Source organism: Shewanella sp. HL-SH4 (genome assembly GCF_051164845.1).
Classification (GTDB): domain Bacteria; phylum Pseudomonadota; class Gammaproteobacteria; order Enterobacterales; family Shewanellaceae; genus Shewanella; species Shewanella glacialimarina.
Map to the genome: position 1 here is coordinate 2,092,574 of NZ_CP195037.1, position 57,671 is coordinate 2,150,244.

Here is a 57,671-nt window from a genome sequence, read left to right on the forward strand (position 1 = left end):
TTAGCCATTTTAATTACCCAAAGATCTTACAAGTTACCTATTTGTACGCCATTGCTATTAAAGTTAAATTGATTCACTTTACCGCATTGAGCGACATGATTACTTGAAGGGAATGGCGTGTTGGACTGACTGATATTGCTTTCCCAGCCCTGGCCATTTTTGACGAACGCTTTAACCTCAAAGTACCCATTAACCGTTTTACTGCAATCCATATCCACATCTAACATCCAATAATGCTGCCCCCAAATATTTAAAGGCTCTTCTCCAAAGCCATTATTAGCTACTGTTTGCTTAGATCCCCAGGCTACTGGCCATAAATTGGTTGTCCAATCTAATGCAGAACCTGATGCCGCAGTGCTTTGAGCAGCCTCAGGGCCATACCAATCTAGATAAGTATCTTTGGCTTTCCAAGGTGCTGTAGTGGTATTACGCAAGTTGTTATGTCTAATTGGAATAGCACATTCAAAATTGCTGCTGGTACAGGTTTTATATAGATTACTTGCCGCATAGGCGTGATCAATGCCACCACGCACAAACATATCCTGACCGCTTTGTGTTTGAGCTTGAATAAAAATAACCGTCCGCTTCCAATCAGGATTGTTCACAGCACCACCTGTAATGAGCTTAGCACCTTGATGAATGGCAAACGCATCCCAAGCTCCAACATTAGCATTGATGGAGCTGTTATTATTAACAACAATCGTTTCGCCGCTGCATGATCGCTTGTCTTGAGCAATTTTGCCTTTTAGCACGTTACAATAAGTCCCTGGCGCCATAGATGTCGCTAACGTTGCGGTTAAATTTGAGTTTTCTTTATTAATAGCCACAAAACCTGAACTACCACGACCAAATGCAATTTTATTGTTGCCGTTGTCCCACCAGTTTGTGGTCGTCCAATTATCAGCGGTGTTATTTCGAAAACTCACCCCACCAGCAATATAGCCCCAACGATGCTCACACTTCCAGTTGTCGCCAAAACATTCTAAATTGCCATTGCTATGAACCCTAACGCTAGGCGCGCCAACATCGGTATTGCCATTGAATGCATAACTCGACATCACTTTTGGGTAACCGTAGGGATAAGCCAACATAAACACATTGGCTAAGTCATATAATCGCCCGTCTTCAAATGTGATCACATTACCCGCGCCGCCGTGACCACGTTGATTGTCGTGATTATCGACAAAAACAACTGCAGAACTGCTGGCCATAAAACCCCAGCCTTCACCAAAGTTCTTTAAAGATGCTAAATTGCCATTAAGGAATGTATTGCCTAACTGGGTTGAGTATTTAAACTCAGTCACCAAGCCCACACTGGTATATTCACTGGCACTAATGGCTTCACCACCTTGATCAATCACTTCTTGAAAAACCAAAGGTGTGCCATTTACCTTTGACATCACACCTTGAATATCTTCAACAGCCATGTGTTTAGAGGCATCAAAGCGAAAGCCTGCGACACCTATATTAGTCAAATCATTCAAAAAACCCGCAATCGTGGTTTGAACATAATTAGCACTGGTATTAAGATCAGTTAAACCAACAAGCTCACAGTTTTGAACCTCCCAACGGTTGTTGTAATCTTTAATCGCACATGTGTTATGAAAGTCCTGCGGGCTATATGCTGGGTAGCTTTTATTACCATAAGCACTGCCTGCGGTGCCTGTTCCACTGCCGCTAGCCATATGATTAATCACCGCATCAACATAGATATCTACATTAACCGCCTTACAGCGGCTAACCATATCAATAAACTGACCACGGTTACCTCCACGACTTTGTAGTACATAGCTTACTGGCTGATAACGAGTCCACCACTGGCTACCTTGAATATGTTCGTTCGGTGGGGATACTTGCACCGCGGCATAACCATTTGGCCCCAAAAATTGTTCACATTCTTGAGCAATATCTTGCCAATTCCATTCGAAAAGGTGAACAAATGTAGTCGGTTGTGGGTTGGCAAATACTGATGATGACATACACAAAGATAAACCTGTTGCTATGGCTACCTTAGTTAACGCGCGATTAGGATTCATGTTTAAGGCCTTTATTATTAGATTTTTATTGGAGTTAACAATTTGTTAACCCAAATCAGTATCGCCTAATAATCGAACAAATAAACACCTTGGAATATTGAATACGTATGCATAACGACTAAAGTAGCGTCAGCTAATGGCTAAAGTAAGCACACAAAATCATAGCCAGAAGGCTAATTCAAGCGGCTGAATAATAGCAATTTTAAATCATAACAGAGGTTATTTAATCTAATGTTTTCTTAAATCGAGCTGCTGCAACGAACAAACCGACCACTGTAAAACAAGCAAGCCACAGGGTATCGCGCCATAGGTCGATTAAATCAGCTTCTCGTAATACAACACCTCGAATTAAACGCATAAAGTGAGTTGCCGGAAGCGCTTCTGATATCCATTGTGCCGTTTCTGGCATACCTTCATACGGAAACATAAAACCAGACAATAATATTGAAGGTAATAAGATAAAGATGGTCATTTGCATGGCTTGTAATTGATTTTTAGCCAAGGTAGAAATCATTAACCCCAATGATAAACTGGCTGAAATAAACAATAGGGTACCGAATAATATCTGTGCAACTGACCCATTGATAGGCACATCAAATATCCAACGGCCTAACCCCAAAATGATAAACACCTGTATTAAGCCAACAAATATATAAGGAACAATTTTGGCTATCATCAGCTCCATTGGGCTAATTGGAGTGGTAATCAGTAGCTCTAAGTTACCTCGCTCCCGTTCACGTACTATGGCGGTGCTGGTAAACAGGATCATCGTCATGGTCAATATAATCCCTAACAAACCCGGCACAATATTCACCGCAGAGCGTCGGCTCGGATTATAAAACAACACAACTTCAAAGGTTTTAACGGTCTTAGGGCGTATGTCGAAATCAAAATCGGTTAACGGCATAGACTGTAGCGCTAAAATAGCTGAACTAATCATGGTGTCTGAGCCATCAACTATCCATTGACCTAACACTCTATTTTGCACCATTCGCTGAGTTAAATCCTGCGGCAGTATTAGCGCTGCACGCACAACTCCCTGTTTAATGGCTTGCTCAGCCTCTTCTGCGGTAGCAAAATGCCTAACAACGTTCACTACTTGAGTGACTTTAACAGACTCAGTTATCACCCGCCCCGCAGTACTCTGGCTTTGGTCGACAACTGCTATCGGTATTTGGCGAATGTCGGTATTAATGGCATAACCAAACAACAATAGCTGAATAAGCGGGATCATCACTACCATGCCAAAGGTAATCCGGTCCCTTGATAATTGACGGATCTCTTTCACCATTACCGCTTTTATTCGATAGAAAGACATCATTGGCGCCCCTCACCGGTAACACACACAAACACATCTTCTAAACTAGGACGAGCAAGATTCATTTCAGCTTGGGCAAGTTCAGGAAAAGTTGTTTTCAGCCATTGAATAGGATCGGCGATGTCTTGATAAATCAACACCCTCAAACGAACTCCTAGCTGCGCCACTGATCGAACCGCTTTGGTTGCCAGTAGCTTTTTTTCAAGGCACGTAACTGCGGACTGTTAACCTCGACAATATTAACGCCCATATCACGCATTAAAGCATCAGGTTCTCCGTCTGCACGAATAATACCAGATTCCATTACCGCCAAACGATGGCAACGTTCAGCTTCATCCATGTAATGGGTGGTGACTAAAATAGTGGTGCCTTGTGCTGATAACTCAAACAACTGCTCCCAAAACTCTCTTCTATTTTGCGGGTCAACCGCGGAGGTAGGCTCATCCAAAAAAAGTAACTCTGGGTTATGCATAGTGGCACACGCTAAAGATAAACGCTGACGCTGACCACCACTCATACCCGCGACCCTTTGTTGACGAATAGAATCTAACCCATAAGTCATTAGCTGCTCATTAATGCGCAGGCTTAACGCCTTACTGCCCATACCAAATATTTGCCCCATAAACTGCATGTTTTCTTGCACACTTAAATCATCATACAGGGAGAATTTTTGGGTCATGTAGCCAATTTTTAAGCGTAATGATTCTGCTTGCTTGGGCATGGATAAGCCCAATACGGTGATGTCACCCGATGTAGGGCTTAGCAAACCCGTTAGCACTCTTATCATGGTGGATTTACCGCAACCATTTGGGCCTAAAAAGCCGTAAATACAACCTTTAGGGACCCGTAAGGTGACGTTTTCGATAGCAGTGAAATCAGCAAACTTTTTCACCACGTTGATTGCTTCAATAACGAATTCAGTCATGACTAATCTCCCGTTGAATTATTAATAATCAAGTCAACCTGGGCGGGGATACCCGAAGGAAATGTTGCCGCAGAGTCTTCTAAATCGACTTCGGCAAGGTACATTAACCGGGCGCGTTCATTCTCAGTCAAAGCGTAATAAGGGGTGAATGAGGCTTCATGAGATACCCAGCGTACTGTGCCCACTAATGTTTGTTCAACACCATCGACATGCACAGTGACCTTTAAGCCAGGAATAAAATGAATACGGTGCGGTGCAGGGACATATACCCTAGCGTAGGGCACGCTATTAGCCAACATCACTGCCACAACACTGTTTAGCGCCACTCGCTCACCTAAGTTATATGGCAAGTTATCTAGTATGCCATCGCGGGTGGCCACTATGGTTAACTCATCTAACTTCTGGGTTTGTAAAACAACTTCTGCTTGGCTAGCCGCTAATTCAGCTTTGGCTTGCTCGATGTCTTCAATACGCGATCCCGCGGTAAGCTTGCTAAACTCTTCCTTGGTCGAATTTAATGATGCCAGTGCTTTATCTCGACTGGCTAAAGCGCTGTCTAAATCAGATTGACTCACTAATTTACGGGCGATTAACTCTACCTGACGGCGATAATTTTTCTGTGCCTCAACAAACTGCGCATTAGCTTGAGCTACCTTAGCTTGTGCTGAGGCGATATCTTCAACCCGCTCGCCATTAGTCAGTTTTAGTAAAAAAGCCGTCGCTTTGGCCTTTTTGGCTATCGCATTAGCCAGGATAGCTTGCTGGTTTTTAGCATCTAATCGCACCAACACTTGCCCAGCTTCAACGATACTGCCTTCAATAACGGGCAACTCACGAATAATCTCATTCGAGGTGGCGGTAAATGTCACTCGATCACGCTCTAGCGTGCCAATAGCTTGTTGCTGTGCTGGCGGTGAACAGCCTGATAACACTAATATGAGCAATAAACTGATGTTGATACTGTGCATATATCCCCCACAACCCGCACTAATATATATTTATGAAACAAAACATGACCTTTAATGTACGCGGTTTAAGTATTAAGTATATAGCTCCGTTGGGAAATAATAATTGACCTATTCTAGAATAAACCAGCATGAATAGTTGCTGGTGCGGCTTTGTCATCGACAGGAAATCTAGTATTAGAAGCCATTATGATGGGTGAGAGTCATTGTTAGAATAAGTGATACTTGCAGCTTAAAATAAATATCACCAATAATTACTCAGCTAAATGTGATCGACCTTTATTCTAAAGCTTGTGAGCTTAACCATTATCCATACTTTGGATACTCGCAGACTCATCAGGGGACGGCAGGGCCTAATCCTTTAATTAAACGTAAAGAGGCTATTACTGTTGAGTCCCTTTTAACTGGTCCAGAATGGAATAATGCGATGTTACTTTCATCTTTTAAACCATTTTTGGCAGCACCACGACTTTATTATTATCAATAAAAAAGCGACTACTCTATGAGTTAGTCGCTTTTATGTATTTGGTTGTTAGCATAATGTGCAATATCAACCACCAGCAATAATGTTACTTATTCTACAGTAACCGATTTTGCCAAGTTACGTGGTTGATCCACGTCAGTACCTTTAATTAATGCCACGTGATATGACAATAACTGTAGTGGGATAGTGTAGATAAGTGGCGCCATAAACTCATCACAATGAGGCACTGGAATCACCTTCATGGTGTCGTCTGATTCAAACTCAGCGTCTTTGTCAGCAAACACATACATTAACCCACCACGGGCACGTACTTCTTCCACATTTGATTTAAGCTTTTCAAGCAGTTCGTTGTTTGGCGCAACCACGATAACCGGCATATCAGCATCAATAAGTGCTAATGGGCCGTGTTTTAATTCGCCTGAGGCATAAGCTTCTGCATGAATGTATGATATTTCTTTTAACTTTAGCGCACCTTCCATTGCGATTGGGTACTGATCGCCACGGCCTAAAAATAGTGCATGGTGCTTGTCGGCAAAATCTTCTGCAAGCTGAGCAATGGCATCGTCCAAACCTAATGCTTGCTCTACTTTAGCTGGCATTGATAACAGACTTTGGGTGATGTTAGCTTGCATCTCATCTGACATACCGTTGTAACGACCAATCACAGCGGTAAGCATTAATAAACCGGCTAATTGCACGGTAAATGCTTTCGTTGAGGCTACGCCAATTTCAGCACCGGCTTTCATCATGTAAGCCATGTCAGATTCACGTACTAACGATGAACCACCTGAGTTACATATAGTTAAGGTTGCTTTGTAGCCCATTTCTTTAGCGAGGCGCATTGCTGCTAACGTGTCGGCGGTTTCGCCCGACTGTGAAATAGTCACTAATAAGCTGTTTGGAAATAAATGTGATTTGCGGTAACGAAACTCTGAAGCAATTTCAACATTACATGATACACCGGCCCAATCTTCTAACCAGTAACGCGCTGCCATACCTGCATGGTAACTAGTACCACAGGCGATAATTTGTACGTGTTTAATGTCTTTTAAGAACTCCGCGGCATTGTCACCAAAGGCACTGTCTAGTACTTGTTTGTTGGCGATGCGACCTTCTATAGTGCGCGCTAAAGCCATTGGTTGCTCGTAGATTTCTTTTAGCATGTAGTGACGGTATTCACCTTTATCACCAGCATCATGGGTCACTTCTGATTCTTTGACTTCACGCTTAACAGCATCGCCATTTAAATCATAAATATTCACTTCACGACGCGTGACCTCTGCAACATCACCTTCTTCTAAGAAAGCAAAATTACGCGTTACCGGCAGTAGTGCAAGCTGGTCTGATGCGACAAAGTTTTCACCTATGCCATAACCGATAACAAGGGGACTGCCACTACGAGCCACAACCATGCGTTCGCTGTCGCGACGGTCAATAACCACTGTACCGTATGCACCTTCTAGCTGCTTAACGGTTGCTTGTACCGCTGATAATAACGTATTAGCCGTTTTAAGTTCATGGTGCACTAAATGGCAGATAACCTCTGTGTCTGTGTCTGATGAAAACACATATCCTAGCTCTTTCAGTTTTACACGTAGCTTGTTGTGGTTTTCAATAATACCGTTGTGTACAACGGCAATATCACCTTCAGATAAATGTGGGTGGGCATTACGTTCACTGGGTTCACCGTGGGTTGCCCAACGGGTGTGCGCAATACCAGTGCCTCCCGCTAATGGGGATTCATCTAATGCTGATGATAGCTCTTGCACTTTACCTAAGCGACGGGTGCGGCTTAACTCGTCATTATGGATAACCGCAACACCTGCACTGTCATAACCGCGATATTCTAAACGGCGTAGACCTTCAACTAAAATTTCTGCTACATCTCTTTGCGCTACTGCGCCAACGATTCCACACATGATTACTTACCTATTGAGTAATTTAAAAATTAATTTGATTCGACATAGGACGCAAGTAACACTTTTACGCCCTGGTCTGTAATGGTTTGTAATGCCTCGGCTGAGATATGGTCATCGGTGACCAATACATTGATCTCGCTCCAAGGCAGTTCTAAATTTGGAATTCGGCGACCTATTTTTGATGATTCAAGCAAGACGATAACTTCACGAGACATTTCGGCCATCACTTTACTCAGCCCGGTTAGCTCATTAAACGTGGTGGTACCCCGCTCTAAATCTAAGCCGTCGGCACCGATAAATAGTTGGTCGAAGTTATATGAGCGTAAAACCTGTTCAGCTACCTGGCCCTGAAAAGACTCAGAATGCGGGTCCCAGGTACCACCGGTCATCAATAATGTCGGTTCGTTTTCAAGTTCATGAATCGCATTGGCCAGCTGCAATGAGTTAGTCATTACCACTAAACCACGCAAGTTATTTAGCTGCTGCACAATACCTGTGGTAGTGCTACCACTATCAATAATAATTCGGTTGTGATCTTTAATCAGCGCGGCGGCGGTTTTAGCTATAGCCAGTTTATTGGGTGCTATTTTGGCACTAAACTGCTGAGTGACTTCGTCGGGCACTGCAATAGCGCCACCATAACGGCGTAGCAATAAGCCTGTTTTTTCTAAAGTAGCTAAATCCTTGCGAATGGTGACTTCCGATGTTTCAAAACGTAAAGACAACTCTTCAACACTGACTTCTCCTTGCTGATTAAGCAGGTTGATAATGCTGTGTCGACGTTGTTGGGTATTACGCTTATTCATAATGGGGTTTTCTTTCACTTAAGTTACGAAACGAAAGATATTTTAGCAGCAAATGAAACTTTATCTAGACTTGTTGAAAGATAAATAACAAAAAAGCAGCGATAATCGCTGCTTTTTTACGTTTTGGGCGTTAACTAATATTAAAACTTAGCTTCTACCGCTAGGTTAAAGTTACGACCTTGACCTATGGTAACCATATTATATTGGCCACCTTCGATGTAATCGGTATCGAACAGGTTTTTTATGTTCGCACGAAAGCTAACATCTTTGCCCATCATATCCAGAGTGTATGCTGCACCCAAATCAAAACGGATATAATCATCTTTAGTGATAGTGTTATTAACATCAGCAAAACGCTCACCGACGTAGATTGCGCCAAAATTCATGGCAAAACTCTCGGTCATTTCATAACGAGTCCAAATGTTGGCAGACCATTCAGGTGCATCGATAGGCGTATTACCTTCACGATTGTCGCCTGTATGATACTTAGCATCTAAAAACATCATAGAGGAGGTCATAAACCAACTTTCACTTAATTGGCCTTGGGCACCCATTTCAAAACCACGATGTTTTTGCTCGCCACCTTGAGTGGTAATGTCAGTAAACTTACTCGTTGGTGTAGGTAATGTCTCAGTAATGGTGATGTTTTCTAGTGTTATATCAAAAACAGCTGCCGTTAATAGCAAGCTATCATCAAATAACTCCCACTTAGTGCCCACTTCATATTGGATACCATATTCAGGCTTTAGATCTAACCCATTGTTAACGTCAGATTCATTATTTACCGCGCCCTGTGGGCTGAAGCTTTTTGAATAGTTAACATAGATACTGCCATTATCTGCAGGAGCGTAAATTGCACCAAACTTAGGTGATACGGCATAGCTATTTTCACCTAGACCGTCTTTCTTTTGCTCGTCATAACGCACGCCTGCAAGTAATTTCCATTGCTCATTCAAGGTCATTAAGTCTTGTAGATAAAAGCCGTAGTATTTGTAAGTGCTCGCTGCTCGCGCTGCAACATTGTTATAGTCATAATCAGGCACAGCAACTGGCTGACCAGGAATAACATTGACTAATTTTTTACCGCCATCACGGCGTTGTTGATAAAAGTAATCCAGGTAGTTAGCACCAATCAGCAACTGATGTTGTATACCTGCTAGATCAAATTCGCCAGTAAAGTCAGCATAAGCGGTTTTATGTTGCCAATCATCGTAGCGGTCAAATGGTTTGATGTTGTAACCATTAGCGGTAAATGGGTCTTCAACATACTGTGGAGCAGAATCAAAACGTTGACGATTAAACTGCTGCTCGTTATATCCCGTCTTCAATTTCCATGTGTCGTTGATATGCCAAGTTAAGTCTGCACCTAGATTTGATACCGTGTTGTCGGTAAATGCCCAAGGGGCATCCCATATAGTTTCGTTGTTACCAATAACATTACCTTGCTTGTCTAACCAGCCACCAGCATCTATACCCGCCTTATCTTGAGTATGGTCATATTTAAGTGACAACATAAGATCGTCGCTGAGGTCAAATTCGGTATTAATATAGCCTAACCAGCGATCGCGCTCCTGAGCTTCATCACTGGTAGAATACTCACGCCAATACTCGGTATCTTGCTTCACTAATACTGCACGGTAGCGCATGGTCTGGGCCTCATTAAAACTGCCACCAGCATCTAATTGAAAACGAGTTGAACCGTTTTCATCGGTATCAAAACCTAGATCTAGCATGCTGTCGTAAGTTGGCTTTTTTGTCACCATGTTAACCAAGCCACCTGGGCCTGATTGACCATATAACATGCTTGAAGGGCCTTTTAATACTTCTACCTGCTGTAGCGTTTCAATAGGCTGCACATAGTGCGACCATTGCTGGTGGCCATTAATAAGGTAACCGTTACCTGAATCTAATTCAAAGCCACGGATACTAAACACTTGGCGATTCCAGCGAGTTGTTCCTGCTGTAACACTTGAGTCATTTACTAAAACTTCAGCTAAGTTAGTAGCAAGCTGTTCATCGGTAACAAAATCGGGGATAACATTAACAGATTGCGGGGTGTCCATTAAGTCAATATTGCCACGCATAGCACCTGATGCAGAGCCCACTTTGTAGTCGTTAAATGTCCGTCCAGTGACTTCCATACGTTCAATGTTTTTATGCGATGCTGCAGCTTGATCTGGAGAAACTTGCACTGAAGAAACTGATGTGGCTTGTTCTGCTTGAGCATCAAAGTGCACTGAATATGACAACAATCCCGTTGTAACGGCTATTGCTACTGCTGATAGTTTAGTTAACATTCATACCTCTATTTAGATGTTATACCGATTTAATGCAGGCATACTAAATGAGAATGATTGTTATTAGCTAAAATTTACAGAATATTTACTTTGTTTGTTGGAACTTACAAAAAAGCGATAAGTGCATCACACTTATCGCCAATAGAAGTAGTGAATGTAGAGTATTACTTCGACAATTTTACCGGGCGTTGCCATCCAGCAATATGACGCTGTTTCACACGGGTTATCACTAATTCACCCTCGCCAACATCTTTGGCTATAGTAGAGCCTGCACCTAAGGTGGCATTTTTACCTATGGTAACTGGAGCGATAAGTTGAGTATCACTGCCAACAAATACACCATCTTCTATAGTGGTAACAAACTTATTAACACCATCGTAGTTACAGGTAATAGTACCCGCACCAATATTTACCCCGGCACCTATTTGTGCATCACCTAAGTAACTTAAATGCCCTGCTTTAGACCCTTTACCGAGTACTGTTTTTTTCATTTCAACAAAGTTACCCACGTGGGCATCTTCTTTTAATTCTGCACCGGTACGTAAACGAGCAAATGGTCCGGCACTGGCTGATTTACCTAATTTAGCGCCTTCTATAATTGAGTAAGGCTTAATTTCAGCGTTATCGGCAATATCACAATCAATGAGAATAGCCCCGGCGCCGATAGTCACATTATTACCTAAAGTGACTTTACCTTGAATGATCACATTGACATCAATCATCACATCCATCCCAACGGTTACCTCTCCGCGGATATCAATACGAGCTGGATCACGCAAGTTAGCACCTTCAAGCATTAACTTTTCAGCCGCACGAGCTTGGTAAGCACGCTCTAATTGAGCCAGTTGCACTCGATTATTAGCCCCTTCGACTTCGATAGCAGATTCAGGTTGAGCAGTCGTAATAGCCACACCATCGGCATGTGCCATCGCTATAATATCAGTCAGGTAATATTCACCTTGGGCATTACTATTAGATAAACGACTTAACCAGGTTTTTAATTGCTTACCCGGTACAGCCATAATACCGGTATTCACTTCGGTAATTTTTAATTGCTCAGCGTTAGCATCTTTTTGCTCAATAATACCGACGACATTATCGTTGTGACGAACAATTCGGCCATATCCAGTTGGATTAACAAGGTTAACAGTAAGAATAGCTAAGCCATTATCTGCCCGGGCAGCTAATAATTTTTCTAAGGTTGATTGCTGAATCAAGGGTACATCGCCGTAAAGAATTAATACTGTATCGTCATCACTAATGTTTGAATTGGCTTGTGCTACGGCATGCCCTGTACCTAATTGTTCAGCTTGTAACACCCAATTTAAAGGTTGCTCACCCAATGTTTGCTTTAGTTTGTCTGCGCCATAGCCATATACAAGTTGAATAGCCTTGGAGCCTAAAGCGTTTGCCGTATCAATAACATGTTGAACCATGCTTTTATGGGCGATTGGGTGTAACACTTTAGGAAGATCTGAGCGCATACGCGTTCCTTTGCCTGCAGCTAAGATCACAACATTTAACGACATGATTAATTCCTTTAAAAGACTAAAAAGTATAATTGGCGCTATTTTAGCTGAATACAGCCTAAAATGGAAAATACTCACCACAGCCATCGACGATGAATAAACAATCTCAATAAAACAGCAGTAATAAAAAAGGCGACTCATAAATGAGTCGCCTTTTATCCAGCAAATAATCAACTTATCTGGTGATATTTCTTTTGATGGTTTCAACAACTTTCAATTGCGCTATCGATTTAGCTAATTCAATTGTTGCGGCTTCATAATTGAAGTCTACGCCGGCATTAGCAATTTTCTCTTCTGCACGACGTTTAGCTTCTAAAGCTGCTTGCTCATCAATATCATCGGCACGCAATCCAACATCAGCAAGAACAGAAATAGATGTTGGTTGAATTTCCAGGATACCACCTGAAAGATACAACACTTCTTCACTGCCATCTTGCTTGACTATGCGCGCCATGCCAGGTTTGATCTTTGTTAGCAAAGGAGCATGATTAGGCATAATACCTAATTCACCTTCAGCACCAGATACTTCAAAAAAAGTAACTTCGCCGTGGTATAAGCTTTTCTCTGCACTAACAATATCAAGTTTGACTGTCATGCCTGCCATTGAGCTCTCCTTAAAGAACTAAGCTTTACGGCCTAGTTATTTCTTCTTGTTCGCTTTTTCGATAGCTTCATCGATTGAGCCAACCATGTAGAACGCTTGCTCAGGGATGTGATCGAACTCACCATCCAAGATACCCTTAAAGCCACGAATAGTGTCTTTAAGAGAAACGTACTTACCAGGAGAACCGGTAAACACTTCTGCTACGAAGAAAGGTTGAGACAAGAAACGTTCAATCTTACGTGCTCTGAATACCATGGTTTTGTCATTATCTGACAACTCATCCATACCCAAAATAGCAATAATGTCTTTCAGCTCTTTATAACGCTGTAATACAGTTTGTACACCGCTTGCAACATCATAATGCTCTTGACCTACAACCTGTGGATCTAACTGACGTGAAGTCGAATCCAATGGGTCAACCGCTGGGTAAATACCTAGCGATGCAATATTACGAGACAATACAACAGTCGCATCTAAGTGAGCGAAGGTTGTTGCAGGTGACGGATCCGTTAAGTCATCCGCTGGTACATATACCGCTTGTACAGAAGTAATAGAGCCAGTTTTGGTTGAAGCGATACGTTCTTGAAGAACACCCATCTCTTCAGCCAGTGTTGGCTGATAACCTACTGCAGAAGGCATACGACCTAAAAGTGCAGATACTTCAGTACCCGCTAAGGTGTAACGGTAAATGTTGTCAACGAACAACAGTACGTCACGACCTTCGTCACGGAACTTTTCAGCGATACTCAGGCCTGTTAACGCTACGCGTAAACGGTTACCTGGAGGCTCGTTCATTTGACCGTAAACCATGGCTACTTTGTCTAATACGCCTGAATCTTCCATCTCGTAGTAGAAGTCGTTACCCTCACGAGTACGCTCACCAACACCAGCGAATACAGAAAGACCCGAGTGAGCTTTAGCGATGTTGTTAATCAGTTCCATCATGTTAACTGTTTTACCAACACCAGCACCACCGAACAGACCGACTTTACCACCTTTAGCGAAAGGACAAACAAGGTCGATAACCTTGATACCCGTCTCTAATAGCTCAGTTGAATTTGACTGATCTTCGTATGAAGGTGCTGCACGGTGAATTTCATAACGCTCTTCTTCACCAATTGGACCCGCTTCATCGATAGGCTCGCCCAATACGTTCATAATACGGCCAAGGGTCTTAACCCCTACCGGAACAGAAATTGGTGAACCTGAGTTTGCTACCTCTAAACCACGACGCAGACCATCAGAAGAACCCATAGCGATGGTACGAACAACACCACCACCTAGTTGTTGCTGAACTTCCAGCACCAAACCATTACATGGGCTTTCGCCTGTGATCTTCAGAGCGTCATATACTCGAGGTACAGAATCTTGTGGAAACTCTACGTCCACAACCGCGCCAATTACTTGGACAACAGTACCTGTGCTCATGATTAATCCTCTAAACTTGATTTCGTTACCTAAACCTAAACCGCTGCAGCGCCTGATACAATTTCCGACAGTTCTTGCGTAATAGCAGCCTGACGGGCCTTGTTATAGACGAGTTGTAAACCATCGATCATGTCGCCAGCGTTATCTGTTGCCGCTTTCATTGCTACCATACGGGCAGACTGTTCAGAGGCAATATTTTCAACAACACCTTGATATACTTGTGATTCTATATAACGAGTTAGCAGTGTTTCCAAAATTTCTTTTGGATCTGGCTCGTAAATATAATCCCAAGGATAACTAGCTACTTCTTCATCTGATTTAGGTAAAGGTAGCAGTTGCTCGATCACAGGAGTCTGGGTCATTGTATTAACAAACTTGTTAAACACAATGTACAGACGGTCCAGTTTGCCTTCGTTGTAAGCTTTTAACATGACACGTACAGTGCCAATCAAATCAGCAAGTTTGGGCGCGTCGCCTAAACCTGATGCATGGGCGGAAATTTGACCACCAAAGCTTTTAAAAAACTGAACAGAACGGGCACCAATTGGGCAAAACTCAACTTCTGCGCCTTGTTCTTTCCATTTTTTAATGTCTGTCACAACCTTTTTAAATAAGTTGGTATTCAAACCACCACAAAGACCACGGTCGGTTGCTACAACAATGTAACCAACCCGCTTAGCATCTCGAACTTCTAACATTGGATGTTTAAATTCGAGAGTACCTTGCGCTACGTGACCGATCACTTTACGCATATTTTCAGCATATGGACGGCTTGCTGCCATGCGTTCCTGCGCTTTACGCATTTTGCTGGCGGCTACCATCTCCATAGCGGAAGTGATCTTCTGAGTATTTTTGATACTCGCGATCTTGGTTTTAATCTCTTTAGCGTTAGCCATCTCTACTCTCCAATCTGGGACCTGAGGTGCCCATGGACACCCCGTTCATTGTTACCAGGTTTGGGTTTCAATGAACTTGTCCATGCCTGCCTTTAACTCACCTTCGATATCAGCGTTATAATCGCCAGTAGCATTGATGGTGTTCATAAGGTCAGCATGTTGACTGTTCATGTATGAAAGCAGAGCGGCTTCAAAGCGACCGATTTCATTTAAAGCAACACTTTTAAGGAAGCCTTTTTCAGCTGCAAAAATAGACACAGACTGGGCGGCAACACTCATTGGTGCATATTGCTTTTGCTTCATTAATTCGGTTACACGCTCACCATGCTCAAGTTGAGCACGAGTTGCTTCATCTAAATCAGATGCGAACTGTGAGAACGCTGCAAGCTCACGATACTGTGCAAGTGCGGTACGAATACCACCAGACAGTTTCTTGATGATCTTAGTCTGCGCTGCACCACCAACACGAGAAACAGAAATACCTGGGTTAACTGCTGGACGAAGTCCTGAGTTAAACAAGTCAGTTTCAAGGAAGATCTGACCATCGGTAATCGAAATTACGTTAGTCGGTACGAACGCTGATACGTCACCAGCTTGGGTTTCAATAATAGGTAACGCAGTTAAAGAACCGGTTTTACCTGTTACTGCACCTTTAGTAAATTTCTCTACATAATTTTCGTTTACGCGTGAAGCACGCTCTAATAAACGAGAGTGTAGATAGAAAACGTCACCTGGGTATGCTTCACGTCCTGGTGGACGCTTCAATAGTAATGAAATCTGACGGTAAGCAACTGCTTGCTTAGACAAATCATCATATACGATTAAAGAATCTTCACCGCGGTCACGGAAGTATTCACCCATAGAACAACCAGAATATGGCGCCAAAAATTGCAGTGCAGCTGTTTCTGAAGCAGATGCAACTACAACTATAGTGTTTGCTAATGCGCCATGTTCTTCAAGTTTACGTACTACGTTGGCTATGGTAGAGGCTTTCTGACCAACAGCAACATAGACACACTTAATGCCTGAATCTTTCTGGTTGATAATTGCATCGATTGCCATCGCTGTTTTACCAGTCTGACGGTCACCAATGATCAATTCACGTTGTCCACGACCAATAGGGATCATAGAATCAACGGCTTTATAACCTGTTTGAACTGGTTGCGATACTGACTTACGTTCAATAACACCAGGAGCAATTACTTCAACAGGAGAGAAACCATCGTTGTCGACAGGTCCTTTTCCGTCAATAGGCTCACCCAGTGTGTTAACAACGCGACCAAGTAGACCACGACCAACTGGTACTTCAAGAATACGACCAGTGGTTCTAACTTTATCGCCTTCTGCTAAACTAGCATAAGGCCCCATCACTACAGCGCCGACAGAATCACGTTCTAAGTTCAACGCGATTGCAAAACAGCCACCAGGCAGTTCGATCATTTCACCTTGCATTACATCGGCAAGGCCGTTAATGCGAATGATGCCGTCACTTACTGCAACGATTGTACCTTCGTTGCGAGCTTCACTAACGACGTTGAACTGCTCGATCCGCTGTTTAATCAGATCGCTGATTTCAGTGGAATTCAGTTGCATGCTAAAACTCCCAATTACGACTGCAGCTTATCAGACAGACGCGATAACTTACCGCTTACCGAGCCATCAATGACTAGGTCGCCTGATTTAATAATCACACCGCCGATTAGCGATGTATCAATACTGCAATTCAGCTTAACTTTGCGTGCGAGACGTTTCTCTAAAGAAACACTAATTTGCTGCTGTTGCTCAGAGTTTAACTCGAAAGCAGAAACCACATCGGCCTCAACTTCTTTCGCCCACTCATTTCGGTATTCAGCAAAAATCAGCGATACAGAAGGCAGTATCGCTAAACGACCGTTTTCAGCCATTACCTTTATCAGGTTTTGACCTTGCTCGTTGACTTGTTCTCCACATACTTTAATAAATAGTGAAGCAAGTTCAGCACTGGCTAGAGTGCCATTAAGCAGTGGCTTTATTGATTCGTTTACACTTACCAATGACGCGAAAGTTAACATTTCTGTCCAACTATCTACCGCTTTATGTTCAACTGCAAAATCAAAAGCTGCCTTTGCGTAAGGACGAGCGATGGTGCTTAATTCAGCCATTACTCAACTCCTTAATCAAATTTCAGCAACTAGTTTATTAACTATGTCGCTGTGGGCTGCTGGGTCAATCGAACGCTCAAGAATCTTCTCTGCACCAATGATGGCTAGAGCCGCTACTTGCTTACGCAAGTCATCTTTCACGCGATTACGTTCGTTCTCAATTTCTGCTTTACCCTGAGCGACAATTTTAGCTCGCTCAGCATCTGCTTCAGCCTTTGCTTCTTCAACGATTTGAGCTTTTCGCTTGTTAGCTTGCTCAATAATTTCGTTGGCAGTTGCCTTAGCATCTTTAAGTTGCTCAGTGGCTTTCGCTTGAGCTAACTCTAGATCTTTTGCAGCACGGCCGGCATCGGCCAGACCATCAGCAATTTTCTTCTGGCGCTCTTCGATAGCATTCATCAACGGCGGCCATACAAACTTCATGCAGAACCACACAAAGAGCGCAAAAGATATTGCTTGGCCTAGCAGGGTAGCGTTAATACTCATAACGTCAACTCCTTACAGGGTGCTAAATTAGCCAAGTTGAGCTAAGAATGGGTTCGCGAATACGAAGAATAATGCAACACCAACCGCAATCATAGAGATCGCATCAAGTAGACCCGCTACGATGAACATCTTAGTTTGTAACGCTGGCGCTAGCTCAGGTTGACGTGCAGAAGCTTCTAAGAACTTACCACCTAAGATTGCGAATCCGATTGCTGTACCTAATGCAGCTAGGCCAATCATGATAGCAACAGCGATTGCCGTAAAACCAATTACAGTTTCCATTTTATCTCCGATAAATGTCTAATTATCAATTTCTAAATTAATGTTCTTCATGAGCCATGCTTAGATAAACAATCGTCAGCATCATGAAAATAAAGGCCTGCAGCACAATAACCAAAATATGGAATATAGCCCAAGGCACTGAAAGTGCGAACTGAGCCCACCAAGGCATAAGTGCTATCAGAATAAAGATCAACTCACCTGCATACAGGTTACCAAACAGACGAAGCGCTAATGAAATAGGCTTCGCAATCAAGGTGACAGTTTCCAAAACTAAGTTTACTGGAATCAATAACCAATGATTGAAAGGTTGTAGTGTTAGTTCCTTAGTGAAACCGCCAATACCCTTAACTTTAATACTGTAAAACACAATCAACACAAACACACTTAAGGACATACCTAAAGTGACGTTTAAATCGGTGGTAGGTACAATTTTAAGGTAAGGAACACCTAATAATCTGTTTGCGGCTTCAGGTATAAAATCAACCGGAATTAAGTCCATTAAGTTCATCAGGAAAATCCAGACGAATATAGTTAGACCTAACGGTGCAATAACAGCATTACGACCATTAAATGAATCTTTTGCTATTTTATCAACACCTTCCACGCACATTTCAACGAAACATTGAAATTTACCTGGAACACCAGTGGTTGCTTTTTTTCCTGCTTTGCGGAATAACCACAAAAACAAGATCCCAAGGCCAACTGAAAACAAAAGTGAGTCAATGTGCCAAGTCCAAAACCCGGCATCTTGACATGCATAGTTAAAAGCAACTCCGCCATCGGCAGAACACATTTTCGCATTAGTCAGGTGATGCTGGATATACTCGGAAGCGTTTAATGCTTCACCAGTTGTCGCCATGATTAATCTCACTTAATTTTGCTTGAAGTATAAAGGGACTGTCCATGGCACTATAAGACCTAAAGCATAGGTTGCAAATAAAGGTGCGAACACCATATCTAACAAACCAAACGCAATAGCAAACAATACTATGGTTAGCAGTAACTTTACCGCTTCCCCCAGAAAAAACGATTGAACGACTTTTCCTGACGCACTTGCCCCCGCATGGGAAAAGGCTAGGGTTGCGAATACAAAATTGGGCAGTACAGCAATGAGACCTCCCGCCAAAGCAGAAAGACCATACTGAACACCCCACAGAGCGAAAAGTAAAATTGATGTTGCCCCAACAACCGCCGCCTGAAATATCACCATTTTATAGGCTGAAGACCGGCCACGACGCGCTAAAACATTAGTCAAATTTTTCTCTCCGCATTCGTGCTTTTTGCGAGTTGCAGTCTAAATTAACTTTATTAACCCAGCCTTAACTTACAAAAAGCCTGCAAAGTATACCTTTTCGCATTTTGTTTGCAACTTTGATAAGCGTAAAACAGCTATTTTAAAGGTGATTTGCATCAAGAACTGCAAAAACAAAAATAGATAGCAGCATCACAAACTTATTGATGATGTGGTTTATTGTTAAAAATTAGTGAATTTTACTCAAAATACCGTCTAATTCAGCAAGATTTTGATAATTTATTACAATTTTACCCTTTCCTTTACTGCCATGATTAATTGCAACTTTAGCACCTAATCTTTCAATTAACTGTTGCTCTAAACGGCTTACATCATGATCTTTAGGCATAGTTTCAGGAGGTTTAGCAGGATTTATCGCTTTATTTACTAACCGTTCTGTTTCACGAACAGTCATTTCTTTCGATGCGACTAATCTGGCAAGGTTAGTTTGCTCATCACCTTCAATAGCAAGTAAGGCACGGGCATGGCCCATATCTATATCGCCATTTTCTAATAAACGCTTTACCGGCTCATTAAGACTGTTTAAACGCAACAAATTAGATACTGATGCACGTGACTTGCCTACGGCATCGGCCACTTGTTGATGGGTGAGTTCAAATTCAGTCAATAGGCGCTGTAATGCTATGGCTTCTTCCATTGCATTGAGGTCTTCACGCTGAATATTCTCAATTAAGGCAATCGCCACAGCAGCTTCATCAGCCACTTGTTTAACTAAACATGGCACTTTATTCAGCTTTGCGATTTGAGCTGCACGCCAACGACGTTCACCGGCAATAATTTCATATTTAAATTCTGATACTTTACGCACAACAATGGGCTGAATAATCCCTTGTGAGCGAATAGATTCAGCTAATTCTTCTAGCGCTTCAGGTGACATATCTTTACGAGGTTGATATTTGCCCGGTTGCAATAAATCCAGATCAAGATGTATCAGCTCATTATCCTGTTGATTGACACTATTTTGCTGAATATCTGATTGTCGACTTGCCGCATTGCTATGGCTTAGTAGGGCATCCAAGCCTTTACCTAAACCGCGTTTTTTTACCGTCATTATCTCATCCTACGCTTGTTTAATGGTTGTTTGCTGCTCTGCACGGCGAATAATTTCGCCTGCTAAAGCTAAATATGCTTTAGCTCCGGCACTGCTCTTATCATAATACATGGCAGGTGCGCCAAAACTTGGTGCTTCAGCTAAACGAATATTTCTCGGGATCACGGTACGATAAACTTTTTCACCAAAATGTTGTTTTAGTTGATCAGATACATCGTTAGATAATCGATTACGAGGGTCGTACATAGTACGAAGGATCCCTTCTATTTTTAGGGCTGGATTAACCATAGCGCCTAATTTTGTGATGGTATCAATTAATGCGGTGAGTCCTTCAAGGGCATAATATTCACATTGCATAGGTACTAACACTGAATCAGCTGCTGACATGGCATTTACGGTCAACATATTGAGTGATGGCGGACAATCAATGAAAATAAAATCGTATTGATCTTTTATCGGGGCCAGTGCATTACGTAAGCGAATTTCGCGAGCGTAAAATTCCATTAATTTGATCTCTGCAGCGGTAACATCTCCATTGCCAGCAATGAGATCATATTTACCTACGGTATTTCTTATCACCATTTCATCGAACGGTTTTTCTTCTACCAGTAACTCATAGGCGGTGTTTTCGACTTCATATTTGTCAACACCACTGCCCATAGTGGCATTACCTTGTGGATCTAAATCAATCAACAACACTTTACGCTTTGTGGCGGCAAGTGATGCGGCTAAATTTACGCAAGTTGTTGTTTTTCCTACGCCACCTTTTTGGTTGGCTACGGCAATGATTTTACCCACAATATTATCCTGTTGTAATTATTGATGTCCGGTATACGTATATCTGCTAGCGAGTATTACATTTTTACCAATTTTAATAAATGTCGCTGTTCATCAAGGTTTGGTACTTGTAAAACGATGGTTTCAATCAGCTTAAACTCAGCAGGTATTGCGGCTATTTCAGCTTCGGTCAATTGACCTTTTAATGCGTAGAATAATCCACCTTCTTTAGGTAAATGGTGACACCAGTTCAACATGTCGGTAATAGAAGCAAATGCTCTGCTTAACACACCATCAAATTTATCTTTGGGATGATACGCTTCTACTCTGCTTTCAATGGAGCTGAAATTGTTAATCTTTAACTCGAATTGAACCTGTTTTTGAAAACGGATACGTTTACCTAAACTGTCTAGTAAGACAAATTCTTTATCCGGATTTAAGATCGCAAGTGGGATCCCAGGTAAACCCGGGCCGGTTCCAACATCAATAAATCGTTGGCCCTCAAGATAAGGGGATACCACTAAACTGTCCATCACATGACGGATTAACATTTGTTCAGGTAATCTAACCGAAGTTAAATTATAGGCTTTATTCCATTTGTTGAGCATTTCAACAAAGCCAACAAGTTGTTTTTGTTGTAATTCTGTCGCTGATATGTTTATTTCAGCTAAATAATCACTAAGTTGAGCAGCTAGCACAAATAACGCCTCTTTAATTTTTTATCGATGAGCTTCGGTATTATGAAGCCGTAAAAGCACTAAGGGAAGCCTTATGGCTCCCCTTATGATTGAGTTTAATCGGTTTAGTTGAATTTATGCAGTTTTTCTCAATAAGCCACGTTTTTTCAAATGTACCAATAAAATGGATATTGCTGCTGGGGTTATTCCAGATATACGCGATGCTTGACCAACTGTATCAGGTTTATGGTTATTCAGTTTAGCAATAACCTCATTGGATAAGCCTGGAACTTCTTGATAATCCAAATCTAACGGCAACAATGAACTTTCATGGCGAATAGCTTTATCTATTTCACCTTGTTGACGTTGTATATAACCAGAATATTTAACTTGTATTTGAACTTGTTCAGCTGCCTGTGGATCTTCAAGTCCAGGGCCAAACCCTTCTAAAGACATTAACTTAGGGTAGTCCATTTCTGGACGACGTAATAAGTCCTCAAAAGAAGCTTCACGTGATATAGGTGTATTTAACTCTGGATTTAATACATCTAGCAAAGGTGAATTTGGGTGAACCCATTGGCCACGAAGACGCTGCAATTCCAATTCGATCGATTCACGTTTTTCAGTGAATTTAGTCCAGCGATCATCATCGACTAATCCTAATTCACGACCTTTTTCAGTCAGACGTAAGTCAGCATTATCTTCACGCAGTAATAAACGATACTCTGCACGACTGGTGAACATACGGTACGGTTCTTTGGTGCCTAAAGTTGATAAATCATCAACTAAAACACCAAGATATGCTTCATCACGGCGTGGACACCAGCTTTCTTTACCTTGCACCTGTAAACTTGCATTCATTCCTGCAAGTAAACCTTGTGCAGCAGCTTCTTCATATCCTGTTGTACCGTTAATTTGCCCTGCAAAGAATAATCCAGCGATCGCTTTTGTTTCTAGTGAATTTTTAAGATCTCTTGGATCAAAATAATCATATTCAATAGCATAACCTGGTCGCATAATTTCAGCATTTTCCATGCCTTTAATCGAACGAACTAAATTAAGCTGTACATCAAATGGTAAGCTAGTTGAAATACCATTTGGATAAATTTCATTAGTGCTTAGGCCTTCTGGCTCAATAAATATCTGATGTGATGATTTATCTGCAAAGCGATGTATTTTATCTTCAATAGATGGACAATATCTTGGACCAATACCTTCGATAACCCCTGAATACATTGGACTTCTGTCTAAACCACCTCGAATGATATCGTGGGTCTTTTCATTAGTGTGTGTGATATAACAAGATACTTGTCTAGGATGCTGACTAACATCACCAATAAATGACATTACTGGCAATGGTGTATCGCCTTTTTGTTCTGTCATTTGATTAAAATCAATAGTGTTTGCATCAATACGAGGTGGTGTACCTGTTTTTAATCGTCCGACACGGATTGGTAATTCACGTAAACGATTTGCTAGTGCGATAGCTGGTGGATCACCTGCTCTACCACCGCTGTAGTTTTGCATGCCAATGTGAATTTTACCGCTTAAAAAAGTGCCTGTTGTTAACACAACGCTTGGTGCTTCAAATGCTAATCCCATTTGAGTAACAACACCAATAATTCTATTATTTTCAACAACAACGTCATCTACAGCTTGTTGGAATATTCGCAAGTTAGCTTGATTTTGAAGAATGTGTTGAATTTTTTCACGATACAAAGCTCTGTCAGCTTGTGCCCGAGTAGCTCGAACTGCTGGTCCTTTGCTGGAATTTAATGTTCTAAATTGAATTCCTGCAAAGTCAGTTGCTATTGCCATTGAACCGCCTAAAGCGTCAATTTCTTTGACCAAATGACCTTTTCCGATACCACCGATTGCTGGGTTACAGGACATTTGTCCTAGAGTATCGATATTGTGCGTGAGTAATAGGGTTTTTGATCCCATTCTTGCAGCGGCGAGTGCGGCTTCAGTTCCGGCATGACCACCACCAACAACAATTACATCAAACCGTTCATGAAAATGCATTTGCAACCTACGTTAACTAATTTAAAAAAATGGGTTAAAAAAATTGTCGAGTTTTAGTCGAGTTCAAATTGAGCGGATCATTTTAGCATTTGAAGGGCACTTGGTGAAAGATCATTTTTACCTGTTCGATCTAATGTGGTTTGACTAATAGATCTTAAGATCTTTATATAGATCTTCTTATTATGTTTATTATTAGGATCGATGAAATCTGTGGGTAACGCTAATTTTTCATTAATATTATAGGCTTACAAGATCCTAATCCTGTGATCATTTAGCGATCAAACCCAAGATAAGCTGGGGATAGATCGCATAGTTATCCACAAGGGGGATATTGATCAAGATCGGGGTGTGAACAGTACAGGGTTATGATCGTATAAATTAATAGTTTATCCACATATTTATAAATAAAATTAGTTTTTTGTGGATAAACTGGAACTAAATTGTGGGTTATTGATCTATTACACCCATAAAAAGTGTTAATAGATCTAAATGATCAGCTCTTGCCAGTTAGATAACCATGATAAGGCGGGCTCTTCTGGGATAGGATCGCGTTGTACATCAATTTGGATCTTATCCACAATGGCTTTTGCTCCAGCGGCTTCAAATAAGCTAATCAGTAATTCTGGCCCCTGACAAAAAGTATCGTAACTTGAATCGCCAATAGCGCATAAAGCAAACTTATATTGTGTCAGATCCGGCATTTTTAGCATTAATTGTTGATAAAATGGCTGGATATTATCGGGTAGATCGCCTGCTCCATGAGTAGAACAAACTAAAATCCATAGTGGATATTCGCTCAAATTATCTAGATTTGGCTCCAGCATAACGCTTGTTTGATGGCCTATTTCAACGAGCTGAGCGGCTAAATCATCGGCAATATACTCACTGCCGCCTAACGTTGTGCCTACTAATAGTGCTATTTTTGCCATGTTAACTCCAAATAATGTTCGAGATATTTATTCATTTTGCCTGATTTATGCAATTTATTCATTGCACCTTTTAGGGAGACTCAGTAGTTTTAGATTAATCTTCTTACAATTGTGTAACATAAATAATGACTTTAGTTGAACTTACTCAGCAATTTGCCGATATTGCCTGGGGCCCACATATGCTCATTTTACTCGTGGGAGGTGGATTATTCTTCCTGATTTACTCTCGGTTTGTGCCATTTAGATATATAGGTCATGCAATTAGTATTTTGCGTGGTAAACATCCTGATGATGGTGCCGAGGGCCATATTAGTCATGCGGGAGCCTTATCCAGTGCGATGGCCGGTACTGTAGGTATGGGCAATATAGGGAGTGTGGCTGTGGCTATTATGGTGGGGGGACCTGGTGCTATTTTTTGGATGTGGATCAGTGCCATAGTGGGGATGGCAACTAAATTTTTTACCTGTACCTTAGCTATTATGTACCGTGGAAAAGATGAAAATGGGGATGTACAGGGCGGACCTATGTACATTATCACCCAGGGACTTTCTAAAAAATGGCACTTTTTAGCGGTATTTTTTTGTGTTGTAGGATTAGTCGGTAATTTTCCATTATTTAATTCAAATCAATTAGTGCAGATCATTCGTGAATGGTTGATCGTTAAGCCGGGCTATTTTCCTGCAAATGAATCGACTTTTATGTTGGATCTTGGCCTTGGGATCGTAGTGATGTTAATTGTTGCTAGCGTCATTTTGGGTGGGATCAAGCGAATTGCAACGGTTGCATCTAAAGTGGTTCCTTTGATGATTTTGATCTATATGGGTTGTGCTTTCTACGTTATAGCCACTCATCTAAATGAAATACCCGGGTATTTTGCATTAATTTTCACCGAAGCTTTCTCATTAAATTCGGTTGGAGGAGGGATTTTAGGCACTATGTTAATCGGTATTCGCCGAGCGGCTTTTTCTAACGAGGCCGGTATTGGAACTGAAGTGATGGCCCATGGTTGTGCTAAAACTAACGAGCCAGTAAAAGAAGGCTTAGTGGCTATGCTTGGTCCTACTATTGATACCCTAATGGTGTGTACTGCTACGGCGATGATTATATTAATATCTGGGGTTTGGCAGGGAACAGAAGCTGAAGGGGTTAATTTATCTGCTCAGGCATTTAGTATAACTATGCCTGGTGTTGGACCTTATTTATTGATTTTATGTGTGGTGTTTTTCAGTATTAGTACCATTTTTACTCAGGCTTTTTATGGTGGTCAATGTTTTGCATTTCTATTTGGTCGTAGCAAAATACGCTATTATCAATACTTTTATTTATTGGCCATTTTGTTTGCAGCAACTGCTAGTCTTCAAGAAATTGTTAATATTATTGATGCTGCGTACGCATTAATGGCTATTCCAACAATGACATCAGCTATTTTACTTGCACCTAAAGTTAAGGCAGCTTCGGTTAAATACTTTGCTAAGTTAAAAGTTAATCAGCTAAATTAATTGGGTATATTTACTTTATAACTTAAAAAAGGAATGCATCTGCATTCCTTTTTAATTTATATAAGTGGGTTTACTGGTTAAAAATATTTAGCGTGAAAGCGAAGGTGTTCTTCAATAAAACTGGAGATGAAATAATAACTGTGATCATAACCTTCTTGCATACGTAAGGTTAACGGGTAATTAACATGTTTAGCGGCATCTTTTAAGGCTTGTGGGTTAAGTTGTTCAGCTAAAAAGTTATCATCACTACCTTGGTCCACCAGCGCAGGAATATACGCTTTTACATCTGTTAACGTTTTTAGTCGCTCACAGCTGTCATATTCAAGCCAGGTACTTTCATCTTCTCCTAAATAACCTTTGAAAGCTTTTTGCCCCCAAGGACTACTTATGGGATGACAGATTGGGCTGAATGCTGACACGCTACTGTATCTGGCAAGATTACTAAAGGCGATAAGCAGTGCACCATGGCCGCCCATAGAATGGCCGCTAATTGCACGTTGTTTTGTGACGGGAAAGTTAGCTTCAATAATGGCGGGTAACTCATCAACGACATAATCATACATCTGATAGTGTTGATTGAATGGCGCTTGATTTGCATTAACATAAAAGCCAGCGCCTAAGCCAAAATCATATGCTCCTTTACTATCGTCAGGTACTTCATCACCGCGGGGGCTGGTATCTGGACAAACAATAGCAAAACCCAGTTCTGCAGCAAGTTTAAGTGCACCTGCTTTTTGCATAAAGTTTTCATCGGTGCAGGTTAATCCTGATAACCAATAAAGTACGGGGACTTTTTTTGTTTGTGCTTGCGGCGGCAAAAAAATAGCAAAACGCATACTACAATGTGTGCTGGTTGACTGATGGCTAAACTGTTTATGCCAGCCATTAAATACTTTAGTTGCGCTCACTTGTTCAATAGGCATCTTGATTCCTTTTTGCTGTTACTTACACGAAAAGCTAATAACACTAAAGTAGATAGTGTTATTAGCTTGTTTATTATAGCTAGATGGTACCGATTAAAATCACTTATTAAAGTGAATTACACTGCGAATACTTTCACCTTTGTGCATAAGGTCAAATGCATCATTAATGCCTTCAAGTCCCATTGTGTGGGTAATGAACTGGTCTAGTTTAAATTCGCCTGCGAGATATTGCTCAACAATGCCAGGTAATTCACTGCGTCCTTTTACACCACCAAATGCACTACCACGCCATACTCGGCCAGTAACTAATTGGAATGGACGGGTTGATATTTCTTGGCCTGCGCCTGCTACGCCAATGACGACAGACTCACCCCAACCTTTATGACAACATTCTAATGCGCTGCGCATTACGTTGACGTTACCAATACATTCGAATGAGAAATCAACGCCGCCATCAGTCATTTCAACAATCACATCTTGAATGGGTTTATCAAAGTTTTTAGGATTAATGCAGTCAGTTGCACCCAGCTTTTTAGCTAACTCGAACTTAGATTCGTTTAAGTCTATGCCAATAATTCTGCTTGCACCGGCCATGGTTGCGCCAATAATTGCCGATAAACCAATACCACCTAGACCAAAAATAGCAACCGTATCACCTTTTTGTACTTTCGCTGTTTTAAGTACAGCACCTATCCCTGTAGTGACACCACAACCGAGTAAACATACTTCTTCAAGTGGTGCTATAGGGTTTACTTTGGCTAAAGATATTTCCGGTAATACTGTGTATTCAGAAAATGTTGAACAGCCCATATAATGAAAAATAGGTTCACCGTCTTTAAAGAAACGTGTAGTGCCGTCAGGCATTAGACCTTTACCTTGAGTTGCACGAACGGCGCTACATAAATTGGTTTTACCTGAAGTACAAAATTTACACTTGCCACACTCAGCGGTATACAGTGGAATAACGTGATCACCCACTTTAACACTGTTAACGCCTTCACCTACCATGTGAACTACGCCGCCACCTTCATGTCCTAAAATAGCCGGGAATACCCCTTCAGGATCATCCCCTGATAATGTGAAAGCATCTGTATGACAAACACCTGATGCCACAATGCGGACCATCACTTCACCCGCTTTTGGGTACATTACGTCTACTTCTTCCACTTTTAATGGCTGACCTGGTCCCCAAGCAACGGCGGCTTTAGATTTTATAAATTGTGCTGACATGTGGTTATTCCTGTTTAAGGTTTCTTTAGCTAGGTTAACAAAAAAGCGCTCTACACAGTGTAGATGATTAAACTATTGTAATTGTTTTCTATAAGATGATAATTAGCTTATATTGCAAATCACTTTTACGAGGATGTAACAATGATACCATGGGATGGAGTGGTTGAGTTTGTCGCTGTTGCACAAACAGAAAGCTTTACTCAAGCCGCCAGCCGTTTAGGTATTTCCACCGCACAGGTGAGCCGCCAAGTGAGCCAACTTGAGAATAGGCTCGCAATAAAATTATTCTATCGCACTACACGTAAAGTCTCTCTTACTGAAGAAGGCGCGATATATTTTCGCCATTGTCGTCAAGTGTTGGATGGGCTAGAAGAGGCTGAACGGGCTATTTCTAGTTTGCAGCATTCTCCACAAGGGCTTATTAGAATGACAGCACCAGTCACTTATGGTGAACGGTTTGTTATGCCTATTGTGGTAGATTTTATGGCGCAATATCCACAAGTTGAGGTTATTTGTGAATTAACCAATAAACAGCTGGATTTGGTAGATGGCAGTTATGATTTGGCTATTCGATTAGGGCGTTTGGCTGATTCGAGCTTAATTGCTAAACGGCTCAGTAGCCGTCGCCAATATGTTTGCGCTTCGCCTGCTTATCTTAAGCAATACGGTGTGCCTGAAAATTTAACCGATTTAAATCAACATGATTGTTTAATTGGCACTAATAGCCATTGGCACTTTGATGAGCAGGGTAAAGAGAAAGTCATTAAAGTGCAGGGACGTTTGCAATGTAGCAGTGGCATGACGTTATTAGATGCGGCTATAAGGGACATGGGAGTTGTGCAATTACCCGGTTATTACGTCAATGAGGCAATAGCACAGGGCCAACTGACGGTGTTACTGGGTCAGTACCAACAGGCAAAAGAAGGTATTTGGGCCTTGTATCCGCAAAATAGGCATTTATCTGCCAAAGTGCGTTTATTAGTCGATATGTTGGCTGACAAATTACCTTAATTAATGTTTTTAATTGTTTATAAATGGGTTAAATATCGATTAATTTGAGCTCTGGGCATTCGAGTAATGTTATTTACGGTATCAAAAGCTAAATCAATACCTGGCGATTTATCACTAAGTAATGTTAATTGATGCAACCATAGATGTGCTGTCATTGTGGCATCTGCTAATGCGCGATGGAATAATCCATCGGTTGGCAGTTGATGATATTCCACTAAAGTAGCTAGTTTATGGTTCGGTGCCTGTTGGCTTATGCGACGTGATAACAATAATGAGCACGCAAATTGTCCTGAATAGCGTCGCTTGCATAAAGCAAATTCAGCATCTAGAAATTTTTTATCAAAACTGGCATTGTGAGCAACCAAATTAAAGTCACCAATAAAGTCTGCAAATTTATCCATAACTACCTGACAGCTTGGTGCATCACGTAACATAGCATTAGTGATCCCAGTATATTGTTCAATAAAGGCATTCACTCTTCTGCCTGGGTTGATTAAAGACTGGAAGGTATCAATAATGACACCGTCAACAATCTTTACTGCGCCTATTTCTATCGCCCTGTCACCGTTATCAGGTGATAAGCCGGTGGTTTCAAAATCGAGTACGATGACATTATTAGCTAACAGCATATTCACTTATTACCTATACACTACTTACCAATACAGAATGAGCCGAATATTTTGCCTAGCAAGTCATCGGAGGTAAATTTACCGGTTATTTCTGATAATGCCATCTGGCACATACGTAACTCTTCTGCGAGTAATTCACCGGCTAAGTACACTTCAAGTTGTTCTTTACCCAGCATTAAATGGCTTGCAGCTAAATCTAAGGCTTCTAAATGACGACGACGGGCAATAAATCCGCCTTCTAAATTACTTTGATAACCCATTAACGATTTTAGATGCTGCTTAAGATCTTTAATTCCTAAACCCGTTTTAGCAGATATACGGTAGACGTCATAACCCTGTTCTTCTGACATTGTTAACGGTTCGCCAGTTAAGTCCGCTTTATTACGAATAACGGTAATACCTAATCTTGGCGGCAAGCGGTCAATAAAGTCTGGCCAAATATCATGTGGATTAATGGCATCGGTTGTGGTGCCATCGACCATAAATAACACTCTGTCAGCGGTGGCTATTTCAGCCCAGGCACGTTCAATACCTATTTGCTCAACGGTATCTGTGGTATCACGTAAACCCGCAGTATCGATGATATGAAGTGGCATGCCATCAAGGTGAATATGCTCACGTAATACATCACGGGTAGTGCCAGCAATTTCGGTAACAATGGCTGACTCTTTTCCAGCTAGTGCATTGAGTAAACTTGATTTACCGGCATTAGGGCGGCCTGCAATAACCACTTTCATGCCTTCGCGAATAATGGACCCTTGCTTAGCACTGGCTTGAACAGTGTCTAGTTTATCGATGATTTTATATAACGCACTGGCAATTTTGCCATCGGATAAAAAGTCGACTTCCTCATCGGGAAAATCAATCGCCGCTTCGACATATAAACGCAGGTTGGTGACTTGTTCAACTAACTGATGAACCTCCTTAGAAAACTCACCTTGAAGTGATTGCAGTGCACTTTTAGCGGCCTGTTCACTGGTGGCATCAATTAGGTCAGCAATGGCTTCTGCCTGGGTTAAATCAAGCTTGTCGTTCAAAAATGCCTGTTCACTAAACTCACCCGGCTTGGCAATACGAATACCGTCAATTTCCATAACACGCTTTATTAGCATGTCTAATACTATTTGGCCGCCATGACCTTGTAGCTCTAAAACATCTTCACCGGTAAATGAGTTAGGGCCTTTAAAGAACAAAGCGATGCCTTGGTCGATAACCAGACCATCGCTACTATTAAAGTCACAATATTCGGCATAACGGGTTTTAGGAATATGACCAATAATAGCGGTGGCCACTGTGCTGGCTAAGTCACCTGATACGCGAATAATGCCTACACCACCACGACCGGGTGCGGTAGCTTGTGCCACAATAGTATCTGTTGTCACGGTTATTTCCTGCTAAATTATTAATGGAAAAGGCGGCCAATTAAGCCGCCTTTTTATTATTAAACTATTTAGTTTACTGCAGAGCTTGGGCTTATTTTAAGCCTTTTTTATCAAGTCCGGCATAAATAATTTTTTGTTGGGTAATGGCCACTAAGTTACCCACTAACCAGTAAAGTACTAAACCTGCTGGGAACCATAGGAAGAACACAGTAAAGATAACTGGCATCCACTGCATCATCTTAACTTGCATAGGGTCCATAGTCGGTGCCATTGGTTGCATCTTTTGCATTAACCACATAGACACACCCATTAATAACGGAAGTACATAGTAAGGATCTTGTACCGATAAATCGTTAATCCATAGCATGAATGGCGCATGACGCAATTCATAACTTTCAAGTAATACCCAGTAAAGTGCAATGAAGATAGGCATTTGCAGAAGGATAGGTAAACAGCCACCAAGTGGATTTACTTTTTCTTTCTTGTAGAGTTCCATCATAGCTTGACCCATCTTTTGACGGTCATCACCAAAACGCTCTTTCATATCCGTTAGCTTAGGCTGTAGGTTACGCATTCTAGCCATAGAGGTATATTGCGCTTTGGTTAATGGATATAACAAACCACGTACAGTTAGGGTGATTAAAATAATCGCCATACCCCAGTTGCCCACAAATGATTGATAGAACATCAATAACCAGTGAATTGGAATCGCTAACCACCAAAGAAAACCGTAATCTACTACTAAGTTCAAAGACTCAGATATAGCAGACAATGATTCTTGATCCTTAGGACCAACATAAAATTGAGATGAAATAGTTTGCTCTGCACCTGGTGCAATATCATATATTGCACCACGGAAACCTATGTTAGCCAAACCACCCGCACTGACGCTTGAAAAAATAGTGTTTTGATCATTAGCTGGTGGTACCCAAGCAGAAACAAAATAGTGTTGAAGCATTGCAGCCCAACCACCTAATGTTTTCTTGTCTAGGTTTTTGTCAGCCATATCATCGAAGCTGTATTTCTCATAACGAGTGTCTGCAGTTGAGAAAGCCGCACCGCGATAAGTTGGCATCATCATGCTGCTTTCGCTTTCTTTGATGCTGTGCTTAATTTGACCATACATTTGAACTTGCAGTGGTTCTGCTGAAGTGTTGTTTATGCGGTAATCAACGTCAATACTAAATTTACCACGGTGAAGTACAAAGACTTTCGTGTAAGTAACGTCGTTGTCAGCAACAAAAGTGAGTGGCACTTCTAAACTATCTTGGCCATCAGCTAAAGTATATTGCTGTGACTGGCTAGTATAGTGCGCGCGACCTTTTGCACTGCTATCGATACCATTACGGCCAATTAAGCCGCTTTGGGCGATATAGTAGATGTCTTTTGTTTGCTCAAGCAGTACAAAAGATTCTTCTTTATCTATTTCAAGTCTGTGTCCAACTAATGCTGAATAAACAATATCGCCACCTACTGGATCAATTTTTAATACTAATTGGTCTGTAGTAATAGTGATCAGTTCTTTAGATGCGCTAACCACTTCCGGTAGGGAAGTATCAGCATCTGGAACATCAGATGTTTGAGAATTATTTGCCGTCGATGCTACAACTGATGATTCAATTGCGACGGGTTGTGGTGTTTTATCTGTTTGCCATTGTTGCCACATTAAAAAGCTGACAAACAGCAGACCTATTAGCAATATATTGCGTTGAGATTCCATAGCCTATTTATTACACCTGTCATTTTTAGGGGGGACGGGATCATTACCGCCGGCATGTAAAGGGTGACATTTTAATATGCGTTTGATTGCAAACCAACTACCTTTTGCCGTTCCATGTGTTTTTATTGCTTCAATAGCATAATGTGAACATGTTGGATTGAATCGACAACGCGGTCCAATCATAGGGCTGATAAGAAGTTGATAGCCACGAATAAACGTGGTTGCTAGCCATTGTAACGGCGACTGAGTTTGCGCCATAGCTTTTCTATTAATTTATGTAGTTCTGCATTTTCCATTTCCATCACGCCATTTCTGACCAATACTACGATATCTATGTTGGGGATGTCGTGTTGATGTAAACGAAAACTATCTCTGATCACACGTTTAATACGATTACGCTGATTAGCACGTTTAACAAAACGTTTTGCAACAGTTAATCCTAAACGGGGATGTTGCTCTAGGTTTGGAACTGCGAGCAGGGTTATTTCAGCAGAAGATGCTTTGATTGGATTGGAGAATACAGATTTAAATTGCGCGGGAGTTAGCAAACGTAACTCCCGCGTAAAGGTATAGCTAGTCACCTAGTTATCTACTTAATTAAGCAGACAAACGAGCGCGACCTTTCGCACGACGACGTGCAAGCACCTTACGGCCGCCTACAGTGGCCATACGAGCGCGAAAGCCGTGAGAACGCTTGCGCTTCAGGTTGCTAGGTTGAAAAGTACGTTTACTCATGATGGCAATCCGTCTTTGTTAGTGAATTTGCCTTATCTCCAACATTAGAGGTAAGGGTAAAAAAGAGGCCGAATTGTAATCACTTTAACTCTCAGCGTCAACAGCCAAAATGGTTATATGATAAATTTCTGCCAATTAACCTTCGTTAAGATTTGTTAAATACCACAATATTGTGTGGATAACTCTGTGTACCAACACAATATATAGTGGTTTTAAAACTATATTACCAGATCGAAGAATGCGCATTATAGATCATTCTGGATCGGTTAATAAAGCGGGATTTGCATCATTTTGATAGAAAATAGATCGGCTTTGATCTTTAATGATCGAAGATATCCACATACAATGATCGCCTTGGGGATAAATATTAGATTAACGATAGCGATCATCCTGATCTCACTATAGAATAGATCTCCTTTTGTTAACCTATTTTTGGGGAAGAAATAAGTGGCGGTTTCACTTTGGCAACAATGTATCGGTAGGCTGCAAGACGAATTATCGGCTCAGCAGTTCAGTATGTGGATCCGTCCGTTACAAGCTGAAATGGATGGTGATACGTTAGTTCTTTATGCTCCAAATAGATTCGTATTAGATTGGGTGCGTGATAAGTACATTAATATCATTAATCAATTTTTTACCGAGCAAATGGGCAGTAATGCGCCTAAATTGCGTTTTGATATTGGCAGTCGTCCTTCAGCTCGCCAAACTCCAGTGGTGTCAGCCCCTGTTTATGCAAAGCCAAGTGGTCACCAGACTAAGGCGCGTGTTGGTACAACCTTTAACACTCAAGCTGACCCTGTAGCCAATGCTAACCATCGTAGTAACATTAACCCTACTTATCAGTTTGATAACTTCGTTGAAGGTAAATCAAACCAATTAGGTAAAGCTGCCGCATTACAAGTTGCCGAAAATCCGGGTGGCGCTTATAACCCGTTATTTTTATATGGCGGCACAGGTTTAGGTAAAACTCACTTATTACATGCTGTCGGTAATGGCATCATTAAAAATAACCCAAATGCAAAAGTGGTTTACATGCATTCTGAGCGTTTTGTTCAGGACATGGTTAAAGCATTACAAAATAATGCTATAGAAGAATTCAAACGTTACTATCGCAGTGTTGATGCTTTGTTTATTGATGATATTCAATTTTTTGCTAACAAAGATCGTTCACAAGAAGAATTTTTCCATACCTTCAATGCGTTATTGGAAGGCAACCATCAGATCATCTTGACGTCAGATCGTTATCCTAAAGAGATTGACGGTGTTGAAGATCGTTTGAAGTCGCGTTTTGGTTGGGGGTTAACTGTGGCCATTGAGCCACCAGAGTTAGAAACCCGCGTAGCGATTTTAATGCGTAAAGCACAAGAGAGTGGAATAAACCTACCTGATGAAGTGGCGTTCTTTATTGCTAAACGTTTACGTTCTAACGTACGTGAACTAGAAGGGGCATTAAACCGTGTTATTGCTAATGCTAACTTCACTGGCCGCCCAATTACCATTGATTTTGTCCGTGAAGCATTACGTGATCTCTTAGCGTTACAAGAAAAGCTAGTCACGATAGACAATATTCAGAAAACAGTGGCAGAATACTACAAAATAAAAATGGCAGATATGCTGTCTAAACGTCGCTCGCGTAGTGTGGCAAGGCCAAGACAAGTGGCGATGGCGCTATCTAAAGAACTCACAAACCATAGCTTACCTGAAATAGGTGATGCATTTGGTGGTCGAGACCATACAACCGTGCTGCATGCCTGTCGTAAGATTGCGCAGCTGCGCGAAGAAAGTCACGACATTAAAGAAGACTATGCCAACTTAATAAGAACGCTTTCTTCTTAATTCAGGGAATACTGACACAATGAAATTTTCAATTGATAGGGATGCACTGTTAAAACCATTGCAATTGGTTTGTGGTGCCGTTGAACGTAGACACAACTTACCCATTCTTGCCAATTTACTTGTTGAAGTTAGTGACAACTCACTTAAGTTAACCGGTACAGATTTAGAGGTTGAGCTGGTTGGTCAAGCTGCTATTCAAGGTGATGTTGTTACTGGACGCACAACGGTTCCAGCCAAAAAGCTGTTAGATATTGTTAAATCATTACCTGACTCATCAGAGCTGCATATTGAGCAACAAGATAATAAATGGTTGCTGCGTTCTGGCCGTAGCCGTTTTTCATTGGCCACACTACCGGCTGAAGATTACCCTAACGTTGAAGCATTCCAAGCCGATATTGAATTTAGTATAAAACAAGGTGTGTTGAAATCGATTATTGATTCGACTCAGTTTTCGATGGCTAATCAGGATGTGCGTTATTACCTTAATGGTCTGTTATTTGAAACCGAAGGTAATATGTTGCGTTCTATTGCCACCGATGGCCATCGTTTAGCATTAAGCCACCGCCAAGTTGAACAAACACTGCCTGAAAAACAAGTTATTGTCCCGCGTAAAGGCGTGGTAGAAATGTCGCGCTTATTGGATAGTGAAGATCAAGATATTACAATCAGTATTGGTGATAATGCTATTCGTGCCGTAACGGCCAATGCAGTATTTACCAGTAAACTCGTTGATGGCCGCTTCCCTGATTATCGTAGAGTGTTACCTAAAGGCGGCAATAAAATTGTCATTGCCAGCCGTAATCAGCTTAAACAAGCATTAACCCGCGCCTCGATTCTTTCTAACGAGAAGTTCCGTGGTGTGCGTATTCAGCTTGAACCTGGCTTATTAAAAATTACCGCTAATAACCCTGAGCAGGAAGAAGCCGAAGAGATTATTGATGTTGACTATAATTCAGATAATTTAGAAATTGGTTTTAATGTTAGCTATTTATTGGATGTACTCAATAACCTTGCCAGTGATGAAGTTCGCATCACCTTAATAGATGGTAACTCAAGTGCTTTAATTGAGAATCACCTTGAAGAAGACTCCATGTATGTGGTTATGCCAATGCGCCTATAAGGGCGTTGTGGTAGTCTATTAACCATAGTTAACAAGGTGCTTATATGCACCTTGTTTTGTCTTTAATTCAGCGCGTACAGTACCTATAGGTTTGCATGAATCTTAGCCGCTTAACCATTAACTCTTTCCGCAATATTTTGTCTGCTAACCTTAGTACTGGCAATGGATTAAATTTGATTTATGGCCAAAATGGCAGTGGTAAAACCAGTATTCTTGAAGCGATTTTCTTTTTAGGCATGGGACGTTCTTTTCGTAGCCACTTATCGCAACGGGTGATTAATACTGACGCCGATAATTTAGTGTTATTTGCCCAACTTACCGACGGTGAAGAGCATACAAAAATTGGTTTGCGCCGCCATCGCAGCGGTGAAATAGAAGTTAAAATTAATGGTGATAAAGTAAAAAAACTGTCTGTATTAGCTGAAACATTACCTATTCAGGTGATAACCCCAGAAAGTTTCTCACTGCTGTTTGAAGGACCAAAGGCTAGACGACAGTTTATCGATTGGGGCGCGTTTCATTCTGATCCACAATTCTATCAAGCCTGGGTTAATACTAGACGTATTTTAAAGCAAAGAAATCAACTTCTTAGAAATCAAGCCGCCTATTCTCAAATACAGTTTTGGGATAAGGAATTGGTACGGTATGCTGAACAGGTCACTGATATACGAAATCACTATGTAGACTCGTTAAATGAGCTACTAAAGGGTATAATCAATGAGTTTTTACCTCAGGTTAATATTAATGTTTCCTTTACCCGAGGATGGGATAGCAAAACGGACTTTTCGCAATTATTAGAAAACCAATATCCTAGAGATTTAGCCACCGGAAATACCGCAAGCGGCCCGCATAAAGCGGATTTACGTTTACGGGTAGGCAACTTGCCTGCGCAGGACGCGTTATCCCGTGGTCAATTAAAATTATTAGTCTGTGCACTGCGTATTGCACAGGGAAAGTTGCTCAAACAACAACTGAATAAAAACAGCATTTATTTAGTCGACGATTTACCGTCAGAGTTGGATGCACAGCATAGGCAGCTATTGTTGAAACAGTTAACCGAAACCGGCGCACAAATATTTGTCACCGCAATCGAGCCTGCAGCAATAGTCGATTCGTTAACAAGTCCCCCCGACAGGATATTTCATGTTGAAGATGGACAAGTAACGGTTATTGAATAACAACGAGAGAGAAATATGTCAGAGAATAGTTACGATTCTTCGAGTATTAAGGTTCTAAAAGGCCTTGATGCAGTACGTAAGCGCCCTGGTATGTATATTGGTGATACTGATGATGGTACGGGCCTTCACCATATGGTATTCGAAGTCGTCGATAACTCTATCGATGAAGCGTTAGCCGGTCACTGTAGTGACATTACTATCATGATCCATAGCGATGGTTCTGTGTCTGTCAAAGATGATGGCCGTGGTATTCCGGTTGCTATTCATGAAGAAGAAGGGGTTTCTGCCGCTGAAGTGATCATGACCATACTGCATGCTGGCGGTAAGTTTGATGATAACTCATATAAAGTCTCTGGCGGCCTTCACGGTGTAGGCGTATCGGTAGTTAATGCGTTATCAAAAAAACTGCAGCTGACTATTCGTCGTGCGGGTAAGATTTATGAACAGTTCTACACTCATGGTGTACCTGACTCACCTATTACCGAAATTGGTGATGCAGTTAAAACCGGTACTGAAATTCGTTTTTGGCCAAGCTCTGAAACGTTTACCGATGTAGAATTTCATTTCGATATTTTAGCTAAACGTGTTCGCGAGCTCTCTTTCCTTAACTCGGGCGTTGGCATTCGCCTTGTAGATGAGCGTGAAAATAGAGAAGAGTTCTTTAAATACGAAGGCGGTATTAGCGCGTTCGTCGATTACTTAAACCGTAATAAGACCCCTATTAACAAAGAAGTATTCCATTTTGTGCAAGAGCGTGAAGACGGCATTACCGTTGAAGTGGCTATGCAATGGAATGATGGTTATCAAGAAAATATTTTCTGTTTTACCAATAATATCCCCCAACGTGATGGTGGTACTCACTTAGCCGGTTTTAGAGGTGCGTTAACGCGTAACTTAAATACCTATATGGAGCGTGAAGGCTTCAATAAAAAAGGTAAAACCAGTGCCACAGGTGATGATGCCCGTGAAGGCTTAACTGCGGTTATTTCAGTTAAAGTGCCTGATCCAAAGTTCAGCTCACAGACCAAAGATAAATTAGTGTCAAGTGAAGTGAAAAGCGCGGTAGAACAAACCATGGGTGAGAAGTTGAATGACTACCTATTGGAAAACCCAGTTAATGCTAAGTTGATTGTCGGTAAAATTGTTGATGCAGCTCGTGCGCGTGAAGCTGCGCGTAAAGCGCGTGAAATGACACGTCGTAAAGGCGCATTAGATTTAGGTGGTTTGCCAGGTAAACTAGCTGATTGCCAAGAGAAAGACCCTGGTCTTTCAGAAATATATATAGTGGAAGGGGACTCTGCTGGCGGTAGTGCTAAGCAGGGGCGTAATCGTAAAAACCAGGCCATTCTGCCGTTGAAAGGTAAAATTTTAAACGTAGAAAAAGCCCGTTTTGACAAAATGTTATCTTCACAAGAAGTGGCCACGCTTATTACTGCTCTAGGTTGTGGTATTGGCCGTGATGAATACGATCCAGACAAAACCCGTTACCACAATATCGTTATCATGACCGATGCTGACGTCGACGGCTCGCACATTCGTACCTTGCTGTTGACCTTCTTCTTTCGTCAAATGCCTGAGCTTATTGAACGTGGCTATGTATATATTGCACAACCACCTTTGTACAAAGTTAAAAAAGGCAAACAAGAACAGTATTTAAAAGATGAGTTAGCGTTAACTGAATATCTAACAACTCAGGCTTTAGATGGTACTCACATCTATCCAAGCCAGGGTTCATTAGGTATGAGCGGTGAACCATTAGAGCGTTTAGTGACCCAGTATCGTGAAGTTGAAAAGATTATCAAACGCTTAGAAAAACGTTTTCCAACTAACATTACTAATCGTATGCTTTATCATCCTGAAATCACCACTGCAATGCTTGCTGATCAAGGTGTGATGAATGCATGGTGTGATGCCTTTATTGCTGATTTAGTTGCTTTAGAAAATAGTGGAGTGATTTATTCATCTGAAGTTATTTTAGATCCTGAGCGTAAAGTGTATACCCCAAAAGTCATTATTCGTAAGCACGGTATTGATACTAGTTACGTATTTGGCTATGACTTCTTCACTTCGAATGACTATCTGCGCATTGCTAAATTAGGCGCTGCTTTAGACGGTATGATTGAAGAAGGCGGCTATGTGCAACGTGGTGAGCGTCTAAAAGAAGTGGATAGCTTCTTAGAAGCGTTAGATTGGACTATTAGTGAAGCAAAGCGTGGCTTATATATTCAACGTTACAAAGGATTGGGTGAAATGAACCCTGAGCAATTGTGGGAAACTACAATGGATCCAGAGTCTCGTCGTATGTTGCGAGTCATGATTGAAGATGCGGTCGCTGCCGATCAACTGTTCAGTTGTTTGATGGGTGATCATGTTGAGCCTCGTCGTGAGTTTATTGAAACTAATGCGTTAAATGTGGCTAACTTAGACGTCTAGCTTTAAGCGTAACAGTGGCGATAAAAAAGGAAAGCTTAGGCTTTCCTTTTTTGTTTGCATTTTTTACGGTTTAATCTCAACCCAGGGATCGCTAAATTCGATATTGGTGATGAATTTTTCATCGGTTAAGCTGGCGAGAAAAGCCAGTAACTGTTGTTTTTCTGCTTCACTGATTTCAAAGCCCTTAATGAATGGACTTTTTAATGGATTTTGTCGTCCATCTCCTTGGTGTTCCCCTGCTGTAATATTACGGCCACCAGCTGCATAAATATCTATCACTTCAGATAAACTCGCCACGCTACCGTCATGCATATAAGGCGCTGTTAGGCTGATATTTCTTAAGCTTGGGGCCCTAAAACGACCGTCATCGATAGCTTTACCACTGACTTGAGCTAGACCAGTATCCTTTTGAGGGTAACCTAGCTGGCTATTTTGCTGTACTGGTGTCAATGCCGTGTCAGCCAAACTATTACTGGCTAATGATGCGCCAAGTAACCCAGTACGTTCAGTGTAATATAAGCCGGTATTGTGGAAAGGGCGTCTGTCTAGTGGTTGCTTTTCGTGGCTGGTGGATTGGGTAAAGTTAAAGCCGCCATGGCAATGATGGCACTCAAGTTTTTCTGAGAAGAATAGCGCCATTCCCGCCAGTTGGGCTTCATTCAGGGCATCGTCTTGCTCATTGTAGGCGTAAGCATCAAAGGGTGAGTTTAAGGATACTAAGCTTCTTACAAAACTCGCTAAAGCTTGAGTTATCTGTATAAAGTCAACACCGTTAGCTTGTTGGCCGAAAGCTTGCTCAAATAGTGCTGGGTAGGGCGCTTGGGTAAATCGTGCGAGTATTAATGCTTCTTTACCCGCGAGCCCCATTTCTACTGGCTGCTCACTAAACAGGGGCAGTAAAACCTGATCCTCTATATGAGTTAGACCGTCGTGGGCCCAGGTGAGGGTTTTGTTGTAGGCAATATTGACTAAGGCTGGCGCATTACGAGTGTGCGCTTGCCCTTTACTGCCTATAGAAACCTTGAGTGTTTCGGCAAAGGCTTTGGATTGTAAATGGCAACTGGCGCAGCTTTGCGTTTGATTGGCAGACAGGCGAGTGTCATAAAATAAATAACGGCCTAACGTGACCTTGGCCTGTGTCATTGGGTTGTCGGCAGGTACTTCAGGCTTTGGGAACCCTTCTGGTATTGGCCATTCATATTGGCTGACTTTGCTAGCAGATTCTGCCTGATTATCATTTTGTTGGTGACTTTCTTGCCCACAGCCCAATGCGAGCAGCATTAACAGCGCAAGAGCCATGGTGGCCAGCCATTGAGGTTTACTGGGTCGGTTAATCTGCATTAATTAAATCGCCACATTTTAGGGGTATCAGATATCTCGCTATCCAGAGGTTTGAGTGTTAAAGCTGCTTCACTCGCACTGTTTATCCCTAAAGCGTTAAACAGAGGCTGGCAACTTAGGCTTTGTGGATCAGACATACAAGCCTGTTGCGAGAGTTTGTCATCATTAAGTACAGTCGTTAGTAGAGGAGCTAAGTCTAATATTAGCTTTTGCTCCCCTTGATAAGCTAATTCGACTTTGGCTCTATTGGGGTAGCGGCAAGCCTTTAAAGGTGCACGCATTACACTTGCTGATTGGCAACCGATAGAGCCTAAATGAAATTGCCAGCCGGTTTGCAGACTAGCTAAAGGTATGTTTGCCGTTGTCTGATTAGTGGTAACTGCTGAGTTTGGCTGGTTAGTTTTATTCAAATCCAATCGTAAAAATTTATGCCCTTGTTGCCATGTCCAAAACATATCACTTTGATTAAGTGGCGGTAACGCTTTAAGTGGATTACCGTGATTAAGCTTAAATGGCACACCCAATTCAAAACCCATTAAGCCCGGTATCAATGGTTTTTCAAAATCAATTGTCCAATTTTCCTTACCTTGGCAATCTCCCCCCAATAACAATAAGTTTTTCTGTTGATGGCTTAATGTCTCCAAATCGGCATCTGTCTTGAGCGTGATGGGTTGACCGTTAAGGGTAAAGTTACTTAAGTAAAATTGGAGTTGTGCTAAATGCCACTGTGCTAATAGAGGCTCGTTGCACGTTACTGTTTTGTCATGCCACATCAATACAACTCTTAATGACTTGTTTTGTGCTGATTGCGCTTCAGAACCGTCACTGCAAGCGACAAGTAAGCATACTAAAGGCCATATCCATAGATGTGCAGGGCTTAACGCTAAGGATTTTTTTAACCGTCTAAAATGGGTGCTAAGGGAAGTAATATAAATAAATGATGGCATGTTATCTTGTTGTTGTTTATGTGTTGCTTTTCTGTATCCTACAAAATAAACCCTCAAAAAGCACTGATTTCTCGTTGATTTTAACTATTGGAACAAAAACGGAGTTCATTATGACGTTCCCTTATTTATGTAAGAGTGGCCTTAAACTTGTAGGTTTATTGTCTCTTAGTTGTTTTGTTAATACTTCCGCACAGGCGCATTCAGAGCATGATAAAGCAAGATTTGTCAGTGAGACGGGTCAAGATAAGGGCTTATGTGATAACGCATTGCGCCCGTGTAAAACAATTGCTTATGCAGTGACTCACGCTAATAAGGGCGATCGTGTATTGGTTGCTGATGGTTATTATCAAATTCAAGATATCGATGAACTCTTCTTACTGACCAGTGAAATCGTGCCTGTTATGGGGGGATTTAATCGTTTTGATCATTATCTTTCCCAGGCGCCACAGCTTAATAATACTGTTTTGGCAGGTGTACCATTAGAGTTTGCATCTAGCTTACACGATCGTGGTTTTAGGGTGATAAGTGATGGTATAGGACAGTATGGCAGTCAGCTTGATGAGATGTTAAAAGAGCATCAAGCGTTACAGCAAGACCATTCAAGTCAGGAGTGTACAGGTGGTAAGGCGGGTGGCTTTAACTGTGATGCCATCGACTTAGTATCCCATGTTTCCCTTGGTAGCTTTTCTTCCAAACCTTCGGCTGCCAATGATATTTGGGGCCATGTAGATCTTAATACCGGTACAGAATATGCCATTATTGGATTAACCAATGGTACCGCCGTAGTGAGTCTGGCCGATCCTGCTAATCCGGTTGAAATTGGTACTGTTTCTGGTAGCAATACCAGTTGGCGCGATATTAAAGTTTATCAATGGTTTGACACCTTAACTTCTCGCTGGAAAGCCAATGCCTACGTGACATCAGAAGGCTCAGATAAGATTCAAATTATTGATTTAAGCCAGTTGCCGACCTCTATCACTCGACTAGCAACTGATTCAGCTGAAGGAGCGGCGCACAATGTGTATATTAGCAATCTTGATTATACTACCAATACCGCGTTAAGTGGTTTAACACCCAACCTTCATATTGTAGGTCAAAGTAGTGCTGGTGGTGCCTTTAAGAGTTATTCCCTAACAAACCCCGGTCGCTTAAGTGCTAGTTTTAGTCATAGCGGTGCCACGCGTGATGATTACACTCATGATGCCAGTTCTATGGTAGTTGACGATGCTAGAGCACAAGCCAGCTGTCAAACGGCCATATGCACGGTTTTATTAGATTTTAATGAAAACAGCATGCGCCTTTGGAATATTACCAACCCCTCACAGAGTAAGTCATTGTCAGAAGTTAGCTATGCTAAAGCTGAATATGTTCATTCAGGCTGGTGGAGTGAGGATAAACGTTATGTGTTTGTCCACGATGAATTAGATGAACAAAGAGCCGGACTTAATACTACATTACGGGTTTTTAATGTTGATAATCTAGATGCTCCTAGTTTAGTTAAAGTATGGTCTGGACCGACTAAGGCGATAGATCATAATGGCTATGTTCGTGGAAATCGATATTACATGTCCAATTATCAACGTGGCGTGACTATTTTAGACATTAGTCAGCCAGACGCCCCTAAAGAGGTAGGTTACTTTGATACCTTTCCAGCGTCAGACAGTAATGCGTTTAACGGCGTTTGGGGAGTTTACCCTTACTTGCCATCTGGTTTAGTGATTGCTAGCGACATCAACAGTGGTTTATATATTCTGCGAGATAAGACGCAAAGCCAGATTCAGGGTAATGCGAGCTTTAGTTCAACAACATCATCTGCACTAGCGGGAGATGTGATGACTGTTAATGTGCAACGTCCGCAAGGCGAAGGTGTTGTTGATGTGGGTTATGAAACCCTAGAGGCAAGTGCAAAGCAAGGGCGTGATTTTGAGGCTCAAACAGGGCGGTTAAGTTGGGGGGCGAATGACCTTACGGACAAGCAAATTATTATCACCACCTTTGACAGCGGTCAAAACCGTGAGCTTAAGGCATTTGTCCGTTTGTTTGATCCCCAGGGCGGTTTAGGCATTACCAGCCCAAGCTACCATGAGTTATCTATTGGCGAAGATGTACCTCAGCCAGGCACTCTTGGTTTTGAGCGTGAACTAAGCACGATTAATGAAGGAGCAGATCCACTAAGTGTATCGGTATTACGCGTTGGTGGTAGTGTAGGTGAGGTGCGTGTTAACTATGAGTTTATAGAAGGCACCGCATCGTTAACAGAGGATCTTCAAGGTAGTTTAAGTGGCGAACTTGTCTGGTTAGATGGTGACTCAACGGCTAAGCAAATTGTGATTACTCCCAAAGAAGATACTCTGGTAGAAGGTAATGAGCTATTTTTGATAAAACTGACCAGTGTTGACTCAAGTGTACTTGGTTATGACACTCTGACCGTAACACTCGTTGATAATGACAGACTTAATAGTGCGCCAATTGTTACTGTGGGCGACAGTCGTGAGGTGAATGCAGGGGAAACCGTGACATTAACCGCAGTAGCTTCCGATCCTGAAAATGATGCTATTAGTTACCTATGGCAACAAACAGGTGGTACTGCAGTGAGCCTAACTAATGCGAATACAGCCTCTGCGCAATTTGTTTCACCAACGTATGATACAAGCTTAGTGTTTAGTGTGACAGCAACGGATAGTTTGCAAGCTAGCGCCTCAACAAGCGTCACTATTACGGTCAAGGCGGCTGTTGTGCCATTACCTGTACCAATAACTGAGCCATCCGGTGGCGGCAGCTTAGGTTGGATATCGCTATTATTACTGACTTTAATAGGTAAGCGTAGAATAGCTTAATAGTGGTTGTGGGTAATTATTAGCGTGTTATAAGAAATGGAACCTAATGGTTCCATTTTTGTTAGTAAGTGAACACCCACTAACTTTGCTATTTTATTATACTGGCAAGCATTACAGTTAAAACCCTGCTATATAGCGGCTATGGTCGTACATAATATTTTTGTGTCGGCTTGATATGACTTGTACTTAAATCAAAGAGTTTAGGTAGAATGCACCCAGATTAATTATGGTAAACTTCATTATTCGAGTATATCACCTTATAACGATTAACCATTGAGGGTGATTTGTGATTCAACTGGCCAAAGACAGACTTGTGTTGATGAGTATCACATAAAGTTCTATGGTGAGCTTGTTGAAATCAGTAAATTAAATATAACTCATCTAGATTTTATTGTTGAGCCAAATTATAAAACAGCGCCATCTAGCTGCGACTTTTATTGCAGAGTGCTATGGTTAAGTCAGAGCCTTTTATTCATTATCATTTGGATCAATGCCGTGGTCAGAACATTTTTTAAGAAGTTGTTTAATATTCGTGATAATCAAGAACAAGCTAAGTTTACCGGTGTGTCCAATACTGAAAAATTAAAAGCAGCATCACGCGCTAAAGCCGCTGAACGAGCCACTGCAACACAGGTAGAGTCGCAGATTAATGAAGCTGAGCAGTTGTCATCAATTGATGTTTCGGCGTTATTTTATAGTTTACTTTTTCCTGTGCAACAGCAAGGTACGGGTATAGCCAATAATCTTGAGCGCCAAGTGATGGGCAAAATTGAGATTGCGTTAAGCTCTCCCAAAGATATAGCTGAAAATGTGTTAAAACTCCCCAGTAAAATAGTTGAATTAGATAATAAGCTGGCTAATCAAGACGTCGATATTAAAGACGTATTGCAATTAATAGAACAGGATCCTTTGTTAAGTGTTGAAGTCTTAAAGTTATGTAACTCGACAACTTTCAAACGCTCTGATAGAGAGGTGACTAATTTACAACAAGCTTTAGTGCAATTGGGCCGTGAACAATTAAGGCAGTTTGTAACGGCTTGTTTGGCCCGCGAAATGATAGATATTAAGCCAATTTATTTCCGTCGTTTTGGCGCTGAAATATGGCGTCATTCAATGCAGGTGGCTTTTTTATCTAGCGAGCTTGTTGAAGGTGAGCGTGATAGCGCTTTTTTATTAGGCCTATTACATGATGTGGGTAAGATTGCTATATTCAAAATGTTGATTGATGCTTTTCATCAAGCAGAACCCGGCGAACAGCCCAATTCATTATTGTTTAGTCAGCTCATGACCTCAAAATCACTGACGCTAAGTGCTTTATTAGCTAAATATTGGCAATTGCCAAATACCTTTGCTGAAAATTTATCTTTACTGGCCAATGCTAATGTACCGCCTAAGTCAGGTGCAGCTAAAGCGGTTTGGCGAGCGAATGTGATAAGCGAATGTTCTATGTTAGTACAAGCGAATAAAATATCAGAAGAAGTACTGATTAAGTTATTGGCTCAAGTCGACATTTCCCGCGAGTCTTTTGATGAACTACATCAAAAATTATTACAGTTTTAAATCACTCTGATTTGAATACACATAAAAAAAGCGCCTAGGGCGCTTTTTTGTGTAATGACATTTAAACTAATCGTTATTGCAGTACAGAAATGTCTGCAACATGTAAGAATTGCTCACGTAAGCTATTAAGTAACGCTAAGCGATTATTCTTAAGTGCTTCATCATCAGCCATCACCATGACATCTTCAAAGAAGGTGTCTACACTTTCACGTAAATCGGCTAGCAAGGTTAATGCCTGCTGATAATCAGCATTAGCAAATAGCGGTGCTAATTCTGGTTGCAGTTGGATTAACTTATCCGCTAAAGCTTTTTCTGCCGGTTCAACTAATAAGCTCTGGTTAATGGTTTCAGGCAGTGTGCCTTCAACCTTGGCCAAGATATTAGACACTCGCTTATTAGCTGCAGCAAGGGCTGTGGATGCCTCTAAACTGCGGAAGTGTGATACCGCTTTAACACGACTATCAAAATCAGCAGGGCGCGTTGGGCGACGTGCTAACACTGCAAGAATCACATCAACTTGAATGCCTTTATCTTGATACCAGCTACGGAAGCGGGCCATAAAGAATTCAAGAACATCATCAGCGGTTGTTTTATTGCTAAGACTATCACCGTGAAGTTTTTGCGCTTGAGCGATTAATTCCACTAAGTCTAACGGTAGATTGTTTTCTACAATAATACGTAAAATACCAATAGCGGCACGGCGAAGAGCAAATGGATCTGCTGCTCCCTTAGGGGCTTGGCCGATACCGAAAATACCCACAAGGGTGTCAAATTTTTCAGCTAAGGCAACCGCACAAGATACCGCATCTGTTGGCACTGTATCACCTGAAAACTTAGGCTTATATTGTTGTTCAATAGCAACAGCAACCGCTTCTGACTCACCATCTAAGCGTGCGTAATGCATACCCATAGTGCCTTGGGTATCGGTAAACTCCATCACCATATTGGTCATCAAGTCTGCTTTTGATAGTAAGCCTGCACGACTAGCATCAGCTTCGCTGGCATTTAATTGTGCAGCGATAAAACATGCCATTGCAGAAATACGTTCAACGCGTTGCTTTAACGTGCCTAATTGCTTTTGGAATACCACGGTTTCTAGGCTGGCTAAACGAGACTCTAGGGTGTGCTTTTTATCTGTGTTGAAGAAAAACTCAGCGTCAGCAAGACGTGGGCGAACCACTTTTTCATTACCTGAAATAATTTGCTGCGGATCTTTCGATTCAATGTTGGTGACAAAGATGAAGTTAGGCAGTAACTTGCCTGCGTTATCAAACACAGGAAAATACTTCTGATCGCCTTTCATGGTGTAAACCAAAGCTTCAGCTGGCACGTTTAAGAACTTTTCTTCAAAGCTGGCGGTTAATACCACTGGCCATTCAACTAATGAGGTGACTTCTTCAAGTAAGTCATCTTCAAGTTCTGCTATACCACCAATAACCGCAGCAGCTTTTTCTGCATCGGCTTTAATCAAGGCTTTACGCACATGATAATCTGCAATCACTTTACCTTGTTCTTTGAGCATAGTGATGTAGTTATCTGCATGATCTAGCTCAAATGAGGCTTGCCCCATAAAGCGGTGACCACGAATAGTTCGTGCAGATTGAATCCCTAACACTTCACCTGAAATAGACTCAGCGCCTAATAACATGGTGACAGTATGAACCGGGCGAATAAACTGAGTTTTGTTATTACCCCAGCGCATTGGCTTTGGAATAGGCAGCTTATCTAATGCTTGTTGAGTCATGTCAGCAATAAGGCTACCTGTGGCTACACCCACTATTTTGGCTTGATGAACTAACCATTCACCTTTGTCGGTCACTAAACGTTCAGCTTGCTCTACCGTAATACCGTTACCACGAGCCCAGCCTTGAGCTGCTTTGGTTGGATTACCGTCAGCATCAAATGCTGAGCTAACAGCAGGGCCACGTTTTTCAACAACTTTATCCGCTTGCGCTAACGCTAACTGAGTAATGCTAATGGCTAATCGGCGAGGTGCGGCATACCAAGTTGATGCGGTAAAAGGCAAGTCTGCTTTAGTGAGTTCAGCTTCAAAGTTAGCTAAAAATGATTCCGCAAGTGTGCGTAGTGCTTTTGGCGGTAACTCTTCAGTGCCAATTTCAATGAGTAAGTTTTCAAATTTCATCTAATAACCTCTACTTACACATAGGGAAGCCTAACGCTTCACGTGCTTTATAATAAGATTCTGCTACACCTTTAGCCATGGTACGAACGCGTAAAATATAACGCTGGCGCTCGGTCACTGAAATAGCATGGCGTGCATCAAGTAAGTTAAAAGCATGGGAGGCTTTCATCACTTGTTCGTAAGCAGGAAGAGGTAATGGTTTTTCTAAGCCTAATAATAGTTGGCAGGCTTTTTCACAGTCATCAAACTGTCTAAATAGTACTTCAACATTCGCGTGCTCAAAGTTATAAGTGGACTGTTCAACTTCATTTTGATGGAAAATATCGCCGTATGTGACTCTTCCCATTGGGCCGTCTGTCCATACTAAGTCATAGACACTATCGACTTCTTGGATATACATAGCTAAGCGTTCTAAGCCATAGGTGATTTCACCCGTAACAGGGCTACACTCTATACCGCCAACTTGCTGGAAGTAGGTGAACTGAGTCACTTCCATACCGTTTAGCCAGACTTCCCAGCCTAAACCCCAAGCACCTAAAGTCGGTGATTCCCAGTTATCTTCTACAAAACGAATGTCATGGACTTGAGTATCAATACCTAAAGCCTCAAGTGAACCAAGGTATAACTCTTGAATATTATCTGGAGAAGGTTTCAATACCACTTGGAACTGGTAATAATGTTGCAAGCGGTTAGGGTTGTCACCGTAGCGTCCGTCAGTTGGGCGGCGTGATGGCTGCACATAAGCGCTGCTCATTGGCTCTGGCCCTAAGGAGCGTAAGAATGTTTGTGGGTGGAAAGTTCCAGCGCCCACTTCCATATCTAACGGTTGAACAATTGCGCAACCTTGCTGCGCCCAGTATTCTTGTAGGGTTAGGATGAAACCCTGGAATGTCTTTACGTCATGTTTCGTCGTCATGTCTACTACTGTCAGGCTATTAATAGAAAATGGAATTGATTATACCTTGTAGAACAAGGTAGATGTAGGTTATTTTTTAACGTATTACTGAAATTGTTAATGGACACCATAACATGCAAGTTAACCGATGTGGCTGGGTAAGTGAAGACCCTATGTATCAACAATATCATGATGAGGTATGGGGGCGGCCTGTTTATGACTCCATAGAGCTTTTTGCTAAACTGTGTTTAGACGGTCAGCAAGCGGGATTATCCTGGATAACCATTCTTAAAAAGCAGGCTAACTATGAAGCCTGCTTTGCTCATTTTGAACCGAGTATTATCGCCAGCTTTGATCAAGACAAGGTCGAGGAGCTGTTACTTAATCCTGGCATAGTGCGTAATCGATTAAAGGTTAATTCCATTATTCGCAATGCTAAAGCGTATTTAGCTTTTGTTGAGCAGGGCAATGATTTCTCTGAATTCTTATGGGGCTTTGTAAACGGTAAGCCACAGGTAAATTATCCTGCAAGGCTGAAAGATGTGCCTGTGCAAACGCCAGCATCTGAAGCTATGTCAAAGGCGCTGAAGAAGATGGGCTTTAATTTTGTTGGCCCAACAATTTGTTATGCTTTTATGCAAGCCGTTGGCATGGTCGATGACCACACCACAGATTGCTTTTGTGCCGCGTCTAAGCGTCAATAATGTAGAGCGGTTTGAGTATCGCTTAATAAAAAAAGGGGTGTTCCACGTGGAACACCCTTTATTGTTACAACATAATGCTGTTTATTACATCATCACTATTTTGTTTCAAAGAAAAACGGCTTGCGTTGTATCTTATCGCCATTCAACTCATTCATTGTTTCCGAATTAAATAACTTACCGTTAACCATAGTGTAAGTTACTTTATCAGTGCTGCGAATGTCAGTCAGTGGGTCGCCGTCAATAACAATCAAATCGGCTAGTTTACCTGGCTTGATTGTACCAAGCTGATGATCCATACCAAAAGTGGTTGCTGGGTTAATGGTGGCTGTTTTCAATACATCCATATTACTCATGCCACCTTGGGCAAACATCCACATTTCCCAATGTGCCGCCAGACCTTCACGTTGTCCATGTGCACCAATGTTTGGCTTAACACCAATTTCATTTAGTTCGTTGGCAACGCGTGCGACATTAAAATGATTGTAATGTGCATCAGGTGCAGTGGTTCTACGCATTGAGCGCGCATCTAAAATATCATGTGGGACATACATACTTAAGCGTGGATGTGCCCAAACGTCGGTTTTATCATACCAGTAATGTTCACCAGAAATACCACCGTAAGCCACCACCAAGGTTGGGGTGTAAGCTACTTTAGTTTGACTCCAAAACTGTTTGATGTCGCTGTAAATGGCAGCCACTGGTAATGAGTGTTCAACCGTTGTGTGGCCATCAGCAATCATAGTGAGGTTATGTTGAAGTAGCGAACCACCTTCAGGGACTACCATCATTTCTAATTCACGCGCTGCCGCTATTACTTGCTGACGTTGGTTACGTCTTGGTTGGTTATAGCTTTTTACGCTAAATGCACCGACTTTTTTAAGGCGTTCTAAATGGAATTTAGCATCATCTAACGAATCAATGTGTGAGGTATAACCAGGGCCGTTAGCGCCATATAGAATCGTACCGGTTGAAAATATACGTGGGCCAACAATGTTACCGGCTTTTTGTTGCTCTGCAGCAGCAAAAATCTCAGTGGTATCATTTGAAGGATCATGGATAGAGGTGACTCCTAATGATAAGCCTGAATAGAGCGCCCAGTTTTGTTGTGGAATGATCTCATCATCTGCTTGGCCACCATGTGCATGGGCGTCAAACAGGCCAGGCATAATAGACTTACCGGCAATATCGATAACTTGCGCGCCAGATGGAATGGATGTTGATGCATCGCCAACAGCAACAATTTTATTGTCTTTAACTATCACCACACCATTTTCAATCACTTGATCATTTTCAAGGGTGATGACTTTACCGCCAACAAAAGCGATTGTTCCACGTGGAACATCTGCATCCTGTTTAAAGCCAATAGAGGTTATTTGGGGCTCAATTTTGGCGTCAGATTTTTCATACTGAGTATCAACTTTGGCTTGATATAAGTCTGGGCCAAGGGTCCAATAAAGCTCGTTGCTGTCATTGTTCCAACTTATGCTTTCGCCGGCACGGGCACTGAGTTGAGTAACGGGTAGATTGTTAGCTTTAGGGCCAATGTTAATTGTTTCACCATGCTTAGCAAATGGCGTGACATAAACACGGAAACGTTCTGCAAATGCAAGATGTTCACCATTCGGGGCTATACGAAACTCTGTCGCATGTTCGCTAGTGTAATGAGTGCGTTTTTCGAAACCGTTCATGCCAATTGATGAAAGTTGCGGCGAGCTGCCGTAATCCATAAAGTACACTCGGTCGTTATCTGCACCAAATTGTGGTTGATAACCACTGGCAGATAGCTTGGTGTTTTTCTTACCTTTAGTATCAACTTTATATAAACCAGGTTCTTGAGACCAAGTGCGAGCTGTCATATAGCCGCCCTTAGCTTTACGATAAACCACATATTCTCCATTCGGAGAGAATGTTGGCTCAACATATTTACCAGGTTCATTAGTTAACACTTTGGCTTTTCCACCACGCGAACTGACGATGCTAACGGTACCTTGGGCTTGGTCATTCCAAGTGGTAAATACAATGTTTTTACCATCACGTGACCATTGAGGGAATAGCTCGTTAACATCATTATCTAAACGAGTTAAGCGTTTTTGTTTTCCATCTTTTATATCGCGGATCCATAACTTGCCCAATGCTTCAAATACCACTTGTTCACCATCAGGTGAGACCTGTGCCATGCGCAGCATTTTTACATCAAAATTATCTTGATCAAGGTTCTGAGTAAATCTAACAGAGGGCTGTACATCTAACTGGGTTTTAATAGAAAAGGGTATATTACTAAGCGTTTTTTCAGCCACGTTTAGCTTGTTGATTTTACCGTTAGCCCAGAACACAATATCTTTATTATCATTGGTCCAAGACATTGTTGGGTAAACGCCGTGAATAGCCCAGGTTTCTTGCATGTCACGATCTAGCTTGTCATACAGCTTTGTTTCTTCACCAGACTTTAAGTCCAGAGAATATAAGGTCGACTGGAAACCATCGCGTTTTATGTATGCTAAAGATTTACCATCAGAGCTTGGCGTTGGGCGAATAGCACCGCCGGTACCTTCAATTAATACTTCAATGTCACCGGTTTGGGTGTCATAGCGTTTAATTTTATAAATCCCTTTTACAGAATCCTTTGAGTAATGAAAGGTTTTACCTGGGGTCGCATCTTGGCTGAAATAGATATAGCGGCCGTCAGGTGAGTAGGCAGGCTCGCCTAAATCTTTTTGATCATTTGGACGTTCTGTCAGCTTAACGCCTTCACCTCCAGCAACATGATACATCCACACTTCGCCAGCACCTAAGCTTCGACTTGCGGTAAAGTGTTTACGAGCAACTAGATACTGTGAGTCAGGACTCCAGGCTGGGCTGTTTAATAGGCGGAATGTTTCGCTGGTTACTGGATGTGGATTGGTGCCATCGGCATTCATTATCCATATGTTGTCGCCGCCATCTTCATCTGATGTGAACGCAATATATTTTCCATCAGGGCTATAAACTGGCTGCATTTGCCATGCAATGCCACTAGCAAGTTGGGTTGCTTCGCCACCAGATATAGGCATTTGATAGATATCGCCTAGTAGGTCAAATACAATCGTTTTGCCGTCAGGTGATACATTGACGTTCATCCATGTGCCATCAGTGACATTAATGTCGACTTTTTGTAATGGGGCATTTTCTGGGGCGTTGACTTGCCATTTCGCTGCTTCATCTTCTGTGGCAAAACTAGTTGAGCTAATACCAAGTGATAATGCTATCGCGGTATAAATAGGGGTAAGTTTTTGTGTGAACATGCAAGATCCATTTATTTATCATTATAAGAGTATTAATGCCAACCAACAGTATCTAAAGTGGTTTGTGTCAGGCTTGTTAGCATCAAATCTGGCTTGGTAACCTTTATCGCACAAATGGCTATAAAACGACACAAAAAATCTGTTTCAAATAATGACAGAAAAGTAACTTGGTTGTAAAAATGGTGTGATAAGTTGACATGCATAAAGCAGATGATGGGTAACTTTATGGATATATACCGGGTCTTAGATTGGAGGTTTTTTTAGTATTGTTATGTTCGATAAATAAACCTTTAATATGACAAGATTCATTTATCTATAGAGTAGCGATTAAGTGATTTGGTTGTCATGTTTAGCGCATCGTTACTGGATCATCTGGTTGTATCAGTCCTGCTTGTATGACTTTACAGGTTACACCGCCTCGCCAGTCTGGTGTTAATGCTTGTTCTAATCCAGCAAAAGCGGCTTCCATTTTTTTACAGGGATCTGTTTCACCTGTGATCAGCAATTGTAAGTCCGCACCAATTTTGAGTGTCTTGCCTACATCAGCGGCACTGAACTCATACCCTGTTATTAACAGATTTGCTCTACGGGTAAGCCAGTCTAAATCGGCATTTATTTGCTTACAGGCTATTTGCCATTGCTGTTGAGATAGTACGGTTACTTGACGTTTTCCTGGACGGCCAAAAACATCATTTTCAACACCTCGCTCTAAGGTGACGTTGGCGCAAAATACTTGACTCATTTTGCCACGCTTAGCTGTTTTATAAGCTATTGCTGCTAACTTAGCTTCCATGTTCATAGTCCTTTTTTTAGCAGATATTGATAGGGCGTTTTTGATGTTTCGCTGGCAATTAGGGTGTGGTCCATAAACTCACAAAAACTTGGAATGTCTCGGGTTGTTGCTGGGTCATCGGCAGTAATTAATATTGTTTCACCGTCTGCCATCTTACGTACCGCTTTACGGATCATCATTACTGGTTCAGGGCAGCGTAAGCCTAACGCATCAAGCTGGTGTTGTGCCTGTGCGAATATTTCTAGGGAGGTTAATTCTTCTGACATTGCCACTTCAACTTAGCTTTTTTAATATTCATAATTTTACTCCGCCAAATCTAGATTGCCAAGTTTAGGTGTAACTAATGTGATTTAGCTATGAATTAACGTTTTAATTTGTTTTTAAATTTTCCTCAAACATGTTTCACGTGGAACATTAGCCTGTTGATGAAAAATAAAAAACCGAATTATTTTTCAATAATTCGGTTTTTTGAGTTAATTTACAACCGATAGGGTGAACCCGTTAGATTGATAAACTCAGATTAACTTTAAAGATAGCTTAAACGCGTTCGAAAACAGTCGCGATACCTTGACCTAATCCGATACACATAGTGGCTAAACCTAATGTTGCATCTTTATCTTCCATCAAGTTAATCAGGGTGGTAGAAATACGTGCACCTGAACAACCTAGTGGATGACCGAGGGCGATAGCGCCGCCGTTAAGGTTAATCTTGTCATCAACTACATCTTGTAAACCAAGATCTTTAACACAAGGTAAAGACTGGGCTGCAAACGCTTCGTTAAGTTCAATCACATCTAAATCAGCAACTGAAAGACCAGCACGGGCTAATGCTTTTTGAGTAGCAGGAACTGGACCGTAACCCATAATAGCTGCATCACAACCCGCAACAGCCATAGAGCGAATGCGCGCTCTAATTGGTAAACCTAATGCGCGAGCCTTAGATTCTTCCATCACTAACATCGCAGATGCACCATCTGATAGTGCAGATGATGTGCCCGCTGTTACAGTGCCGTTAGCTGGGTCAAACGCTGGACGTAAACCAGCAAGTGACTCAAGGGTAGTTTCAGGACGGATAACTTCGTCGGTCATAACCTTGATTAATGCGCCGTTTACATCGTGGCCTTCAATGCCCCAAATTTCTTTGGCAAAGCGACCTTCAATCGTTGCAGCATGTGCACGCTGGTGAGAGCGTACAGCAAAAGCATCCTGTTGTTCACGGGTAATGCCATGTAACTTACCTAGCATTTCAGCAGTTAAGCCCATCATGCCAGAGGCTTTAGCTACGCGGTTAGCCAGGCCTGGGTGAAAATCAACACCGTGGTTCATTGGTACATGACCCATGTGCTCAACACCACCAATAATGAAGGTATCACCTTGGCCAGTCATAATGGCACGAGCCGCTTGATGAAGTGCATCCATTGATGAACCACATAAACGGTTTACGGTTACTGCACCAGCCGTTTTAGGAATACCAGCTAATAATGATGCGTTACGCGCAATGTTAAAACCTTGCTCTAATGTTTGTTGCACACAACCCCAAATAACATCTTCAATAGTATTTGGATCCAGTTGCGGGTTACGCAACATTAATGCTTTCATTAGTTCTGCAGAAAGAGTTTCTGCACGTACATTTCTAAATACCCCAGCCTTAGAACGGCCCATAGGGGTACGAATGCAGTCTACGATAACAGCTTGTTTCATGATTTAATTCCTTTCCCACTAATTAGGCTTGGTAGTAACTACCGTTGTTGGCTGCAAGTGCGCGCATTGCATCGGTAACTTGATATAAGCCACCAAGATGTGCGTATTTGTCTGCTAGGGCAACAAAGTTTGCTACGCCCATGGTGTCTAAGTAACGGAATACACCGCCACGGAATGGTGGGAAACCAATACCGTATACTAGACCCATATCGCCTTCAGCAGGTGATGCAATAATGCCTTCTTCTAAACAGCGAACCGTTTCGATGATCATCGGGATCATACAGCGAGCGATGATGTCATCTGACTCGAATGCCTTTAATTCACCGAACTCAGCGCTTAATAATTCATAGCTAGTTTGGTCAACGTCTTTTTTCGGCTTACCACGACGGTCTACAGAATAAGCATAGAAGCCTTTAGTGTTTTTCTGACCTAGACGTTTGTTTTCGAACATAATGTCGATAGCATCTTTGCCGTTTTTACCCATGCGGTCTGGGAAACCTTCAGCCATTACTGCTTGTGCGTGATGACCGGTATCTAAACCGACTACGTCAAGTAAGTAAGCTGGGCCCATTGGCCAACCGAACTGTTTTTCCATGACTTTATCGACAGCGGCAAAGTCAGCACCATCAGCAAGTAGACCGCTGAAACCTGCAAAGTATGGGAACAATACGCGGTTAACGAAGAAGCCTGGGCAATCATTTACAACAATCGGGGTTTTACCCATTTTGCTGGCGTAAGCAACCACTGTTGCAATGGTTTCTTCTGAGCTGTGCTCACCACGAATAATTTCAACAAGTGGCATTTTGTGCACAGGGTTAAAGAAGTGCATACCGCAGAAACGTTCAGGTTTCTTCAGGCTTTTAGCTAGCAAGTTGATAGAGATAGT

General features: G+C 41.8%; 47 protein-coding genes and 1 pseudogene (1 of these 48 cut by a window edge). 9 read left to right on the plus strand and 39 right to left on the minus strand.

The genetic code is table 11. The features are described from left to right. Positions 1-26: 26 nt before the first annotated feature. The 22 genes and pseudogenes from ACRWQL_RS10190 to mioC all read right to left on the minus strand — a co-directional run bounded on the left by ACRWQL_RS10190 (position 27) and on the right by mioC (position 24,887). Positions 27-2,036 (minus strand): alpha-amylase, encoded by a 2,010-nt coding sequence (locus tag ACRWQL_RS10190; protein WP_434953303.1) that lies wholly within the window; start codon positions 2,034-2,036, stop codon positions 27-29. A 223-nt stretch (positions 2,037-2,259) separates the two neighbouring features. Further along, entirely contained in the window at positions 2,260-3,357 is a 1,098-nt protein-coding gene (locus ACRWQL_RS10195) for an ABC transporter permease (RefSeq protein WP_434953304.1), read from the minus strand. Next, positions 3,354-4,279, minus strand: a pseudogene (locus ACRWQL_RS10200) (ABC transporter ATP-binding protein). The gene ACRWQL_RS10195 and the pseudogene ACRWQL_RS10200 overlap by 4 nt, the downstream one beginning before the upstream one ends. Positions 4,280-4,281: 2 nt before the next feature. After that, positions 4,282-5,247, minus strand: coding sequence for an HlyD family secretion protein (locus tag ACRWQL_RS10205; RefSeq protein ID WP_434953305.1), 966 nt, complete (start codon positions 5,245-5,247; stop codon positions 4,282-4,284). A gap of 570 nt (positions 5,248-5,817) precedes the next feature. After that, positions 5,818-7,647 (minus strand): glutamine--fructose-6-phosphate transaminase (isomerizing), encoded by a 1,830-nt coding sequence (gene glmS, locus ACRWQL_RS10210; protein ID WP_226412208.1) that lies wholly within the window; start codon positions 7,645-7,647, stop codon positions 5,818-5,820. 29 nt (positions 7,648-7,676) lie between these two features. After that, positions 7,677-8,453, minus strand: a complete 777-nt coding sequence (locus ACRWQL_RS10215; protein ID WP_434927691.1) for a DeoR/GlpR family DNA-binding transcription regulator — start codon at positions 8,451-8,453, stop codon at positions 7,677-7,679. A 140-nt stretch (positions 8,454-8,593) separates the two neighbouring features. Further along, positions 8,594-10,750, minus strand: a complete 2,157-nt coding sequence (locus tag ACRWQL_RS10220; RefSeq protein ID WP_434953307.1) for a TonB-dependent receptor — start codon at positions 10,748-10,750, stop codon at positions 8,594-8,596. Between the two features lie 164 nt (positions 10,751-10,914). Further along, on the minus strand, positions 10,915-12,279 hold the full coding sequence (glmU, locus tag ACRWQL_RS10225) for a bifunctional UDP-N-acetylglucosamine diphosphorylase/glucosamine-1-phosphate N-acetyltransferase GlmU (RefSeq protein ID WP_434927689.1): 1,365 nt from the start codon (positions 12,277-12,279) through the stop codon (positions 10,915-10,917). A gap of 175 nt (positions 12,280-12,454) precedes the next feature. Further along, positions 12,455-12,883, minus strand: a complete 429-nt coding sequence (locus tag ACRWQL_RS10230; protein ID WP_226412216.1) for a F0F1 ATP synthase subunit epsilon — start codon at positions 12,881-12,883, stop codon at positions 12,455-12,457. 36 nt (positions 12,884-12,919) lie between these two features. Further along, complete coding sequence (gene atpD, locus ACRWQL_RS10235) at positions 12,920-14,311, minus strand: F0F1 ATP synthase subunit beta (RefSeq protein WP_434927688.1); 1,392 nt, start codon at positions 14,309-14,311, stop codon at positions 12,920-12,922. A gap of 35 nt (positions 14,312-14,346) precedes the next feature. After that, positions 14,347-15,207, minus strand: coding sequence for a F0F1 ATP synthase subunit gamma (atpG, locus tag ACRWQL_RS10240; protein WP_226412220.1), 861 nt, complete (start codon positions 15,205-15,207; stop codon positions 14,347-14,349). A 51-nt stretch (positions 15,208-15,258) separates the two neighbouring features. Beyond that, on the minus strand, positions 15,259-16,800 hold the full coding sequence (atpA, locus tag ACRWQL_RS10245) for a F0F1 ATP synthase subunit alpha (RefSeq protein ID WP_434927687.1): 1,542 nt from the start codon (positions 16,798-16,800) through the stop codon (positions 15,259-15,261). Between the two features lie 14 nt (positions 16,801-16,814). After that, on the minus strand, positions 16,815-17,348 hold the full coding sequence (atpH, locus tag ACRWQL_RS10250) for a F0F1 ATP synthase subunit delta (protein WP_434927686.1): 534 nt from the start codon (positions 17,346-17,348) through the stop codon (positions 16,815-16,817). Positions 17,349-17,363: 15 nt separating this feature from the next. After that, positions 17,364-17,834: a F0F1 ATP synthase subunit B gene (atpF, locus tag ACRWQL_RS10255; RefSeq protein ID WP_188843211.1), complete on the minus strand. Its 471-nt coding sequence runs from the start codon at positions 17,832-17,834 to the stop codon at positions 17,364-17,366. Positions 17,835-17,861: 27 nt separating this feature from the next. Beyond that, positions 17,862-18,116, minus strand: a complete 255-nt coding sequence (gene atpE / locus ACRWQL_RS10260; RefSeq protein ID WP_188843213.1) for a F0F1 ATP synthase subunit C — start codon at positions 18,114-18,116, stop codon at positions 17,862-17,864. Between the two features lie 37 nt (positions 18,117-18,153). Further along, positions 18,154-18,975: a F0F1 ATP synthase subunit A gene (atpB, locus tag ACRWQL_RS10265; protein ID WP_434927685.1), complete on the minus strand. Its 822-nt coding sequence runs from the start codon at positions 18,973-18,975 to the stop codon at positions 18,154-18,156. A gap of 12 nt (positions 18,976-18,987) precedes the next feature. Then, a complete protein-coding gene (locus tag ACRWQL_RS10270; protein WP_434927684.1) occupies positions 18,988-19,371 on the minus strand; it encodes an ATP synthase subunit I in 384 nt (127 codons plus the stop codon). Between the two features lie 226 nt (positions 19,372-19,597). Continuing rightward, the gene (locus ACRWQL_RS10275; protein ID WP_434927683.1) at positions 19,598-20,479 is read right to left on the minus strand and encodes a ParB/RepB/Spo0J family partition protein; all 882 of its coding nucleotides are present in this window, start codon (positions 20,477-20,479) and stop codon (positions 19,598-19,600) included. A 9-nt stretch (positions 20,480-20,488) separates the two neighbouring features. Continuing rightward, positions 20,489-21,277, minus strand: a complete 789-nt coding sequence (locus ACRWQL_RS10280) for a ParA family protein (protein ID WP_226412236.1) — start codon at positions 21,275-21,277, stop codon at positions 20,489-20,491. A 56-nt stretch (positions 21,278-21,333) separates the two neighbouring features. After that, entirely contained in the window at positions 21,334-21,954 is a 621-nt protein-coding gene (gene rsmG, locus ACRWQL_RS10285) for a 16S rRNA (guanine(527)-N(7))-methyltransferase RsmG (protein WP_434953308.1), read from the minus strand. Positions 21,955-22,068: 114 nt separating this feature from the next. Further along, the gene (mnmG, locus tag ACRWQL_RS10290) at positions 22,069-23,958 is read right to left on the minus strand and encodes a tRNA uridine-5-carboxymethylaminomethyl(34) synthesis enzyme MnmG (RefSeq protein ID WP_434953309.1); all 1,890 of its coding nucleotides are present in this window, start codon (positions 23,956-23,958) and stop codon (positions 22,069-22,071) included. A 485-nt stretch (positions 23,959-24,443) separates the two neighbouring features. Continuing rightward, complete coding sequence (mioC, locus tag ACRWQL_RS10295) at positions 24,444-24,887, minus strand: FMN-binding protein MioC (protein WP_434953310.1); 444 nt, start codon at positions 24,885-24,887, stop codon at positions 24,444-24,446. A gap of 125 nt (positions 24,888-25,012) precedes the next feature. Between mioC and ACRWQL_RS10300 the strand changes: the two genes are divergently transcribed. Beyond that, on the plus strand, positions 25,013-26,386 hold the full coding sequence (locus ACRWQL_RS10300; RefSeq protein WP_434953312.1) for an alanine/glycine:cation symporter family protein: 1,374 nt from the start codon (positions 25,013-25,015) through the stop codon (positions 26,384-26,386). Positions 26,387-26,463: 77 nt separating this feature from the next. Here the strand turns inward: ACRWQL_RS10300 and fghA are convergent, their stop codons facing one another. Together fghA and ACRWQL_RS10310 are read right to left on the minus strand one after the other, a co-directional pair. Next, on the minus strand, positions 26,464-27,309 hold the full coding sequence (fghA, locus tag ACRWQL_RS10305) for an S-formylglutathione hydrolase (RefSeq protein WP_434953313.1): 846 nt from the start codon (positions 27,307-27,309) through the stop codon (positions 26,464-26,466). A 99-nt stretch (positions 27,310-27,408) separates the two neighbouring features. Next, positions 27,409-28,539, minus strand: a complete 1,131-nt coding sequence (locus tag ACRWQL_RS10310; protein ID WP_434953315.1) for an S-(hydroxymethyl)glutathione dehydrogenase/class III alcohol dehydrogenase — start codon at positions 28,537-28,539, stop codon at positions 27,409-27,411. A 141-nt stretch (positions 28,540-28,680) separates the two neighbouring features. Between ACRWQL_RS10310 and ACRWQL_RS10315 the strand changes: the two genes are divergently transcribed. After that, positions 28,681-29,550, plus strand: coding sequence for a LysR substrate-binding domain-containing protein (locus ACRWQL_RS10315; RefSeq protein ID WP_434953316.1), 870 nt, complete (start codon positions 28,681-28,683; stop codon positions 29,548-29,550). Between the two features lie 17 nt (positions 29,551-29,567). Here ACRWQL_RS10315 and ACRWQL_RS10320 read toward each other — a convergent pair whose 3' ends face one another. The 6 genes from ACRWQL_RS10320 to rpmH form a co-directional block, all read right to left on the minus strand. Then, on the minus strand, positions 29,568-30,179 hold the full coding sequence (locus tag ACRWQL_RS10320) for a 3'-5' exonuclease (RefSeq protein ID WP_434928904.1): 612 nt from the start codon (positions 30,177-30,179) through the stop codon (positions 29,568-29,570). A gap of 20 nt (positions 30,180-30,199) precedes the next feature. After that, positions 30,200-31,561: a tRNA uridine-5-carboxymethylaminomethyl(34) synthesis GTPase MnmE gene (mnmE, locus tag ACRWQL_RS10325; RefSeq protein ID WP_434953318.1), complete on the minus strand. Its 1,362-nt coding sequence runs from the start codon at positions 31,559-31,561 to the stop codon at positions 30,200-30,202. A 91-nt stretch (positions 31,562-31,652) separates the two neighbouring features. Continuing rightward, entirely contained in the window at positions 31,653-33,281 is a 1,629-nt protein-coding gene (gene yidC, locus ACRWQL_RS10330; protein ID WP_434953319.1) for a membrane protein insertase YidC, read from the minus strand. A gap of 3 nt (positions 33,282-33,284) precedes the next feature. Then, the gene (gene yidD, locus ACRWQL_RS10335) at positions 33,285-33,539 is read right to left on the minus strand and encodes a membrane protein insertion efficiency factor YidD (RefSeq protein ID WP_434927674.1); all 255 of its coding nucleotides are present in this window, start codon (positions 33,537-33,539) and stop codon (positions 33,285-33,287) included. Further along, entirely contained in the window at positions 33,506-33,862 is a 357-nt protein-coding gene (gene rnpA / locus ACRWQL_RS10340; RefSeq protein WP_226412255.1) for a ribonuclease P protein component, read from the minus strand. Before rnpA ends, yidD begins: the two co-directional genes overlap by 34 nt. A gap of 16 nt (positions 33,863-33,878) precedes the next feature. Continuing rightward, positions 33,879-34,016 carry a 50S ribosomal protein L34 gene (gene rpmH / locus ACRWQL_RS10345; protein WP_006083827.1) on the minus strand — a complete coding sequence of 46 codons (138 nt, stop codon included), beginning with the start codon at positions 34,014-34,016 and terminating at the stop codon, positions 33,879-33,881. 447 nt (positions 34,017-34,463) lie between these two features. Between rpmH and dnaA the strand changes: the two genes are divergently transcribed. The 4 genes from dnaA (at position 34,464) to gyrB (ending at position 40,583) form a co-directional block, all read left to right on the plus strand. Beyond that, entirely contained in the window at positions 34,464-35,852 is a 1,389-nt protein-coding gene (dnaA, locus tag ACRWQL_RS10350; RefSeq protein WP_226412258.1) for a chromosomal replication initiator protein DnaA, read from the plus strand. A 19-nt stretch (positions 35,853-35,871) separates the two neighbouring features. Further along, positions 35,872-36,972 (plus strand): DNA polymerase III subunit beta, encoded by a 1,101-nt coding sequence (gene dnaN, locus ACRWQL_RS10355; protein WP_226412260.1) that lies wholly within the window; start codon positions 35,872-35,874, stop codon positions 36,970-36,972. Positions 36,973-37,067: 95 nt separating this feature from the next. Continuing rightward, positions 37,068-38,150 (plus strand): DNA replication/repair protein RecF, encoded by a 1,083-nt coding sequence (gene recF / locus ACRWQL_RS10360; RefSeq protein ID WP_434927672.1) that lies wholly within the window; start codon positions 37,068-37,070, stop codon positions 38,148-38,150. A gap of 15 nt (positions 38,151-38,165) precedes the next feature. Beyond that, positions 38,166-40,583 carry a DNA topoisomerase (ATP-hydrolyzing) subunit B gene (gene gyrB, locus ACRWQL_RS10365; RefSeq protein WP_434927671.1) on the plus strand — a complete coding sequence of 806 codons (2,418 nt, stop codon included), beginning with the start codon at positions 38,166-38,168 and terminating at the stop codon, positions 40,581-40,583. A 63-nt stretch (positions 40,584-40,646) separates the two neighbouring features. Here the strand turns inward: gyrB and ACRWQL_RS10370 are convergent, their stop codons facing one another. Both ACRWQL_RS10370 and ACRWQL_RS10375 read right to left on the minus strand, forming a co-directional pair. Beyond that, on the minus strand, positions 40,647-41,924 hold the full coding sequence (locus tag ACRWQL_RS10370) for an MbnH family di-heme enzyme (protein WP_434953320.1): 1,278 nt from the start codon (positions 41,922-41,924) through the stop codon (positions 40,647-40,649). Next, positions 41,924-42,871 carry an MbnP family copper-binding protein gene (locus ACRWQL_RS10375; RefSeq protein WP_434953321.1) on the minus strand — a complete coding sequence of 316 codons (948 nt, stop codon included), beginning with the start codon at positions 42,869-42,871 and terminating at the stop codon, positions 41,924-41,926. Before ACRWQL_RS10375 ends, ACRWQL_RS10370 begins: the two co-directional genes overlap by 1 nt. A gap of 110 nt (positions 42,872-42,981) precedes the next feature. Between ACRWQL_RS10375 and ACRWQL_RS10380 the strand changes: the two genes are divergently transcribed. Then, positions 42,982-45,708: a choice-of-anchor B family protein gene (locus tag ACRWQL_RS10380; protein ID WP_434953322.1), complete on the plus strand. Its 2,727-nt coding sequence runs from the start codon at positions 42,982-42,984 to the stop codon at positions 45,706-45,708. Between the two features lie 495 nt (positions 45,709-46,203). Then, the gene (locus ACRWQL_RS10385) at positions 46,204-47,268 is read left to right on the plus strand and encodes an HDOD domain-containing protein (protein WP_226412272.1); all 1,065 of its coding nucleotides are present in this window, start codon (positions 46,204-46,206) and stop codon (positions 47,266-47,268) included. A gap of 73 nt (positions 47,269-47,341) precedes the next feature. Here the strand turns inward: ACRWQL_RS10385 and glyS are convergent, their stop codons facing one another. Both glyS and glyQ read right to left on the minus strand, forming a co-directional pair. Further along, positions 47,342-49,411 (minus strand): glycine--tRNA ligase subunit beta, encoded by a 2,070-nt coding sequence (gene glyS / locus ACRWQL_RS10390; RefSeq protein ID WP_434953323.1) that lies wholly within the window; start codon positions 49,409-49,411, stop codon positions 47,342-47,344. 10 nt (positions 49,412-49,421) lie between these two features. Then, positions 49,422-50,327: a glycine--tRNA ligase subunit alpha gene (glyQ, locus tag ACRWQL_RS10395; RefSeq protein WP_235087217.1), complete on the minus strand. Its 906-nt coding sequence runs from the start codon at positions 50,325-50,327 to the stop codon at positions 49,422-49,424. Positions 50,328-50,440: 113 nt separating this feature from the next. On the opposite strand from glyQ, the gene ACRWQL_RS10400 reads away from it, so the two are divergent. Further along, positions 50,441-51,010: a DNA-3-methyladenine glycosylase I gene (locus ACRWQL_RS10400; protein ID WP_434953324.1), complete on the plus strand. Its 570-nt coding sequence runs from the start codon at positions 50,441-50,443 to the stop codon at positions 51,008-51,010. Positions 51,011-51,105: 95 nt separating this feature from the next. On the opposite strand, the gene ACRWQL_RS10405 is transcribed toward ACRWQL_RS10400, so the two are convergent. The 5 genes from ACRWQL_RS10405 to fadB all read right to left on the minus strand — a co-directional run. Further along, positions 51,106-54,291, minus strand: a complete 3,186-nt coding sequence (locus tag ACRWQL_RS10405) for an amidohydrolase family protein (RefSeq protein WP_434953325.1) — start codon at positions 54,289-54,291, stop codon at positions 51,106-51,108. A 349-nt stretch (positions 54,292-54,640) separates the two neighbouring features. Beyond that, complete coding sequence (locus tag ACRWQL_RS10410) at positions 54,641-55,084, minus strand: MOSC domain-containing protein (protein ID WP_434927663.1); 444 nt, start codon at positions 55,082-55,084, stop codon at positions 54,641-54,643. A gap of 2 nt (positions 55,085-55,086) precedes the next feature. Next, entirely contained in the window at positions 55,087-55,350 is a 264-nt protein-coding gene (gene tusA, locus ACRWQL_RS10415) for a sulfurtransferase TusA (protein WP_434927662.1), read from the minus strand. Positions 55,351-55,621: 271 nt separating this feature from the next. Continuing rightward, on the minus strand, positions 55,622-56,785 hold the full coding sequence (gene fadA / locus ACRWQL_RS10420) for an acetyl-CoA C-acyltransferase FadA (RefSeq protein WP_434927661.1): 1,164 nt from the start codon (positions 56,783-56,785) through the stop codon (positions 55,622-55,624). Positions 56,786-56,807: 22 nt separating this feature from the next. Then, positions 56,808-57,671: the end of a fatty acid oxidation complex subunit alpha FadB gene (fadB, locus tag ACRWQL_RS10425; protein WP_434949807.1), read on the minus strand. The gene runs 1,287 nt beyond the window's last position; the window shows 864 of its 2,151 coding nt (coding positions 1,288-2,151); the start codon falls outside the window, past its right edge — the gene reads right to left on this strand; it ends in the stop codon at positions 56,808-56,810.

What these genes read in the sequence shown, in the direction of transcription:
- ACRWQL_RS10310 (WP_434953315.1), bottom strand. Translation starts at nt 28,539, where the DNA reads ATGTCAGCACAATTTATAAAATCTAAAGCCGCCGTTGCTTGGGGACCA.
- glyS (WP_434953323.1), bottom strand. Translation starts at nt 49,411, where the DNA reads ATGAAATTTGAAAACTTACTCATTGAAATTGGCACTGAAGAGTTACCG.
- glyQ (WP_235087217.1), bottom strand. Translation starts at nt 50,327, where the DNA reads ATGACGACGAAACATGACGTAAAGACATTCCAGGGTTTCATCCTAACC.
- ACRWQL_RS10320 (WP_434928904.1), bottom strand. Translation starts at nt 30,179, where the DNA reads ATGCTGTTAGCTAATAATGTCATCGTACTCGATTTTGAAACCACCGGC.
- recF (WP_434927672.1), top strand. Translation starts at nt 37,068, where the DNA reads ATGAATCTTAGCCGCTTAACCATTAACTCTTTCCGCAATATTTTGTCT.
- ACRWQL_RS10230 (WP_226412216.1), bottom strand. Translation starts at nt 12,883, where the DNA reads ATGGCAGGCATGACAGTCAAACTTGATATTGTTAGTGCAGAGAAAAGC.
- glmS (WP_226412208.1), bottom strand. Translation starts at nt 7,647, where the DNA reads ATGTGTGGAATCGTTGGCGCAGTAGCGCAAAGAGATGTAGCAGAAATT.
- atpB (WP_434927685.1), bottom strand. Translation starts at nt 18,975, where the DNA reads ATGGCGACAACTGGTGAAGCATTAAACGCTTCCGAGTATATCCAGCAT.
- ACRWQL_RS10215 (WP_434927691.1), bottom strand. Translation starts at nt 8,453, where the DNA reads ATGAATAAGCGTAATACCCAACAACGTCGACACAGCATTATCAACCTG.
- fghA (WP_434953313.1), bottom strand. Translation starts at nt 27,309, where the DNA reads ATGCCTATTGAACAAGTGAGCGCAACTAAAGTATTTAATGGCTGGCAT.
- ACRWQL_RS10220 (WP_434953307.1), bottom strand. Translation starts at nt 10,750, where the DNA reads ATGTTAACTAAACTATCAGCAGTAGCAATAGCCGTTACAACGGGATTG.
- tusA (WP_434927662.1), bottom strand. Translation starts at nt 55,350, where the DNA reads ATGTCAGAAGAATTAACCTCCCTAGAAATATTCGCACAGGCACAACAC.
- ACRWQL_RS10300 (WP_434953312.1), top strand. Translation starts at nt 25,013, where the DNA reads ATGACTTTAGTTGAACTTACTCAGCAATTTGCCGATATTGCCTGGGGC.
- ACRWQL_RS10375 (WP_434953321.1), bottom strand. Translation starts at nt 42,871, where the DNA reads ATGCCATCATTTATTTATATTACTTCCCTTAGCACCCATTTTAGACGG.
- mioC (WP_434953310.1), bottom strand. Translation starts at nt 24,887, where the DNA reads ATGGCAAAAATAGCACTATTAGTAGGCACAACGTTAGGCGGCAGTGAG.
- ACRWQL_RS10405 (WP_434953325.1), bottom strand. Translation starts at nt 54,291, where the DNA reads ATGTTCACACAAAAACTTACCCCTATTTATACCGCGATAGCATTATCA.
- atpF (WP_188843211.1), bottom strand. Translation starts at nt 17,834, where the DNA reads ATGAGTATTAACGCTACCCTGCTAGGCCAAGCAATATCTTTTGCGCTC.
- atpE (WP_188843213.1), bottom strand. Translation starts at nt 18,116, where the DNA reads ATGGAAACTGTAATTGGTTTTACGGCAATCGCTGTTGCTATCATGATT.
- ACRWQL_RS10275 (WP_434927683.1), bottom strand. Translation starts at nt 20,479, where the DNA reads ATGACGGTAAAAAAACGCGGTTTAGGTAAAGGCTTGGATGCCCTACTA.
- dnaN (WP_226412260.1), top strand. Translation starts at nt 35,872, where the DNA reads ATGAAATTTTCAATTGATAGGGATGCACTGTTAAAACCATTGCAATTG.
- gyrB (WP_434927671.1), top strand. Translation starts at nt 38,166, where the DNA reads ATGTCAGAGAATAGTTACGATTCTTCGAGTATTAAGGTTCTAAAAGGC.
- rpmH (WP_006083827.1), bottom strand. Translation starts at nt 34,016, where the DNA reads ATGAGTAAACGTACTTTTCAACCTAGCAACCTGAAGCGCAAGCGTTCT.
- ACRWQL_RS10195 (WP_434953304.1), bottom strand. Translation starts at nt 3,357, where the DNA reads ATGATGTCTTTCTATCGAATAAAAGCGGTAATGGTGAAAGAGATCCGT.
- atpD (WP_434927688.1), bottom strand. Translation starts at nt 14,311, where the DNA reads ATGAGCACAGGTACTGTTGTCCAAGTAATTGGCGCGGTTGTGGACGTA.
- atpG (WP_226412220.1), bottom strand. Translation starts at nt 15,207, where the DNA reads ATGGCTAACGCTAAAGAGATTAAAACCAAGATCGCGAGTATCAAAAAT.
- ACRWQL_RS10315 (WP_434953316.1), top strand. Translation starts at nt 28,681, where the DNA reads ATGATACCATGGGATGGAGTGGTTGAGTTTGTCGCTGTTGCACAAACA.
- yidC (WP_434953319.1), bottom strand. Translation starts at nt 33,281, where the DNA reads ATGGAATCTCAACGCAATATATTGCTAATAGGTCTGCTGTTTGTCAGC.
- ACRWQL_RS10410 (WP_434927663.1), bottom strand. Translation starts at nt 55,084, where the DNA reads ATGGAAGCTAAGTTAGCAGCAATAGCTTATAAAACAGCTAAGCGTGGC.
- ACRWQL_RS10190 (WP_434953303.1), bottom strand. Translation starts at nt 2,036, where the DNA reads ATGAATCCTAATCGCGCGTTAACTAAGGTAGCCATAGCAACAGGTTTA.
- atpA (WP_434927687.1), bottom strand. Translation starts at nt 16,800, where the DNA reads ATGCAACTGAATTCCACTGAAATCAGCGATCTGATTAAACAGCGGATC.
- mnmG (WP_434953309.1), bottom strand. Translation starts at nt 23,958, where the DNA reads ATGCATTTTCATGAACGGTTTGATGTAATTGTTGTTGGTGGTGGTCAT.
- glmU (WP_434927689.1), bottom strand. Translation starts at nt 12,279, where the DNA reads ATGTCGTTAAATGTTGTGATCTTAGCTGCAGGCAAAGGAACGCGTATG.
- ACRWQL_RS10400 (WP_434953324.1), top strand. Translation starts at nt 50,441, where the DNA reads ATGCAAGTTAACCGATGTGGCTGGGTAAGTGAAGACCCTATGTATCAA.
- yidD (WP_434927674.1), bottom strand. Translation starts at nt 33,539, where the DNA reads ATGGCGCAAACTCAGTCGCCGTTACAATGGCTAGCAACCACGTTTATT.
- ACRWQL_RS10380 (WP_434953322.1), top strand. Translation starts at nt 42,982, where the DNA reads ATGACGTTCCCTTATTTATGTAAGAGTGGCCTTAAACTTGTAGGTTTA.
- fadA (WP_434927661.1), bottom strand. Translation starts at nt 56,785, where the DNA reads ATGAAACAAGCTGTTATCGTAGACTGCATTCGTACCCCTATGGGCCGT.
- ACRWQL_RS10370 (WP_434953320.1), bottom strand. Translation starts at nt 41,924, where the DNA reads ATGCAGATTAACCGACCCAGTAAACCTCAATGGCTGGCCACCATGGCT.
- atpH (WP_434927686.1), bottom strand. Translation starts at nt 17,348, where the DNA reads ATGGCTGAATTAAGCACCATCGCTCGTCCTTACGCAAAGGCAGCTTTT.
- ACRWQL_RS10205 (WP_434953305.1), bottom strand. Translation starts at nt 5,247, where the DNA reads ATGCACAGTATCAACATCAGTTTATTGCTCATATTAGTGTTATCAGGC.